The sequence below is a fragment of the Vreelandella glaciei genome (assembly GCF_013415125.1).
GTDB classification, from domain to species: Bacteria; Pseudomonadota; Gammaproteobacteria; order Pseudomonadales; family Halomonadaceae; genus Vreelandella; species Vreelandella glaciei.
In genome coordinates this window covers 1-56599 of the sequence record NZ_JACCDE010000004.1, presented here as the reverse complement: position 1 = coordinate 56599, position 56599 = coordinate 1, and the positions used below count along the sequence as shown (strand labels likewise).

Here is a 56599-nt window from a genome sequence, read left to right as displayed (position 1 = left end):
CGTCATGCTGTTCAATTAAACCAACAACGTTTAACAGCGTTTCCATACCAAATGCTTGCTCATCCGTTGCTGTGAAGGCCTGTATGTAACTCTCTTTCCCTTCACCCCAGCCTACTTTGATCGGCGAATCGATAATGTTGACCTGAGTGCCTACCGGCACCCGCCAGAAGACCGACTCGATGTCTTCCGGGTGCATGCGGATACAGCCTCGGCTAGCCCGCATACCAATACCATCGGGCTGGTTGGTGCCATGGATCAGGTAACCGGGAATATCCAGCAAAATAGCGTATTCACCCAAGGGATTATCGGCACCAGGGGGAACCACTGCAGGGGCTGGGTCGCCCCGTTCAGCGGCTTCACGGCGAATAGACTCAGGTGGATACCAGGCAGGGTTTTCAAGCCGCATGGTGGTTTCGGTAATGCCCAGCGGGGTGTTATAAGCATCCCTGCCGATACCAATAGGGTATGTTTCGACCCGCGGCGTCTCGCCCTCGGCTACCTCGGGGTAGTAGTAAAGGCGCAGCTCCGCTACGTTGATCACAATGCCGCTGCGCGCCTCATCGGGAAGAATATACTGCCCAGGGATCGTCACCGCGGTACCTTCTCCCGGTACCCAGAGGCTGGTATCCGGGTTGGCCATACGAATTTCTTCGTAGCCCACGTTGTGCGCCCGGGCAATGTCCAGCAGCGTATCCTCTTCGGTTGCCGTAACGGTATACACTTGGCCCACCATATTGCCCTCTTCAGGCAGCAGAAAATGGCCTTTGGGCAGTTCGCTGCTATCGGCTACAGCGCTTGAGGCTAATAGCCAAGCGCCTAGCGCAACGCTGCTGACGCAGAACTGCTTTAAATACTGCAAAGGGCGAGATGTCATGGTCAGGGATTCTCCTTTTTATGCGACCTCGCTTTTTATCAAACCGTGGACAAAAAGCGAGTCATTTGGAGACGAATATGAACACTGGGCGGGAGCGGGTCAACTCGACAGACTGTCGCACTAGGGCACGGGCCTAGGCCAATGGGCGTGAAACTGAAACGATCGTGTTACCTAAAAGTTTCAATTGAAAGGTTGTATTTTTGAACACAGCAACTAACCTGATAGCTGTCTTAGCGCAGTGAAGCGCAAGATAGCGTCAATTATCCTGATGCATTACATCGCCAGGATAATTAACACACTCAGGAATAATAGTATCGGGGTAGCTATCGTTTATTTTAAACGAAGCCAAAATCGACACTATTGATTTATTCGGGTTGTTACGCGGAGTCGTTAAGCTCAATAAAATCGCAAGGAGCAAGCAAAATGAAAAATATTAAACCCGCTATTCTAGGTACTCTCATGGTTCCAGCCTTTATGTTTGCCGCTGGCAGTGTGAATGCTGAAGAGAATACCACCACCATGGAAGCGACTTACTTAACAGAAGCGCCAGAAAACACTTTCCATGCTGATGCCTTAACTGGCAATCAAGTCAAAAGCAGCGTTGAAGATGACGAAGATATCGGCACCATCACCGATCTAGTAATTGATGAAGACGGTCAAATCAACGCTGTCGTGGTGGGCGTTGGTGGCTTCCTCGGTATGGGCGAGAAAAACGTCGCTATCGAATGGGACTCACTTGAGCTGACAAAAGACGAAGATGGCGAAGACTATGTCATTTCCGTTAATGCGTCAGAAGATGCGCTTGAAGCAGCTGAAGAGTATAACCGCGACAACGATAACGACGAATAAGCGCTCATTAGTTACTAAAAGCCTTGGCAATGGCCAAGGCTTTTTAATGTTTGCCATTAAAAAATATTTAAAAGATTCTAATCAACTCAGGCAGCAAAATGGCTCGCGCACACTGCTTGTACGCAAGCCATCTATGTTAAGAAAACCACCTACTTATGAGCAAACTATAGCCTAAATAAAAATTAGGCTTTCAGTTTGGCCGTCATGCTGATATCCGCATTAAGGACTTTGGAAACAGGGCAATTAGCTTTCGCCGTTTCCGCTGCTTCCTGGAAAGCTGCGTCGTCGGCGCCACTGATGGCAGCGACTACATCCAGATGGATTTTAGAAATATCAAACCCTACATCGCTCTGGGAAAGGGTTACTTTAGCGCTGGTCTCAATAGAATCAGCAGTATAGCCTTTCTCACCTAAAATCATGGAGAGCGCCATGGAGAAGCAGCTGGCGTGTGCTGCACCAATCAGTTCCTCAGGATTAGTGCCTTTTTCATCTTCAAAGCGCTTGCTGAAGGAGTAACTGGCATCTAAAACGCCACTTTCGGTTGAAATGGTGCCTTTGCCATCCTTAAGACCACCTTCCCAACGTGCGCTAGCTGTACGATCCATAACAACTCCTTGTGTGTGCCAATATGCGTAAACATATTGTCAAGTGTAAATGTCTGTGTGGGCCCGGCGACGGTTGCCGCTTGACCACCTCACCAGCGTAGCTGATTTTTTGTTTCTCTGCCGCCCCCGTACTTCCATCGCTTCCATCGACTCTCGTTCAGCCGTAAGCTAGTTAGCTACCTAACTGCGTTACTGTTAAGGACACGCCATGTCATCAGCTGATGCGCTGCGCTTGATTCTGCTCTCTTCCCTGTGGGGCCTTTCGTTTATCTTTATGCGCGTGGCCGCCCCCGAATTCGGGGCGGTACCGTTAGTGTTGGTACGTATGGGAATTGGCGCACTGCTATTGATGCCGCTGTTGATCAGCCTGCATTACCTGCGATTGATCTGGCAGCATAAGGGCCCGCTGCTTTTTTTAGGTATTGTGAATCACGTACTGCCCTTTTCGTTATTGGCACTTGCCACTACGCGACTAGAGGCGGGCTTTACCTCATTAATTAACGCTACCACGCCGATTTTTACTGCACTGATCGGCGCACTGTTTTTCGCTACCGCCATACAGCGCCAGCAGTACTTAGGCCTCGCCCTGGCACTGCTGGGAGTCTATGTGCTCTCAGCGGATCGACTTGATTTCGCCCTGGGCGGTGACGGCTGGTTTATTTTGGCTGTCTTAGGCGCCACTTTTTGCTATGGCATTGCAGGCAACTACTCGAAAACGCGCCTTGGCCATCTGCCCACACGTGTACTCGCCGCAGGCAGCAGTGCCATGTCAGCGTTAGTGCTGCTGATTCCTGGCATTCTATTATGGCCAAGCGAGCCCATTAGCACTCTGGCCTGGGGAAACGCACTGGCACTGGCAGCGCTAAGCACCACCCTGGCCTTCCTGCTCTACTTCGGCTTACTCGCCAGCGCGGGCGCCACCGCCACCTCAACGGTGACGTTCCTGGTGCCGGTGAGCGCGCTAATATGGGGTTATCTACTGCTGGGAGAGACGCTAAACGTTCAGATTATCGCGGGTATGGTCATTACCCTGATCGGCACGGCAATCGCCACTAAACTGCTACGCGTCAAGCGTCGCGAGACGCCGCCGCCAGTCTATCCTTCACACGAATAATGCTGCCTGCGCCTTCGAGCAATGTGGCGTTCTGGCCAAAGTGGGCGCCTTTCAAGGCGGGCTGAGTATTAAGCTCAATCAAGGTTTTTAGCGGCTCAGCAGGAGCTGGTACTGTCGCCGTATACTGATCGATGGTAGTGATTTTGCAGCGCTTACAGGGCTTGCGCAACGCTAGTTGGAAAGCTCCCTTTTGTTCAGAAAGCGTCGCCCAACGGTCTTCAGCCCACGCTTCATCGCTCTCTACCACAATATTGGGCCGGAAACGGTTCATGGGCACTGGCGTGCCCCCTTTTGCCACCAACGCTTGATTAAGTGCGTCCAACGAGCCCGTGGACGTTATCAGAAACGGGTAACCATCGGAAAAGTAGGTATGCGCCGCTCCACCGTCAAGAAAATCCTCTTCGACTGACCGGGTAAATTCAGTCGCAAAACGCACCAAACTCAGCCCTTGGGCCTGTGCGCCCAAGGCAGCGACTAACCAGCGAGAAACATCTTCGCTCTCCGGCAGAGCTTTACAGTGATCATTCCACACGCTGACCAGGCGCAAATTACCGGCGGGTTCTGCCAGCGGTATGTTCATTGGGTCAACGCCAGGGTGAGATAGCACCAAGTACTCATCGGTGAGAGCGACCTCAATGGTGGCGAGCGCAGGGAGTTGTCGCTGGGTAATAAAGCGTTGCTGGGCGTCCACCAACATCCAGCGGCGATCCCAGGCGAGCCCGTGCTCTTGTAGCTCGCTGTGATTAACGCTGATGCCTTTTAGCGACTTTACGGGGTAGATGTTGAGTTGGGTAATCTGCACGGCAGCCTCGCGACAAGTAAAAAGGCTACTTTAGCCACTCACAATGGTGATCGCTACTCAAAAGCATGGCCTATAGCGTCATGCCTGTTTCGATACGGTAGCCTAAATCCACCACTTTCTGGGTCAGTGGCTCACCGCGAATACGCGCTAACAGCTGCCCCGCTGCTGCTTCGCCGATGGCCTGGCGCGGTGTCACCACGCTGGCCAAGCGTGGTGTCATCACATGGCCCACATCGTGGCCATGAAAGCCCGCCAAGGCCATGCGCCCAGGCACCTCAATACCGCGTCGCTGGCATTCAAAGTAAGCGCCTACGGCAACGTCGTCATTGGTACAAAACAGGCCATCCGCTGCTGGGTAGTCGACTAACACCTGCTTGAGTAGGGCTGCTCCCACACTATAAGAAGAGCGTTGGGTGCTTTGCAGCGTCACCGGCGGCAATCCGTGCTCTTCCATGGCACGGCGGTAGCCCAACTCACGCTGCCGGGTACGTTCATCCAAACGAACCGCCAGATAAATCACTTGGCGACGGCCGCGGCGGATCATCTCACTCACCATGTCATAGGCGGCTTGTACGTTGTCGTAGCCCACGGTCTGTTGTAGCGGAGGGCGATGGGTGTCCATGATTTCGACAATCGGGATCCCGGCGGTTTCCAGCATACGCAGGCTACGCGGCGTGTGATCACGGTCAGAAAGGATAACGCCATCGACGTTATAGGAAAGCAATGAAGCTAGGCTGCGCTCTTCAAGCTCAGGGCTATAGCCATAGTGAGAGAGCATTAAATGATAGCCCGCTGGTTCCGTTAACGCCTCAATGCCGACAATGATATCGGCGAACACTTGGTTGGTCAGCGACGGCACCAGCACGCCAATCGAATGACTGGTGGCCCTGGAAAGTAAATCGGGCGCACGGTTGGGAATATAGCCAATCTGTTCGGCAATCGAGAAAATGCGCTCACGAAGCCCTTCCGAAACCGTTTCAGGTTCACGCAGGCAGCGGCTTACCGTCATTTTGGTAGCCCCTACGTGGTCGGCAATGTCCTGTAGGGTGGGGCGTTTTTTCTTCAAAGGGGTAACTGCCTTATGCAGTGGGGGAGCATTGAGGCCGCCCCTTCAATCAGCGGCCTCAATACCTATTAACTCTTTTGCCTAGTGAGCGTTAGCCTAGTGTGCGTTAGCTTAGTGTGCGGCTGGGTAGCGGCAGCGTGGCAGCAAATTGATCGACGATTTGCATGGGCGACAGGGCAATGGAGGCGTTAAACGCCTCCTCTTCATCAGGCGGTTCTAAATCAGCCAATTGACTGGCCAACATGGTATCGCCTTTGAAGAAGTGCCCTGCTCGGGTTTCTAGCCGCTCAAGCAGCAGCTCTTGCGTGCCCTCTAAGTAGAGAATCTGCAGCGCTGAGTCGCCTTGGCGCAGCCGGTCACGGTAGCGCCTTTTCAACCCTGAGCAGGCAATCACCAACGACGCATCTCTGGCCCGATACTCGGCGAATAGCGCTGCCAACGTATCGAGCCACTCGCTCCGGTCATCGTCATTGAGCGGTGTGCCGCTGGCCATTTTGGCTACATTGGCGGGCGAATGGTAATCGTCGCCATCAATGAACGTCGCCCCTACGGTTTGGGCCAACTGGCGGCCAATGTGCGACTTCCCAGAGCCAGACACACCCATCACTAAAATACGATGCGAGAGGGTCTTCACAGAAGCTCTCCTATTCATTACCAAGAACCTCAGTTGCCGCGCACAGCGGTAAGATCAGGCAGCCAGGTAACGATACCCGGGAAGGCGATCAGGATCACCAGCACGACGAGGAGCGCTACGTAGTAAGGTAGCATCGCTTTGACCAAAGACTCCATGGAGACTTTGCCCACACCACAACCGACGTAAAGGCAGGTGCCAACCGGCGGGGTTAGCAGCCCGATGCCCAATACAAAGGCCATTAGTACGCCAAAGTAAGCCGCATCAACGCCCACCGAGGTGACAATAGGCGCTAGCATCGGCGCCATGATGACCATGGCCGGAGTCAAGTCCATGACAAAGCCCACCAACAACAGCAACGTTGCCACAATCAGCAGTAACAGGAACGGGTCTTGGGTAATCGCCTGCACTTGGCTGACCAGGGTTTGCGGCACCATATTAATGGTTAGGAACCAAGCAATCACCGTCGCAAACGCTAGCAGCATCATCACCATACCGGTCAAACGAGCAGTACGAATCAGCATACCGCCGAGCTCTTTGAGCTTGAACTCACGGTAAACCACCAGCGAAATAGCCAGCGCATAAAGCAATGCCGCTACGGCCGCTTCGGTTGCGGTAAATACACCTCCAATAATACCGCCAATTACGATGACCGGGAGTACCAGCGCAAGCCAGGCATCTTTGAAGGCTTTCCAGAGGCGATCCCAGCGGAACTGCTGCACACCGCCGCCATCCTTTTTAGCAAGAATATAGGTGGTCACCATCAGCGCAAAGCCAATCAACAGACCCGGAATGATACCGGCGATAAACAGGCGGCTAATCGAGGTTTCAGTGACGATGCCGTACAGAATCAGCGGGATGGAGGGCGGAATAATGATCCCGATCACCGAGGACACGGTGTTGATCGCGGTAGCATTAGCCGCGGTGTAGCCCTGCTCTTTCATGGAGGGAATCATCATCGCGCCGGTAGCAGCCGTATCGGCCACCGCTGACCCACTGATGCCACCAAAGAACATCGAACCGGTAATGGCAACCTGCCCTAGCCCGCCGCGCATAAAGCCGACCAAAGCGCCAGCCAGCTCCATCAAGCGACGAGCGATACCGCCATTGCTCATCACCTCACCGACTAAAATAAAGAACGGGATAGCGAGCAGCGGGAAGCTGTTTACACCACGAATCGACTGCTCGATCATGATCGACAGCGGAATATCAGATAGCACCGCCATGACCAGCGCCGCCACGCCCAAGCCAAAGGCAATAGGTAACCCAATAACGATAGAGGCCAATAAAATAGCCAGAAAAATCCATAGCATGATTAGCGCTCCCGCTCAGGATGGCGAATAACGTTTAGGCTGACCCACATCCGCCAACTCGATACCACCGCAATAAAGATGACGCACAACACCAGCGAAAGGCTAATGAAGCTCAATGGCACATCCATAATCGCTGAGCGCCCGCTTGAACGCGACAGCACTTGGTAGCCACCCCAAATCATGACCACCATGAGGGCGGTGATAATCAGGTGCTGCAGCAAATAGAGCATGTGCGCCAAGCGCAGCGGCAAGCGCCGCACCAAAGCATCAACGGCAATGTGCTCGTAACGGGAAAATGCTGCAGCGGCACCGATAAATACCAGCCATATAAACAGCATACGAGCCAACTCATCTGCCCAGGGCAGGGAGTAATTAAACAGCGCACGCCCCACCACGTTGCATGAAACGGACACGATCAACGCCACTAAAATGGCGCCGATCAGATACTCCATGCCTAAGGTCAGCCAGCGGAACACTACTGGGCCTTGGCGGGTATCGGTATCGATTTCCAGCAACTTGCGATTTGGGTCGTCCAGATACACCGAGGGATCTTCAATCGGCGTAGGAGTATTAGGGGGTGTAGAGGAGAGTGACATAGGAGCTCCAGGGGCACTGACACGTTGGGCAGGCTCGATGGCCTGCCCAACGGTGCGCTAAACGTAAGGTTTAGTTGCTGCTCTCTTCAACGATCTTCTGAATGTCCGCGATCAGGTCTTCACCAATGCGCGGCGCCCACTCTTCATAAACCGGCTGAGTGGCTTCTTGGAAAGCGGCTAACTGCTCATCGTCCAAGCGGGTAATTTCCATACCACGCTCTGCCAACTGATCACGTGACCAGTCATCGTACTCAGCTGACAGCTGAATTTCATAGTCGGCTGACTGACGCGCTGCTTCCAGTACCAGTTCCTGATATTCGGGTGCCATGCGCTCCCAAGTACGCTCAGAAAGCATCATGATAAAGGGAGTATAGACGTGGCGTGTTTCGGTGCCATAATCCTGTACTTCATTAAAATTCGAGGTCAGGATGGTGCTCCAAGGGTTTTCCTGGCCATCTACCACGCCCTGCTCCATCGCCGAGAAAAGCTCACCAAAAGCCATCGGCGTTGGGTTAGCGCCTAAGGCTTCCCAAATCGCTAGATGCACCGGGTTTTCCATGGTGCGAACGCTTAAACCGCGCACATCAAGACCTGCTACGTCGTCAGGACTTGCCACCGGGCGAGCACTGTTAGAGAGCTGGCGATAGCCATTCTCAGAGAACGCAAGTGCTTTCAGGCCGGTACCATCAAAGGCGTCCAGCATGCCTTGGGCCACATCGCTCTGCATAACGGCTACCGCGGCTTCACGGCTAGGCAGCAGGAACGGCAGGTCAAAAGCGGCAAGCTGTTCAACGTAGCCAGTAGTGGCGGAGCTAGACGGGTAAGTCATATCCAGCGTGCCGGTTTGCAGCATTTCCAACATCTGAACGTCGTCACCTAACTGGCTGTTAGGGAAAACGTTAACCTTAATGCGACCGTCGGTACGCTGCTCCAAAATCTCACCAAAATATTGGCTAGACAAGAACTGTGGCGAGCTTTCCGCAAGGCCGATGCCCATACGTAGTGTATGCGAGCCATGATCGCCGACTACCTCGCCCTCGATCTCAGGCGGATCAGAGAGTTCTGGGCTTTGAGCATGCGCCATACCAAACGTCAGTGTGGTCGCACCGACCAGGGTTAGCGTGCTGCGCCAAATAGTTGTCATCGCGTGATCTCCAAATATTCGTTGTTGTTAACGGTGAATGGGTAAGAATTGAGTTGTTACTGGCTAATTTAATGAGCACCAAATTGTTACCGGTAACATTAATGATGCGAAGGCTAGCTAGCTGCCAAGTGCGTGTCAAAACAAAACTGCCAACTTACGACCAACGTCTAGGGATAGCCACTTACTGCTTCGCGCGCTACATTACCCTACATATTTCGGATCGGAACCCATACTTGTGCAACCATCTTGTAGCGAACTAGAACTTGATCATCAGCTCTGCTTTGCGCTCTATTCAACTTCGTTAATGATGACCAAGGTGTATAAACCTCTGCTCAAAGAGTTGGGGCTTACTTACCCGCAATACCTTGCCATGCTTGTTTTATGGCAAAACGATGGCATTACCGTTGGCACGATGAGTAAGCGCCTACTCACTGATCCTGGTTCGCTTACGCCGCTCCTTAAGCGCCTGGAAGCCGACCACTTGTTGAATCGCAAACGCAGTCATCATGATGAGCGTGTAGTAGAGCTTTACCTTACCGATAAAGGTAAGGAGCTGCGTGAACAGGCTTACCACATCCCTAGCTGCGTGGTGCATGCGAGCGAACAATCAATCGAAGCATTGACCACGCTAAAAGAAGATCTGGTGCGACTGCGCGATAGCTTACAAAAAAGTCAGTAGCCCTTTGCCTTTGGCGTCATTCGATTTTCGTCTTTGGCAAAGTGCAACCAAATTAATTCGCCATTTATCTTGCGCACAAAATAAAGCTGCACTAAATTAAAAGCGTAGGTTCATAATTAATAACGCTGACAGGAGAATCAATATGACGACCACTATCGAAAACGTTGTTTATCGTGCCCACGCAACCGCTACTGGCGGCCGTGAAGGCCATGCCAAATCTTCTGATGGCGCACTCGATGTCAAACTCAGCACGCCGAAAGAGTTAGGCGGTGCTGGCGGTGATGGCACTAACCCCGAACAGCTTTTCGCAGCAGGCTACTCTGCCTGCTTTCTAGGCGCACTGAAGCACGTGGCGAGCCAGGAAAAAGTAAAACTGCCCCAAGAAACCAAAATTGATGGGCATGTAGGTATTGGCGCCATCCCAACCGGCTTTGGCATTGAAGTTGAGCTAAAAATCAGCCTTCCAGGCCTAGAGCAGGAAGTCGCTCAGCAGTTGGTCGATAAAGCCCATATCGTATGCCCCTACTCAAACGCCACCCGTGGCAACATCAATGTCACTCTGACGTTGGTCTAAGCGTCGTTATTCATTTAAGTCATCATGTTAGTGCCCACACCACCGCTCTCTCCACATGCAGAGCGGTGGTGTCATAAAGCGGCACCGCGGTATCTTGCTGGCTTACCAGCATGGCAATTTCAGTACAGCCTAAAATCACCGCCTGGGCGCCATGAGCATGCAGAGAATCAATGATTGCTAAGTAGCGTTGCCGCGATGCAGCTTCTACACGGCCCTGGCAAAGTTCATCAAAGATCACCCGATGGATAGTGTCGCGCTCAGACTGATCGGGCACCACGACCTCAATACCGAACTGCTTTAAGCGGCCGATATAAAAGTCCTGCTCCATGGTAAAGCGCGTACCCAATAGGCCGACGCGCGTGATACCGTCGGCGGTGAGCTGCTCAGCCGTAGCATCGGCAATATGCAGCAGCGGAATGGTAATCGCCTGCTCAATAGCGGGCGCCACCTTATGCATGGTGTTGGTGGCAATCAACAGGCAGTCTGCGCCCGCTCGCTCGACGCTTTGGGCAGCGTTGGCCAGCAGTTCGCCAGCGGTCTGCCAATCGCCCTGCTGCTGTAATGCTTCAATCTCGGCAAAATCGACGCTAACCATCACGATCTTAGCCGAATGAAAACCACCTAGCGCCGCTTTTACGCCCTCGTTTAGGGCTCGGTAGTAGCCTTGGGTCGACTCCCAGCTCATACCACCTAGCACACCAATGATACGCATCCGCCACCTCAATTTAGGAAAATGGACTACTTTATTAACAGGCTAATCACCAGCCAAATCTAGTAGCCGCTTTGACACCGATAAAATATTTATAGCGAGGAAACGAATGAGCGACAACACCTATACTCCCCCGAGCGTTTGGAAATGGGAACCTGGCAACGGCGGTAAGTTTGCCAATATCAATCGCCCAATTGCTGGCCCTACTCATGACAAGGCCCTGCCGGTGGGCAAACATCCTCTTCAGCTTTACTCCCTCGCCACACCCAACGGTGTCAAAGTCACCGTGATGCTGGAAGAGTTGCTGGAGAAAGGCATAACGGGCGCCGAATACGACGCTTACCTGATTCAAATTGGCGAAGGCGATCAGTTCAGCAGCGGCTTTGTCGAGGTGAACCCCAACTCTAAAATTCCCGCACTGATGGATCACTCGACCACTCCACCCCAGCGGGTATTTGAGTCGGGGGCGATTCTGCTCTATCTGGCTGAGAAGTTTGACGCTTTCCTACCCCATGACCCCGCGAAACGGACCGAATGCCTCTCTTGGCTATTTTGGCAAATGGGCAGCGCGCCAATGTTAGGCGGCGGTTTTGGTCATTTCTATGCCTACGCACCTGAAAAGTACCAGTACCCGATTGACCGCTACACCATGGAAGTGAAGCGTCAGCTTGATGTACTTGATCGCCATTTGGCGGATAACCGCTTTATGGCAGGCGATGAGTACACCATTGCCGATATGGCGATTCATCCATGGTATGGCGCGCTAGTGAAAAACCGCGTTTACGAAGCGGCGGAGTTTTTGGAGGCACACACCTACAAAAACGTTCTACGCTGGACCGAAGAGCTCGATGAGCGCCCCGCCGTTAAACGCGGGCGCATGGTAAATCGCACCTGGGGCGAACCTCACGAGCAGCTGCACGAACGTCATGATGCCAGCGACTTTGAGCTTCGTACTCAAGATAAACTGGCTGATAACGAGTAATTAACCGCTAAGAAAGAGCCTACGCTTGATCTCTCAGCGTAGGCTCTTGGTCGCTTTCAACTCAAAGGCTAAGATTATTCAACCCGTGAGTTATTCAAGGCGTAATTCCATACCCGGTAGAAGTAGAAAATATATCCCAGCCCAAAGGTGACCAGCGAAATCAACATCCAGAGGATAATGTGGCCGATGTTGCTGAACAGGTTGATATCGCAAACCATTTTTCGCTCTACCCCAGCAGCATCCACTACCGAAGTACGGTTAATAACAAACCGCGAAAACGAATAAGGGAAGAAAAATAGCGCTATACCAAAAGTAACGATACTGAGTACCACCCAAATAATCAGATGGCCAATAATATCAAGAATGGAAAGATCTGCTTTGATATTCACTTTGCGTCCTTAAAATTAACAGTGGCGAAGAATACCACTGCCAGGCACAAACGTGAACGTAAAAATTAATTTAACTTAGAAAAATGAGTTTTGCATGGGCTTCACCGGGGGCCACGAACACCCTCTAAACTCGAATGACTGCTCTCTGCATGACGCTTAACAACGCTTAGTGAGCCATCTGTTTCTATAACAACGGCCTCTACGTCGGCTACATCACTAAGCCCACTACTACGGATAGCGGAAAGCACTTCGTCTTGGGTTACCCGCGCTTTTCGCAGTGAAGTTAATAGAAACTCACCCTGATAGAGCAGCATCAGTGGCTCACCGGTCACTAATCGACGTACCCATCGAAACCGCACACTGGTCCACGTAATTATAAATTGAAGTGAAATCAGCAGCGCTAACGCGACAGCTCCATCCGCCAATACCACATTTTTAGACAGCAGTACGGTCGCCAGCGTGGAACCCAGTGCCACCGTGACAATTAAATCGAAGGCGTTCATTTTCGACAGCGTGCGGTTGCCTGAAAGGCGTAAGAAGAGAATCAGCGTGGCGTACGCCAATAATCCGATAATCAGAATACGTAACACGCTGCCCCAGCCATTAAAAAATACCATTTCCATATGCGCTTTATCCTTGGTCACTTAGCGATAGGCAAAGAGTTTGCTTGCCGCCCTGCTTAGGCTAACAGCTCCGAGCCTATTGTGTACGCTAGAAAGATATTTAGAGTTGGCTCTCCCACCACTTGGCATAGGAACTGTTATGGGGCGCAAAGCCGCCTTCATCAGGGGCATTATCATCCCACCACACCGGGCCACGCTCACCTAATGCTTCTTTAGCAGCCTGAACCGCGTCACGGGCTTGACGAAGCGCGTCGTCATCACCGTGCTGCTGGGCCGTTCTGACGGCTCGACGTGCTTTCATCAACTCTTTGATATGAGTGCGCTTTTGCTCTTCATCTAAGCGCGGATCAGTGCAGCGCCACAGGCGATTTTTGGCCACAAAGTAGCGCCCATCAGGGGTATGGGGATATTGTTTGGCCATGAATTGTTTCCTCCCACCTACACACTTTCCTTCTGAAAGGCGCCCAAAGCTTAACTAATTTTAGAAGCGCTTAGATAGCGTGATGGACCCAAACTTATCCTGCTCTTCCTGACCGTCGAATTCACGCGAGCGCTGCACTGCGGCGTAAGTAACCTGCCAATCTTCCCAAGCCAGCGCCAGTCCTGCAGAAACGTCACCTACCCACTCTTTACGATCAACCGAGTGGCGGCTATTTCTGAACGTATTGCCATCCAGCGTCAGATTTTGTGCCATGTAATAGCCGTCTACGCTCGCAAACAGATACCACTGCCAGCCATTATTTCCAGTCATGTGGTAGCGACTACTAGGGTTTGGGGTCAGCGTAGGTATGCCGGGCGCCTCATCGCCCCAGCGAACGCTATACCCAGCACTTGCGTAGGTGTAGAGGTTGCCCAAAGCGGCGCTGACACTAGGGCCATGGGCAAACTGCTTGCCGATTAATGGGGAGCTGTGCCACCACTGGCGCCGCATGGCTACGTTGACGATCGCTTCATCGCCAAGCTGATTCTTCCAGCCATTGGGGCGATCACTATCGGTCACCCTGTGTACCTCACGCTGAATACTATCGGCAAGTGACGAGGGCCCAACCAAACCAATATCCAGATGCAGGTCAGTCGCTTGTCGCCAGCTCCCCATGGGCACATCTTCATAGAGCGATATACCGCCGTAAACAATCCCTGCGTAGGGGCGATCATCTTCTATCAACCCACGCTGCTCAATATTGTTGGGCGTATAAATTTGATGCACGAGCCGGAAAGCGGCCATATCAGCGTTGCCTATCAGGCTATCGGGCAAAGCAGTCGCCAGGCGCTGTGTCCAGCTTTGCGCTTCGGGTTCAAACGCCCAATTGAGCTCAAAACCGCTGGTAAAGTGGCCATCATCACTACTGGCCATGCCATCATTTTCGTGCTTAATCGAGAGGACGCTATCGTTGGCCTGCGCCAGCGTCGACAGCAAGCTTACGACAGCCACTAGCGGGAAGAGCTGCCATCGTAAAGGGGTCATTGCTTTCATTACTCGTTCCTTGAGGTTTTTCTAGGGAGCGTTTTTGGAGGCTGCTTTTTGATGAACATCAACAAACATTGTTGATTGTATGTAATTGTGCAAAAAGATAGCAAGCATACTTTTGCAAATTTCTACACAAAAAGGCTAAGACACTAAAAATTAAGGATGGCTCATAGGCCACCCTTATGCTGTTGATTGCTTAGATTTATAGCGTAGTCGACTAGACGAAAGTTGGTAGGCTAATGATCAAGAATAATCACTATCTGTCACGCAGCAGCCACTGCGGGGTAATTTCATGCTGACCGTTTTCATCGGTAATAAACAGCGAGCCTTCGCTGATCATTACCGCCCAATTGATAGCCCGTGGCAGATCTTTAGCGATGGTTGCGAGCGCCTCTTGGGGCAGCCCCGCCACGTGCACATTTTTCAGCGATGCCACATTGGCGAGTACTTTGCTCTCCCATAGGTCTACCCGACCGTAGGCTAGCAGCGTCACGCGCTCGGCCCGGCGCGAGCACCAGGTGATACGCTCAGCATCCGGCAAGCCTACTTCAATCCAGTGCAGCAAACGCCCATCTAAGCTTTTCTCCCATAGCGCTGGCTCGTCCACATCGGAAAGCCCGCGCCCGAAGGCCAGCGTTTCGCTGTACCACAGCACATAAGCCAGTAAGCGGGCGGTCATGCGCTCTTCGGTCTCTGAGGGATGACGAGCCACGGTAAAGCGCAGCGTTTCATATACCCCGCGATCCAGGTCGGTCAGATTAATATCAACTTTGTAGGGCGTTGCGCTAAGAGCCATGGACGTTTCCAAACGAAAATTTGCGCTAGTGTACCCGATGCCGAGTGTCGCTGGTGAATTGTCCCAAGGTTAAGACGTGCGGTAATCAACTTCCAGCGTGCCATTCTTTAGCGTTTCAGCTTCGTGCATAGGTTCGCGCCACGTTTCTGCTAGCGCGGCTTGATACCAGGCCTGCATGGCAGGCAGTGCTAACAGGCGCTCGACATAGGACTGGGATTTCTCACTTATCGGCAGGTTGAATGTCTGTACGCGAAACGCCACAGGGGCATAAAACGCATCTACCGCTGAGAATTGTTCACCCGCTAAAAACGGCCCGCCAAAGCGCTCAAGCCCCTGCTGCCATAGCGCATCTAAGCGGTTCACATCGGCCTTGAGATTGGACGATAAACTATTCAATGCCACCCGCACACCGCAGTTCATTGAACAATCATCACGCAGGGCGCCAAAGCCGCTATGCATTTCAGCAGTAGCTGAGCGCGCCCAGGCGCGGGCGGTTTTATCACTCGGCCATACGTCGGCATGTTGCTCGGCCAAATATTCAACAATCGCCAGCGAATCCCACACCGCCAGATCACTCTCCCTATCCACTAAACAAGGCACTAAGCCCGATGGCGAAAAGCGGGTGTAAACGTCATGGCTAGCGCCAAAGCCGCCTTCAAACGGCATCAGGTGTTCGTTAAACGGAATCTCCAGCGCTTTCATCAACACCCAAGGGCGCAGCGACCAAGAAGAGTAATTCTTGTTGGCAATATAGAGATCAAACATGCAGCGCTCCTTATGTGGGGAATTGGATTAGCCGGTGTAAGTAAGCACCCTTAACGTGTTGCCTGAGCCAGCGTATTACCGCCTAGTCCCATTAATACGCTGCCCCCAATGCGCTGAATGAGCCGGGAGGAGCCATGGGATTTTTGTAACCACTCACGCAACGGGCTGGCCAGCAGCACCACCACGACATCCGCCGATGAGAACAGCGCATTGGTGGCGATACCCAGCCAGAGCAGCTGCCATGCTACGGGCATAGCGCTCTCGGGTTGCACAAATTGAGGCAGAAACGCGACAAAGAAAAGCGCGGTTTTAGGGTTGAGCATCTCCACCAGAAAGCTGTCGCGCAGCACGCGTTTCGTGGTTGCCAGCGGCACCTCTTCGCCGTGGGCGCGAATGCCCTGCTGCCATAGCCGCAGCCCCATCCAGAGCAGGTAGAGCCCACCGATGATTTTCATGGCGATGTAGGCAGGTGGAATCGCTGCAAACAGCAGCGCTAATCCTAGCGCGGCGGCCACCACATGCACATAACACCCCATATGCACACCGATGACCGCTAGCCACCCAGCCCGTCGGCCGCGCCCCAACGTCTGCGCTGCGGTATATAGCATTGCAGGCCCAGGTAAATAGGCGAAACCAAGCGCAGCGAGGATAAAAGCGGCCCATTGCATAGTGGCAGTTCTCTTGAAGGTAATCGTTAGTTTTCGAGAATAAAACGGGGGTGACGCAAGCGCCACCCCCTAAATAAGTAAAACTGTAATTAATCAAACCTTAGAAGTTCGGTTTGCGCTTCTCGACAAATGCCGCCATGCCCTCTTTTTGCTCGTCACCGGCAAAGCAGAAGGCGAACAGGCTGGTTTCCAGCGCTAGTGCGCTATCAAGGTCTTGATCCATACCGTCGTGAACTGCCTGCTTGGCGCCGCGCACTGACTGTGGGCCGTTGCCTTTGAGTTGCTTAGTGAGCTCTTCAACGTAGCTCTCGAGCTCCGCTTGCGGCATTACCCGGTTCACTAGGCCGATACGCAGCGCTTCTTGGGCATCGATTTTGCGCCCGGTAGTAACCAGATCAATCGCCATCGCAGGGCCAACGCGGCGCGGTAGGCGCTGGGTGCCGCCAAAGCCAGGAATGACGCCCAGCAGCACTTCCGGTTGACCAAACACCGCGTTGTCGCTGGCTACAGCCCAGTCGCAGGCCAGTGCCAGTTCGCAGCCGCCGCCAAGGCAAAACCCGTTCACCAGCGCGACCACCGGCACGGGAAGTGTCTCTAGGCGTTTAATGGTACGCAGCGCTTGGCTGGCGAAGGCCCGCGCTTCTTCGGGTGTTTTTTCACGCATTTCAGTGATATCCGCACCCGCCACGAAGGACTTCTCGCCCGCACCGGTAATCAGTACGGCGCGTAGGTTCGGGTGGGCTTCAAGCTCAACCAGATGCGCTTCCAGCGCGGCAAGCACTTCGCTGTTAAGGGCATTCAGCGCTTTAGGACGATTGATGGTCAGTCGCACCATCCCATCGTTATCAACCTTCTCGATCACTGCTTCGCTCATGGCGGACTCCTTATTCGATTTATTATTGAATATGAAAGTGGATACCACTCAACCCTAGCGAACGCTTGGTTGAGTGGCAATGACTTCTTTATGCCCCGCTCTTCTCATCGACGCAAGCTAGTCGTAGTGATAAAAGCCGCGGCCGCTCTTACGGCCAAGATAGCCCGCTGCGACCATGCGCTTAAGCAGTGGGCAAGGACGGTATTTCGGGTCACCAAAGCCCTCTTGAAGCACTTCCATGATCGCCAAGCAAACATCCAGCCCAATTAAATCCGCCAGCGCTAGCGGCCCCATGGGGTGAGCCGCGCCTAGTTTCATAGCGTTATCAATCGCTTCCGGCGTTGCGGTGCCCTCCTGCACGATGAACGCTGCCTCATTGATCATGGGCACCAACAGTCGGTTCACAGCAAAGCCCGGCGCATCACCTACCGGCACGGCGGTTTTGCCCAGCGCCTTTGCGAGCGTTTCAATCTCGGTCACGGTAGCGTCCGAGGTTTGCTCGGCGCGAATCACTTCCACCAGTTTGAGCACCGGCACCGGATTGAAGAAATGCATGCCCACCACGCGCTCAGGGTGCTCGCATACCGCCGCCAGGCGGGTGAGCGACAGCGACGAGGTGTTGGAGGCTAAAATAGCCGTGCTGCTCATTTGGCTAAGATCGCGAAACAGCTTCTCTTTGAGTTCGGGCTGTTCGGGGGCCGCCTCGATAATGATCGTGCAGTCGCTGAGAGCATTGAGTGTGGTAGTGGTCGATAGACGGGCGAGAGCGGCACTTTTATCTGCCTCGCTGATTTTCTCTTTAGTGACCAATTTACCCAAGCCTTTATCGATATTCGCCTTGGCGCGGCCAAGCTGCTCTTCGGCCACATCGAAAAGGCGCACGTTAAAGCCACTGGCAGCCACTACCTGGGCAATCCCCTGCCCCATGGTACCGGCGCCCACTACGCCAATTTGTTGATCACTCATGCACGCTCTCCTCATATTGGTTATCACTACTGGCGGTCATCACCGCTAGTGCTTATTTCTATTAGGGCTGGTTAATGATTTTTAGCTTCTTCACGCAAGACGAATTTTTGTATCTTGCCCGTCGATGTTTTAGGTAGCTCGCTGAAAATAACCGTTTTGGGCACTTTATAGCCCGCCAAATGTTCGCGGCAGTGGGCGATAATATCGGCCTCGGTGACTTCGCCGTAACCGACTTTGAGCTTCACAAAGGCACAGGGCGTTTCACCCCACTTCTCGTCAGGCTTGGCGACCACCGCTGCCTCTTCAACGGCGGGATGGCCATAAATAGCGTCCTCCACCTCGATGGTGGAGATATTTTCACCGCCAGAAATAATGATGTCCTTGGAGCGGTCTTTAATCTCGATATAGCCATCCGGATGCCAAACCGCCAGGTCGCCGGTGTGGTACCAGCCGCCCTCCAGCGCCTGCTGGGTGGCTTCCGGGTTCTTTAAATAGCCCTTCATAACGTTATTGCCGCGCATCAGTATTTCACCCATGGTTTGGCCGTCCTTGGGTACTGGTTCCATGGTGAGCGGATCTGCCACGCACAGCGCTTCGAGCATGTGGTAACGCACCCCCTGGCGGGCTTTGATTTTGGCCCGTGCTTCCAGCGGTAATTCATCCCACGCTTCGCGCCAGGCACAGACGGTTACCGGCCCGTAGACTTCCGTCAGGCCATAAACGTGGGTTACCTCAATGCCCAGCTTCTCCACCCCGGCGATCACCGAGGCAGGCGGCGCGGCACCGGCGGTGGTGACTTTGACCGGATGATCGAACTGATGCTTATCTTCCGCAGGCAGGTTCACGAGGCCATTAAGAATAATCGGCGCCCCGCTGAAGTGAGTGACCTTCTCTTCGGCAATGAGCTGCATGATCTTTTTCGGGTCGACGCGACGCAGGCACACGTTAACTCCGGCGTTGGCGGCAATGGTCCAGGGGAAACACCAGCCGTTGCAGTGAAACATCGGTAGCGTCCACAGGTAGATCGGGTGGTGGGGCATTGCCCACTCCATGATATTGCTCACCGCGTTGAGATAAGCGCCGCGGTGGTGGTAAACCACGCCCTTGGGCTTACCGGTGGTGCCAGAGGTGTAGTTAAGCGAGATCGCGTCCCACTCATCCGCTGGCAGTTGATAGGCAAAATTGGCGTCGCCCTCGTTAAGCAGCGCTTCGTACTCAATCTCGCCAATGCCTTGCGTGTCGCCGAGAAACTCTACATCGGCAACATCAATGATCAGCGGCTTGTGGGTTAGCTTGGCAACGGCTTGTTGGATGACCTCCGCAAACTCGGGATCGACCAAAATGGCTTTCGCCTCGCCGTGCTCCAGCATATAGCTGATCGCCTCGGCATCCAGGCGAATATTCAGCGTGTTCAACACGCAGCCCGCCAGCGGCACGCCGAAGTGCGCCTCGAACATTGCCGGGATATTAGGCAGCATCGCCGCCACCGTTTGACCTGGCTGAATGCCCCGCTGCTGCAGGGCGGAAGCGAGCTGGCGGCAGCGCGCCCAGGATTGGCCCCAAGTACGCCGCGTACTACCATGAACCACCGCCGGGTAGTCGGGATAGATCGACGCGGAGCGTTCAATAAAGGTCAGCGGTGAAAGCGGTACGTGGTTAGCTGAGGTTTTGGGCAAGCCTTGCTCGAAAATGGTGGTCATAGTCGGCTCCTGGTTTTTTGATGTTGTTGAAAGCGTTCGTTTTAAGGGCGCGTTTTAAATAGTTGTTTTGATAGCCTAGAAACAGCACCGCCGCCTCTAGGGCGGCGGTGCTAGCTGATACATTAGCGTTAATGAACCTCAAACTCGCTTAAACACTGCATACCCGCCTCAATCACGGCGCGTTGGGCGCGGCCTACCGGCAGCCATTGCGTGATGGCAAATTCGGCGCTGCGCATCTTGGCAGTATAGAAGGGATCATTGCTTCCGTTGTTAAGGGCTGCCTGGGCGCTAAGCGCCGCCTGCCCCATCTGCCAAGCACACAGCACGTGGCCCGCCAAGTTAAGGAACGGCGTAGCATAAGCCTGCACCGCATCTGCCCCGTTTCCAGGGTCGCGGCCTTGTTCCAGCACCATCGCTTGGGCGGCTTTTAGGTCTTCTAAGCCCGCGGCCAAGCCACGGCCCAACGCTTTTAGTGCGGGGTCGACGTTTAGCTGCTCCACAGTGGCGGCAACGTCGTGAAGCAACGCGGTGAGCGCTTCGCCGTTGTCACGCTGAAGCTTCCGCCCCGCCAAATCGAGCGCCTGAATACCGTTAGTGCCTTCGTAAATGGGGGCAATGCGGGCATCGCGCAGCAGCTGTGCCGCGCCGGTCTCCTCCACGTAGCCCATCCCACCGTGTACCTGAATGCCCATGGAGGCAATCTCCACCGCTTGATCGGTAGAGAAGCTTTTGATCACCGGTATCAGTATATCCGCGCGGGCCTGGGCAGCCTGGCGGGCATCGTTACTTTCAGCGTGGCGGGCGGTATCCAACTCGGCCGCGCAGTACAACGCCAGGGCGCGCAGCGCATCGGTGCGCGAACGCATGGAGAGCAGCATACGGCGTACGTCCAAGTGATCGCTGATGCTGCACTCAGCGCCACCACGCGTTTTCGGAGAACGCCCCTGGCGACGCTCCAATGCGTAGGCAAAGGCGTGCTGGCAGGCTCGCTCGGCCACGCCTATCCCCTGAATGCCGACTTTGTGGCGCGCCTCGTTCATCATGGTGAACATGTGATTAAGACCACGGCCCTCTTCACCGACCAAGTAGCCAATGGCTCCACCGTTTTCCCCAAAACTTAGGGTGCATGTCGGCGAGCCGTGAATGCCCAGCTTATGCTCAATGGACGCGCAGGTAACATCGTTGTGCTCGTCCAGTGAGCCATCTTCGTTAACCAGGAACTTGGGCACCAAAAACAGGGAGATGCCTTTGTTGCCTGCCGGTGCATCGGGCTTGCGGGCCAGTACCAGGTGGATAATATTCTCGGCGGCGTCGTGCTCGCCCCAGGTGATATAGATCTTCTGGCCGCTGATGCGGTAGTGGTCGCTTTCAGGCACTGCGCGGGTGCGCACTTGGGAGAGATCCGATCCCGCTTGGGATTCGGTGAGGTTCATGGTGCCCGTCCAGGTGCCTTCCACCAGTTTGGGCAAGTAGGTCGCTTTGAGGGTATCGCTGCCATGGTGCGCCAGCGCTTCGATAGCGCCAGCGGTCAGCATGGGGCAGAGCCCCAGCGCCATATTAGCGCCGTGGAGCATTTCCTGAACCGCGCTAGCCACCACTTCGGGCAGGTTCTGACCGCCTAGCGCTTCTGATACACCAATACCGTTCCAGCCACCCTCGACATACGCCTGGTAAGCCGCTGCGAAGCCTTCCGGTGTCGTCACGCTGCCATCGGCGTGGCGCTTGGCCCCCTGCAGATCACCACTCTTGTTTAGCGGTCCCCAGACGTCACCGGCCAGCTTTGCGGCCTCTTCGAGTACCGCCTCGAGCAAATCGGGCGTGGCTTCTTCAAAGCCCGGTAGGCTAAGCGAGCGGTGCGCTAATAGCTCTTCGAGCACAAAGCGCAAATCGCGTACCGGTGCGGCGTAAACATTCATGGCGAACCTCGGGCTGAAAAATTAAACAATTGTTTGAAAGTGTGCCATAGATAGTAGTAACACTCTCCTGCCTACACCATTAGCCCAAGGTATCACCCGTTACCGATAACGTCTCCACGCCGTTTTATTTTCGCTCAATTGCTTGCTCCACATCATCATAATAAGTGATATGGCTCTCATCTTCCGCGGGCGGTCCCACCACAGGTTCGGCGGCGTCAACGTCCCATACGGCATCGGAGAGATCCTCCAAGTGCTCGTGCTCCAGTGCCCCCTGCATCAACTCTTCGGTGACCACCAGCTCGGCACCGGCGGCGGTCATTGGCGTTGTCGGTGTAAAGGGCGCCACGGGCACCGGCGCTGGGCGCACGCTGCGGCGCCAGGAGAAGAACATCACAAAGAACAGACTTAGGGAGCCGAAGGCCCAGAACAGGCCCGCATCGCCCATTACGGTCATCACCGGGGAGATCATCAGCGGGCTGATCGTGGCGCCAATCGAGTTAATCAACAGCAGGCCCTGGCTCATGCGCACCAGCGCCCCTGCGGGCGCACGGTCGGCGGCGTGGCTTACGGCCACTGGATAAAGGGCAAAGACGCCACCGCCGAGCAGGAACAGCAGCACTGCCAATAGCGGTGTCGAAAGGGGTAGCCAGAGCATCGCCGCGGAGATAAGCACACAGAAACCGCTGATGGCGATCAGTACCATCTGGCGGTCATGGCGATCCGACCAGCGGCCAATCGGGTATTGCAGCAACATGGCCCCCATGATGAGGACCGCCATCATCTGCCCCACCTGACTCACGCTCATACCATTACGCTGCAGATAGAGTGGCAACAGCGTGTAGGCCGCTGCGACGACCATACCCGAGCCTAAACTACCCATCACGCCAGTGGGTGTCAGGGTAATCAAACGATGCGGGGGCAGCGGTTCGGCATGCTCCATAATCGGTGATACGCGGGGAATCATCGCCATGGGCAGCACAGAGAGCGAAGCCAGTAGGCCAATCACCATAAAGGGCGCAGTGACGCCCATGGCGTTGGTCACACCGAGTAGTAGTTGGCCCACTACACCGGCGGCATACAGCGAAATCATATACAGCGCCAACAGGCGGCCACGGACTCTTTGATCACCGGCGGTCAATAGCCAGCTCTCTATAACCAGATAAACCCCGACCGTGGCCCAGCCGCCGACCAAGCGCAGCGCAAACCACGCCCAGGGGTCGAAAAACAAGCCTTGCAGCAGTACCGTGACGGCCACCAAAGAGGCAAAACTACCGTAGGCGCGAATATGGCCAATGCGCAGCAGCAGGCGGTCATTCACCATTGCGCCTAAGGCTAAGCCGATAAAGTAAGCCGACGAGACAATCCCGATCACCGTGGCTGACTCACCGGCGGCATCGAGGCGCACGGTAATTAAGGTGGCAAGAAAACCGTTGCCTATCCCGAGAATGAAGAGCCCTAGAAGGGGCGCCAGCGCCATGGCTAGCAGTTGCCGCGACATGAAAACCTCGTCTTGACTTAACGTGTTGAAAACAGGGGCGGAAAACAGTTGAGAGAAACGCCTCAAAGCGACTTCTCAAGATCCGTTATCTCACCTGGCACAGCGAGTCAGGCGGGGATAGCGGCGCGCAATTATTGCCCTCAAGGGGGCAAAGTCAATGCTTTTCTAAGGTTACAATTATTCACCTTAGCGTTTTGTGTAGAATAACCGTGTCTGGCCCAGGAAATTCCACTACTAAATTATTCTTTTGAGCCCACCAACGGAAGGTCTCTTCGCTAAAAAAGCTGATATGGGTGGGGTCGCTAATATAGTGCCAGCGAGCAAAAGCGTCAGGGGTGGAAACGCGCTTGGTCATCAGCCCAAGATAACCACCGGGCGCGAGCTGTCCGGCCAGTTGAGCCAGCACTTGGCCAGGCTGCGACAAATGCTCCACCACTTCTGTGGCAGTGATAAAATCGAACGTCTGAGTAAGCACCGCGGTATCAGGGGCATAAAAGAGGTCGTAAATCGCCACCTGAAAACCTTGCTCGGCAAACATAACTGACAGCGTCGGCCCCGGCCCGGAACCAAAATCAAGCCCACGCGCACTAGGAGCGAGCTTCGCCGACAGCGGGGTAAATAAACGCCCTAGAAAGCGTCTATATCCCGTATCATGCGGCGAGTTTTGATGTTTATCATATTCGGCCTTTTCTGCAGCGGCGCTCAAGTGCTGCTCAGGGGGGACAAATACCAGTTTGCACGTGGCACACTGGTAGTAGTCACGACGCCGATCCCGGTGGTAGAGCGCAGTAGTGGATTCCGCGCAGAGCGGACAGCGGCGCATCATCGTATTCTCTGGCTTATCGTTACGAATTAAGGAAAGTGGCATGCTATCAGGTCTGGATCATCTTGTAGTTACCGTGACCGACATGGGTCGCGCCGTCGACTTTTACTCACGGGTGTTAGGGTTAGACGTACGTTACCGCGACGCCCAGCGGGTCGATTTAATGCTCGGTGATACGGCGCTACGCCTGCATCAAACCGATACCGACATCGCCCCCATCTCTGCGACGCCTACCCCTGGCAGCCTGGATTTATGTCTGCGTTGCCAGTTACCGCTTGATGAGTTCAAACAGCACTTGGAGGCACTGGCAATTGATATAGAGCTAGGCCCCGTTGCTCGCCAAGGCGCTAATGGGCCGATCGAATCAATCTACCTGCGCGACCCAGACGGCAACCTGCTGGAAATATGCCGCCCCGCTGCGCGTTAACACCCCGTGGCCATTAATGAGATGGCGAAGAGCGCACGCTGTCATAGAGCACATGAAGCGCCTATCGAGGCGTACCAGCGCCAATACAGGATTTATCGAAAGGAACCGTTATGCGTGATAACGCCCATGATGCGCCACTAGAAGGCGACGTTGTTAGCGAAGAGCGAAGCCAACAGCCGGACACCACGATGGCGGTGGTGATCTATGCGCTCTATCTGGCCAGTTTTATCCTCGGCTTTACGTCTATTATCGGCGTGGTCATCGCCTACGTTTATAAAGACAAAGGTCCGGTTTGGTTAGACGAGCACTACCGCTATCAGATTCGTACGTTCTGGATAGGATTAGTCTACGGCATTGTGTTTTCGATATTGACCTTGATACTAATCGGTTTCCCGCTACTCCTGGCCCTTGCTGTCTGGCTAATTATCCGCTGCGTTAAAGGCTTCAAAGGGCTGCAGGAGAAGCGCGCGCCCTCCAACGTAGATTCCTGGCTGTTTTAGTGATGACGCAACCAACGGGTAACACCAGCAGGCTTTTTTCCAAGGCCAGTGCCATCAGTTGGCTATGGCGTCAGTTATCACGCTGGCCAGTCACGCGCCTATGGCGCATTTCCTCGGTGCTGGGCCCAGTCGTTTACCGTCTCAATAAGCGTGAGCGTTGGGTAACCGAGCGCAATCTTACGGCCGTTTATCCAGCTCTCTCTAACGCTGAACGTCACGCTCTTGCAAAGCAGAGCTTGAAACATTCGACCGCTACCATGCTGGAATTGGGTCACGCCTGGATGGCGGAACCACAAAAAGTAGAAACCAATATTTTAGCGGTATACGGTCGCGACAAACTCGACAACGCCCGCACCGAGAGCCGCGGCGTGATTGTGCTCGCGCCACACTTTGGCAATTGGGAAGTGCTTAACTTCTGGCTATCGAGCCACTTCCCGTTTACCGCCATGTACGAACCACCCAAAATCATTGATCTCGATCCTGTGATTCGACATGGCCGCGAGCGCATGGGGGCGAGTCTGGTGCCCACCAACCCGCGCGGGGTGGCAGCACTGCTCAAAGCGCTTAAACGCAGTGAAGCGATTGGCATGCTGCCCGACCAGGAGCCTGACTGGGGCAGCGGCGTTTTCGCGCCCTTTTTTGGCCGCGACGCTTATACCGCCACACTACTGCCGAAACTGGTAGCCCGTACCCAGGCAAGGGTAGTCACCGGCGTGGCGCTGCGGGTACCTGGCAAAGGGTTCGAGATTCATTTCCTGGAAGCCGATGAGCGCGTGTATAGCGACGATGATGTGCAGTCTGCGACGGGGGTCAACGCCAGTGTGGAGGCCGCAATCAGCTTGGACCCTGCCCAGTATCAGTGGGAGTACAAGCGCTACCGTAAAGTGGTTCAGGAGCAGCAGAAATTAGCTAACTACCGCGACTATCGGCTTTATTAACAAGGCTTACTTATGATGCAAAACGACCTACCCGGCGATGAGACCCGCCCGCCGCAAATTATTTACGCGCTCTACCTGGCGGGCATTGTGACCGCCAATATCACCCTGCTGATCGGTGTAGTGATTGCCTACGTCTACCGCAAAGATGCAGCGCCATGGCTACAGCCGCACTACCGTTACCTAATCCGCACGTTCTGGATCGGCACGCTGTACGCCTGCATTGCCTTCTTGCTCAGCATTGTCATCGTTGGCACCCTGCTTTGGCCACTGCTAGCGGTATGGTTGGGCGTGCGCTGTGTGCTCGGCTGGGTCGATGTACGCAAAGGCCGCCCACCGGCGCGCCCTGCCAGCTGGCTCTGGTAAGTGCTGGTGAGCTAGGCGTCATTCACTGCTATGTCGGGCGTAAACATCATCTAAGCGCTCGATGTCGTCTTCACCCAGGTAGCTACCCGACTGCACTTCAATCAGCTCAAGAGGAATCTTGCCGGTATTTTCCAGACGATGGAGCGCGCCAATGGGGATATAGGTCGACTGATTTTCACTCACCAGGAAGCTGCGCTCCTCAAGCGTTACGCGCGCGGTTCCCCTCACCACAATCCAGTGCTCAGCGCGGTGGTGATGGCGCTGTAGTGATAGCCGCCCACTGGGCTTCACGGTAATGTGTTTGACCTGATAGCGCTCGCCGCTGTCCATCGCCTGAAAGCTGCCCCAAGGGCGCTGCACCTGAGGTGCCGAGCAGGGCTCGCTGCGCCCTGCCTTTGAAAGCGAAGCCACCAGTTGCTTGACCTGCTGCGCCTGGTCGCGGTGGGCCACCAACACGCTGTCCGATGTCTCCACTACGATTAGATTTTGCACCCCCAGCGTCGCCACAAGGCGGTGCTCGGCAAACACCAGTGAACCCTGAGTATCGGTTAGCCAGGCATCACCTTTGCTGGCATTGCCCGCTGCGTCAGGCTCGACGGTTGCCCATAGCGCATCAAAACTGCCGATATCACTCCACGCAGCGGCCAAAGGCACCACGGCGGCGCGATCACAATGCTCCATCACCGCGTAGTCAATGGAGTCAGTCGGGCAACGACCAAACGCTGCTTCGCCCAGGCGCAGAAAATCCAAGTCACGGTGCGCGCTGTTAACCGCTTCTTGGCAGGCTTTCAGCATTGTCGGCTGTAGCCGCTGTAATTGATCCAGATAGTTTGAGGCACGCAGCAAAAACATCCCGCTGTTCCACAGGTAATCGCCGCTTTCGACTAGCGTAGCAGCACGCTTGGCGTCCGGTTTTTCAATAAAAGCCGCAAGATGATGGCCGCCTTCCAGCGGCTCGCCGCAGGCAATATAGCCATAACCGGTTTCAGGCTGGGTCGGGACTACTCCGAAGGTAACAAGATAACCCGCTTCGGCTAACGGCTGGGCAAGTGACACGCTATGCTGGAACGCCATGACATCTCCAATAGCATGGTCTGCGGGAAGCACCAGCAGTAGCGGATCCTCTCCCGAAAGGCGGGCTAACAGCGCCGCACAGGCAATGGCCGGGGCAGTGTTACGACCTTCGGGTTCGAGCACAATGGTGGCATCTTGATCGATTTCCCGTAGCTGCTCGGCCATTAAAAAGCGGTGGCTATGGTGGCCCATCAGCATCGGTGCGGTATCGGTTAATCCGGCTAGGCGGCCGAGGGTTTGCTGCAGCAGGCTCTGTGAAGAGGTTAAGCGCAAAAACTGCTTAGGCATCTGCTCTCGCGAGAGCGGCCAGAGCCGCGTGCCGCTACCGCCGCTTAAAATCACTGGCTGAATCATTGCTGCGTCCTTGTCATAGTCCTTGTCATAGTCCTTGTCACGGCCCCTAAATCTGGGGGAATTTCTGTCTCAAACGTCGTCCCTGTTTGCTCATCAACGCTTAGTTCAGTCGCTAACTCGCCAAAATCCTCCTGCAGCCAGTGGCGCAGTTGGCTCATCCTGGGAGCATTCGGCGCTTGGGCGAGCGGTGGCAGCGTGCCATTAACAAAACCGCGTGCCAAAAATGGTGCCAATAAAGCTGGATCTCCGCTGATAATATGCACCGGCACCGCCGCACTGGCACTGTCGCCGGTGATCAACGGCGCTGGCTGATGATCGCCAAGCACTATCAATAGCGTGTTGTCGTCCACTACGCGCTCAGCCCAGCGTCCCGTTACCTTAACAGCGTAGTCCACCGACCACGCATAGTGATCACGAATGCGCTCGATGTCTTGCCACAGCACTTCTGGCGGGTCCCCGGCCGCTTGCCAAGGCGCAAAAATGCGCCCATCGCCGATGGATGACCAATCATCCAACACGGGCAGAATGGGCGTCCAGGGGGCGTGGCTGGAGATCAGCGCCAACTGGGCGAACAGGGGGGAATCACCGATCAAATGGCGCTGAGTGTAATCGAGGGTAAATTGATCGGGCATGGTCACCCAGTTAAGCGCTGGCCCGGCGTAATCGATATCTTTGGCTGCGGCAATTTCATCGAAACCGTAGGCTTCGCCTTCCGGCCATGCCAGGGTGATCGCGGGCATTACTGCCAAGGTCCGCTGCCCGGTGGCGCTGAAGTCGTCGATCAACGTGGAGTGGCTGCTGTCTAGCATCAATTGATACCACAGCTGATTATCGATCCATCGCCCGCTTAGCGCCGTTGCGTGGGCCAGCCAGGACTGTCCGCCCCGAATCGGCGACTGCAACATTCCGGATACCACGTGGAGATCGCGCGCTGCTAACCGCTGCTGCATATCGGCCAGCGTGGGCTGGAGGATGCTTGCATAACGCGGATCATCCAGTGCCGAGACACCGTAGGACTCGACAAAGGTTAGCAACACATTGCGCCCTTCAAGCCCCGGTAGCGGCTGACGCTCTAATGGCGCAGCCTCCAACTGAGCGGTAAAGGCAAGGCGTGCGGCGTGGGTATCGGTAATTTGCTGCCACTGAAAACGCGTGCTGTTTACCATTGGCAAACGGGCACTATCCACCCATCGAACGCCGTTAATTTCGAGCACCGCGCAGGTAGTGGCAACGATCAACAGCGTAAAAGCCACTATGCCGGGCAGCCGTTTGAGTGGGTAACTTACCGGGGGAAGCAGCAGTCGCGTTAAACCCAGGGTAATGCCGAGCAGTAAGGCAACGCCTGCCAGCATGGCGAAGACGGCCAATAACTGGCCAACATTACCGACTAGCAGGTGATAAATAGAGCGCAGCAAGGGTACATCGAGATAGAGGTTGAGTGGCCGGGCAAATGCCATATGGGTTGCCGCTGTCCCCAGGTTAGCCGCGGTTGCCAGCATGACCCAACTGACTAATCCAATCCCCACTAAGCGGCGCACTTGGCCGGCCGGAAGCAGCAGCATAAGAGGCGCAATGATGAACGCTTCCCAAGCGATCAAATGCGCACTCAAATCTCCAAACCGCCACCATAGCGGCGCGACGAGCAGGAAATTCAGCATTAGCAACGTTAATAATAATCGACTCATCGCATTCTCATTGGTACCTGCTTTAGCTTACAGTGTCTTAGGTAGTGTGTTAGCTCAGCCTCGAAGAGAAGCTATTCACGTTTTAAAGAGAAGAGAGCAAGGAATAAGGCTGCTGAAAAACGCAATAATCATGTACTGTCGCGATCAATCGTATAGCTATTGTTTAAAAATTTCACGTTTTGCCTGGCCTAATGCCATGCGTTTAGCATGGTCTTCACTCGAAAGGATCTCGCCCATGCATTTCAACTATTTCAACAGAGGGCATGCCAATAAAGGGCATGCTGGTAGGTGGATGGTTTTACTTGGCTATTCGATGCTCGCCTCTACCGCCTTTGCTGAAGACGATAAACATTTCAATGCGGTCATTGAACGCGCCCAACAGCTTGCAGAAACGCCTTATCAAGCCCCTGAAGAATCACTGCCTGAGGTATTACGTGAACTCAACTACGATACCTACCGGCAAATTCGCTTTGATCCCGACCACGCCTATTGGAAAGATGAAAGCCCGTTTAGCCTCCAGCTATTTCACAGCGGCTTTCTGTTTCAAACACCGATTGCGCTCAACGTGATTGAAAACGACACCGCCACCCCGCTGCCCTTTTCGTCAGAAAACTACTCCTATGATGGCAATGCCGAAAAGCTGCAAGAGTACGATCTTTCCGGTAGTGATCACGCTGGGTTTCGTCTCCACTACCCACTCAACAATGCAGAGTACGCTGACGAGTTTGCGGTTTTTCTCGGTGCCAGCTACTTCCGTATTGTGGGACGAGACCAAGCGTACGGACTATCCACCCGCGGGCTGGCGATCGGTACCGCCTCGCCCGACGGTGAGGAATTTCCGGCGTTTCGTGAATTCTGGATGTATAAACCCGACGCCAATGCCGAACAGTTTGAGCTGTTAGCACTGCTGGACAGCCCCTCCGTCAGCGGCGCTTATCGCTTTATCATCCAGCCCGGTGAAGATACAGAGGTTGAAGTAGAAGCCGAGCTATTTGCGCGGGAAGATATTGCCAAGCTGGGTGTCGCACCGCTTACCAGCATGTTCACCTACGGTGAAGCAAGCCGCCAACGCCCGGACGACTTTCGCCCCCAGGTGCACGACTCAGATGGCCTATTAATGCACACCGGTAGCGGCGAGTGGCTCTGGCGGCCGTTAACCAACCCTGAACAGCTACGCACCTCAACGTTTACGGATAGCTCCCCGCAAGGCTTTGGTTTGATGCAACGAGAGCGAGATTTTAACCGTTACCTGGATACCGAAGCTCAATACCACCGGCGTCCAAGCCAGTGGGTGGTTCCGTTGGATGAGTGGGGCCCAGGGCACGTAGAGCTTGTCGAAATTCCTACCCCCGATGAAACTCACGACAATATCGTTGCCTACTGGGTAGCGGACGATGCTTTAAAGGCTGGTGAGTCACGCCGCCTCCATTACCTCACCCATACCCTGAACAATGACCCAGAAGCTCATACGCTGGGGCGTGCAATTCGTACCCGGCATGGCAGTGCAGCTGGGCCAGGGCAAACCGATTCCTCGGCCAGCGAGCAACGTCAATTTATTGTCGATTTCCAAGGGGGCGCGTTAGATGAGATCGCCGCAGATCAACCCGTCGAATTAGATATTAGCGCTCAGTTAGGCGAGGTGCTGCTGCCCCAGGTCACCGCGCTGCCCAATAATGGCTGGCGTGCGAGTTTCCGGGTGCCCGCTAACAATCAACCCAGCGATGTTCGGCTAAGGCTCACCTTAAACCATGAACCGGTGAGTGAAACATGGAATTACGTATGGTATCCCGATGCCGAATAACGCTGTTAAAGCAAACCTCTTCCCCCCAGCGTCAAGGAAACCCAATTAATGCGGCGCATGGCGTTACAACGACTGCGTAGCGTGGGCGGGCTTGCCCGCTCACTGTTTATCTATTGGCGACCGGGTCGTCAGCGAGGGCTCCAGCGACTTTATCAGCCGTTTATTCAGCCCGGTGCTGCCGCGTTCGATATTGGCGCTCATTTAGGTGACCGCAGCGCGGCTTTTCATGCGCTAGGCGCAAAAGTAATTGCCCTGGAGCCCCAGCCCGATCTCGCCAAGTGGTTCAAGCGATTGGTTCGGCCCACCAGCATCACGCTGCTCCCCATGGCAGCAGGCCCAACGGAGGGCTTTGCCGACATCGCTATTAGCCCCGGCAACCCGACGCTTTCCACCCTGGCCACTGAATGGCGCGAGCAGATTGGCGAGCGCAATGCAGGCTTTAGCCAAGTGCGCTGGGAACAGCGCTTGCGGGTACCGGTCACCACGCTGGATACGTTAATTGAAGAGTATGGTGAGCCCAGCTTTATCAAAATTGACGTAGAGGGCTTTGAAGCTGAGGTGTTGGCAGGACTAAGCAGCCCGGTGGCCGCGCTTTCGGTAGAGTTTGTATCCGGTGCGTTAGAGGTTAATCATAGCTGCATCAACCATTTGAGTCGTCTTGGCGAGTATCGCTACAACATCGTCGCTGGTGAGCAGCGCCATTTCTGCTGGGCCGAGTGGCAAACGCCGCAAGCGATGACCGAGTGGCTCAATGCGGGTGCCGAAGCGTTACCTTCGGGCGATCTTTACGCCTGCCGCTCGGATCATCGGTTACTTCAGAACAATGTTCACAACAATATTCACAACAATGTTTAAACCCTAAAGGCTTATCATTTCATGATTCACCATTGGCAAACCCTCACCGCACCGCAGTTAGCCGAGTTCGCCCAACGCGACCCGGTAGCGGTGCTGGTACTCGGCGCCATTGAACAACACGGCACTCACCTTCCTTTGGCGACCGACCTTACGATTGGTGAAGGCCTGCAAGCCGCCATGCTGGAGGAGCTTGATCCGAGCCTTAATGTCATCTGCCTGCCCGCCATTGCCGTCGGCGCAAGCGACGAGCATGCCAGTTTCCCAGGCACGCTGAGCCTGCCAGCGCCGCTGGCCATTGCCACGTTAGAGGCTTATGGCGATAGCTTGGCTCGCGCCGGCATACGTCGACTGGTGCTGCTTAACAGCCATGGCGGCAATAAAGCGGTGATGGATTTAGCCGGGCTAACCCTGCGGCGACGCCACGGGATGCGTGTGGTCAAAGCCACTTACACGCGACTACCCGCACTGGAAGGCGCCATTGAGGCCGATGAGCTGCGTTACGGGTTACACGGTGGGCTACTCGAAACTGCCATGATGCGCTATTTGGCACCAATGCTTGTCCAGCTAGATAACTATCAAGCCACACCGCCTGCGGCGCCCGCTGGCGATGCCTTAGTGAGTGCAGAGGGTGCAGCAGCGTTTGCCTGGTTAGCGGAGGATTTAAGCTCCCATGGCGTGGCCGGTGATGCCAGCCACGCCAGCGCCGAATTAGGTGAGCGGCTGGTAATGCATTATGCCCGCCAGTTAGCGGCAGTCGTGACAGAAACTGCCCAGCTACCGCCGCTAACCAACTAAAACTACTTCACGATTGGAGCAGCTTGAGCTCGCGACCGTTTGCGGCGGTTAGCGCTGCCCGCTTAGTACGTCTTCTAACAGATGCCCGCCGCGGGTGGCCTTGGCATTTAGATAGCGCTGGTTGTGATCGGTAACGCTGCCGTACAGCGCCTGGCGCGAGACGACCTCGATACCGCCCTGGCGCAGCGCTTCCATTTTCAGCGGGTTGTTGGTCAGCAGCTGCACTTGCTCAATATCGAGGGCGTTAAGCATATCCACCGCTACCGCGTACTGGCGCTCATCGTCCCCGAAACCGAGCACTTGGTCGGCATCCACCGTATCCAGGCCACCATCTTGTAAGGTGTAAGCGCGCAGCTTATTGGCTAAACCGATGCCCCGCCCCTCTTGCGCCAAATAAAGCAGCACTCCGCCGCCCATGGCCTGAATATCGGCGACTGCGTTGCGTAATTGCTCCCCACAGTCACAGCGCAAACTGCCAAACAGGTCTCCAGTTAAACACGCCGAGTGCATGCGCAATGGCACCGCACCTTCCCAACTCTCCGGTTTACCAATAACGACGGCAACATGCTCGCGTAAGCCGTCCGGCTCACGGAAAAGCACAAAGCGGCTTTCAGCGGCATCCTCCAAGGGAATATGTGCTTCGCTAACGCGCTTCAGCATGCCCGGCGCACCGGCCAAGCAGTGCTCAGCGTCTTTAGCGGTAACTTGCAGTAGCTGCCCTTCTGCTAGCTGTTGCTCAATATTCGCAGCGGCCTCTTTGCTGACAAAAGCACATAGCGCTGCTGGAATTAACAGCGCACGACGCATCAGCGTAACGGCCCCTAGCTCGGCTAACCCCGCTGGCTTTAAGCCGCTTAGCAGCCCACCCGCAGGTTGTGAAAGCGCCTCCGCCGTGGCTAAGCCATGCAGCTCATTGGTGCTTATCCTGGTCGCGAGCGGCAAGCTGGCTGCTTCAGCGGCTAACGTTACGCCCATGGCTGCCAAGCGGTGGCGGGTAAGCACCAGCGAAGGCCTTTCACCCGCTAACCGAGCAAGCGCTTCGACTGATTCACTGCCTTCCAGTGCCTGCACTAGCAAACGCTGCTCACCGGCATTTACCACCACTGGCAATCCGCGACGGATATCGAAAATAGCTCGTTCAATCTGGTACATGTAGGCCTCCTGGCTTCCTGGCGTGGGGGTTATTACGCGCTCGCGCTGAACGAGTTACTCGGGCTTCTGGCTCTGAACTACTTGCCCTAGACCAAGTAGAGCCCGCATGATGAAGCGGATTTATTAGCGCGGAGGCGTCATGCCCGACTCCCATGTCAATACGGGTGTTAATAGCAGTGTTATGAATACTAGCGACACTATTTCGCTGGCCGATGCCTGGCAATGGCTCTCGGCTCTGCGTCATCGGCGCCCTTGCGAGGTGGCGATCACCGTAACGCCAAGCGGTGAGTGGCAAACGGATCAGCCGGTCAGTGTTGAGGCGCGTGAGCTGCTCGACTGCCTGATCCCGTTGGCCAGTCGCCCAGCCTGGGTCGTGGCTCAGTTGGGCCAAAGCCTTGATGGTCGCATCGCAACGGAAAGCGGCCACTCCCACTACATCAACGGCCATGAAAGTTTGGTTCACCTGCACCGCCTGCGCGCCCTGGTCGACGCGGTGGTCGTGGGCGCGGGCACCGCCAGCGCCGATAATCCTCAACTGACCGTGCGACACGTAAGCGGTACTAACCCGACGCGGGTGGTGCTGGACCCACGCGGCCGTATCTCTAATGACTTGGCGCTGCTGTGTAACAGTGCCGCGCCGACACTGCTGATTGTGGGGCCTGGGGTAGCGAACACGACGCTGCCTGCCCACGCTCAACGTTGCGTGCTGCCACTGGGTGCCAACGGCCACTTCACTCCGCTTGATGTCATCACCCTGCTGGCCGATAAAGGCCTGCCCCGTGTGCTGATTGAAGGCGGCGGCATCACGGTATCTCAGTTTATCGAAGCAGGCGCCGTTGACCGGCTGCACCTGCTGGTCGCCCCGCTGCTGATCGGCTCCGGCAGGCCAGGGCTTCAAATGACGCCCATCCAGACGCTTGAGAGTGCGCTGCGCCCGCCCACGCGCACCTTCCGCTGTGGAGACGACACGCTGTTCGACCTGCATCTGCGGGATACCACCGTCTGAGGGCTGCGCTTTCTCGCGACGGCTCAGCGCTACCCAAATACCCGGTAGGCTCGCCAGCAGCACCAGCACACCGTAGGCCAACGACACCGCCACGCCTTGGGCCGGCGGCAGTCCTACCAGCGCCCAGACACCAGCCGCAGCGCCCTCACGTAAACCCCATCCGGCCACGGAAAAGGGCACCAACATCGCCAACAGCAGCACCGGTGCCAGCGCCAGCACCTCCAATACCGCTAGCTCAACGCCAATTGCCCGCGCCGCACACACCATCACTAGGCCGTAGCTCAGCACAATGACCAGCGACGAGAATAGTTGCTGAGGCCATACATTACGCCGCCATAAGCCACGTTTAACATCGCGCGCCAGGGCTTGGCACCAATGCGGCAGCCGTGCCAACCGATGGCTTATATGTTGGCGCAACAGCAGGCCGCTGGCGATAACCACCGCGAGAACAGCCACGACGCCTAAGCCCACCGCAGTAAGTACTGACACTCCCAACGCGGCATGCCAGAGCGGTGATAACAGTAATGCCGCAAGCGTTAGCAAGGCCACAGCCACCTGGCCCGAGGCGCGCTCAATAATTACCGCTCGCCAAGCGCGACCGCGTGACTGCGTCTGAGCAGCATGACGATGTGCCCGCCCGGCATCGCCCAGTACTCCACCGGGCAACAGCTGATTAACCAGCAGCGCCAAATAGTACTCTCGCAGGGCATAAGCAAACCGCAGCGGTACATCAATCAGCCCAGCGGTAAACTGCCAACGCCAAGCGCAGAGCATGATCTGCAGCGTACTGATGACTAACGCCAGCACTACCCACCCAGCCGAGAAGCGCTGCACTTCCGCCACGATGGCCCGGGGGTCGACCCACAACAACACGGCCCCCAGCAAGGCAATACTGAGCACCACCCGCCGTAGCCATGGGCTTTGCAGGCATGGGCGAATGTACGCGCCTAGCCGGGAGCACAACGTCTGAGTAAACCCCATCGGCTTAGGCCTCTTCCTGAGGCTTGGCAAACGGGGGGATGGCAAAGAGATCACGGTGCCCCACCCAAATCCCCAGCTCGCCGTTGGCCACCGCCTGCTGGCGCTGCTCCAACCAGCTGGCAATGCGTGCCGCGGCGTCAGGGGCTTGTTCGGTGGCGGCCTCGGCCCAACCTTCCAACAGCGCCATCATTAGCGGCTGCTGGTCATGGTTGCCAGCAGCAAGCTGCCATGGGGTATCGTCCTGCTCAATGCGATAATCGGCCTTCTCAAGGGTAGCTACTAACACCTCTTGAGCCTGACCGCCCAGCGCATCGCCCAAGCCTTTATCGCGCTGTTGGTGGGCAATAAACATAGCCAACAGCCAGTGGTCTTCGTCATCCAGCACCGGCTCGCCCTGGGCATCGATAAAGTGCCACTCTCCGGTCACGCTCAGCGCGATTAGAAGCGCTTGTTGCCGCTCGGCACAGCGCCCCACTAATGCCTCGATCCATTGCTGAGAAACCAGATCAAGCAGCGCCGACGCCGTCACTAGGTGCGCATCGCCCAGCGGTACATCGGTAATCGGCTCCAGCGATACACAGTGCGTTTCAACGGCCACAGGCTGCCCTTGGCTATCGCTTAACCCGGCGGCACACTGGCGCGCCTGCGCTAACAAGAGGGCATCGTGATCAATCAACTCCCAGCGCTGGTGAGCGCAAAAGCGCGGAGCCAGAAAGCGCATATTGCTCCCCCGGCCACAGCCAAGATCCGCTATTACCGGCGCTGAGCTAAGTGGGCTCAGCCACTCAGCGGCGAACGTAGCTAACCGCTGACTGCGAGAAGCAAAATCAGCAGCCTCGCGCAGCGTTAGCCAATCGGATTCAAACTGACTTCCAGCGCGCAAGGTTAGCGAATCATTGGCGGCATGGTTTTGCGCTGTTAACGCCGCGGCGAAGGCCTCACTCGCCGCCTGCCAATCGCTTAACTGGCCACGGGCCTGCGCAGCGCCATGACGCAGTTGCTGGCGCAGTTCTGCATCGTTACAAAATTGGCTCAACGCGTCTTGAAGCGCCGCAACATCGCCCGGCTCAACGCTTATCCCGGCACCTTCTGGCAAGGTGTCGCCTAGCGCGCCACCGGTAGTGGTAATCACCGGCAGACCATGGGCCAGGGCTTCGGTGACCACCATGCCATAGCCCTCGTACCAGGAAGGCAGCACTAATGCGTGCGCGTGTTGGTAAGCCGCTTCCAACGTCTCGCTATCGCACTCGCCACGGAGACACACGCTACTTTGCAAACCGTTCTGATCAATCAGTTGTTGCACGCGCTGCGTAAACGCCGCGTCTCGCGCGCCGCCATAGCAGTCGCACTGCCAGTGATTACCGGCCACACCTGCCAGCGCTTGAACCAGAACATCTTGCCCCTTGCGCGGCGTTAGCGTTGCCACACACAGCAGGCGCAGCGTTTCTCCAGCTTCTGCTTCGGGACTAACCGGTGCCTGGGCCACACCCGGCTCCACTACGGTGACACTTGCATTGATGGGTATGGCGTAGTGCGCCGCCAGCTCCGGCAAACGCCGAGCGGTAAAATGGCTGGTGACAATAATGCGCGCCACCGAAGCCAGCGCAGTTAACTCGCTGCGATGAAAGCGCTGCTGATCAGCCTCATCAAGGCCCAGTTCATCGCCTAAGGGATGGTGCAGCAGCGCGGTAATATCCAGCCGCGTTGTATGCTGGGCAACCATGTCAGGCAACGCCCCCATGGCCAGGCCATCGATCACCACCGCCGCATGGTCGGGAAGTGTCTCAAGCGCTTGAGCTAGGGCCGCTGCCGCTTCGGCGTCCGCATCGGGAAACACGCCTGCAAGGCCCACGACGTCAATCTCCCAACCCTGATCACGTAGGGCCGAGACAATACGCGCATCGTAGATATAGCCACCGGTACGCTGAGCAGGGTCACCGGCAACGATCAAGGTAAAACGCCGACTCATAGCGCGCCTTCGTAGCTAGCCCAGGCCACATGAGACTCGTGCAGTTTGATCTCCATATGGGTAATGCCCTGGGCGGTGGTGCCCATTTTGCCTTCGCCGATCGCTTTGGCTAGCTGGTCGAAAATCACCTTAGCCATAAATTCGGTGGTGGTGTTTTTACCTTTAAATTCGCTTACGTCATCCAGGTTTTGAAAGTTGTAGCCTGCCAATACTTCTTTGACAGTTTCGCTGGCAAGGCCAATATCGATCACTAAGCCATCCTCATCCAGCTCAGGGCGCTGGAAAACCACATCCACCACATAGGTGGCGCCATGGGTACGCTGGGCGGGGCCAAAGATCTCGCCGTTAAAGCTGTGGGCAATCATAAAATGGTCACGAACGCATAAACGAAACATAAAAACTCCTGATTAAAATTTTAAAAACACAAGTTATGCGGAATATCGCAGCCGATGGCAGAGCTCAACACTACCGCGCCCAAACAGCGTATGAGCAAGCGTAGGCAATTGTTTAAAGTCGCTTTCACCGCTGATCAGTGCATCCAAGCGCTCATCCACCAGTAAGCTCAGCGCGAGTCTAAGGCGGCGCTGGTAGTCCCAACGAGGGCGAAGTTTTGGTGGCAGTTGGCCTACCTGGCTGGCTTTAAGCGTCAGCCGTTGGGAGTGAAAAGCGCCGCCCAAAGGAATCGAGACGTCGCCCTCGCCAAACCAGCTCATTTCGATAATGCGCCCTTCGCTACCCACTAACTCCAAGGCCTGGCGCAAGCCAGCCGAGTGGCCGCTGGCATGGATCACGCAATCTTGATCATGGGGGGCTTGATCAGGTGTGGCGAAGACAACGCCGAGCTGCTCGGCGAGCTGACGGCGCGCTGGGTTGATATCGACCAAATGCACGTCGACGCCAGGCACCTGGGCACACAGATACGCCACTAGCGCACCGACGACACCGGCACCAATAACGCAAATCCGCTCGCCCAGCATGGGCTCGGCATCCCACACGCCGTTGATGGCCGTTTCCATATTGGCGGCCAATACAGCGCGTTGAGCGGGCACATTGGTGGGCACTTCAAGCACCGCTGAAGCAGGCACGGTGTAGTAGTCTTGGTGGGGGAACAGGCAAAAGACGGTTTTATCTAACAGCGCGTCCGGCCCTTGTTCAACGCGACCAACGCTGCAGTAACCGTACTTGACCGGGGCGGGAAACTCACCCGACTGAAAAGGGGCGCGCATGCGCGAAAATTCGCTTTCAGGCACGCGACCGTTAAACACCAGCGATTCGGTGCCACGGCTAATACCGCTGTACAAGGTGCGCACCTGCACTTCATCCTGAGCGGGCGTCGCCAGAGGCTCACCCCGCAGCTCGCCTTGGGCTGGGCTGGTCACCCAGAAGGCAGTGGCGCAGCGGTTTTTGCCAGCGTCCGGGCTTTCGCCAGCGTGGAGGTTTTTGCCAACGTATAGCTTTTTGCCAACATCGTCAGGCGTCGACATGAGCGATCCTTTTCGTTACAAGCTCAACTAAACCGAGCTCTATTTCATTCCATTGAAAGTAGCGTGGGGCCATGGCGCTGCACATTAAGGCGAGGCTGGTCGTTATGTGACTTGACCCCTTACCATACTGGACGGCCACCTCTTGAATGGCCTCATGCAGAACAGTCATTAATGGCTCACCATCTTTAGCGTAGCGGTTGAAGAGAAATTATTCGATTAACAATGTGCAACACTTGAAGCTAACTAGGCTATTTTTCTTGATCATATAGACAACCCTACCTTCTTCTACAAGAATGGTACATATAAAAATACTTGCATCATTTATTTCAACTGCGGACAGCGATGCCGCTTCGTGAGCCACCATGCCGTTTTTTTCAAATGCCTCATCCATGACACTACCCAAACGGCTTTATAGCGCTGCAGAGCTACTGCTGGGCGGTTTGGTGCTAATGACTGTAGGTAAAGGATTACCTCAATTAATGGCTACCTCAGCCAATTGGTGGGTTGCCTTGGCCTTCTACACGTTTATATCTATCTTAGTGATGGTGTTCTGGCCCCACGGTTCACTGGGTTGGGCAAACCGGGTAACGCTGGCCCGCGCGGTATTAGTCGCGCTGCTGGCAGGTGCGCTCGCCGCCAATGCGTTTGTAGAGGTCATCTGGCAATGGTTGGCAATTGCGGTGATCGCTCTACTGTTGGATGGCGTTGATGGCTGGATTGCCAGGCGCACCAAAAGCCACTCCCTGTTCGGCGCGCGCTTTGACATGGAGCTGGATGCCCTACTGATATTGCTGCTGTGTGCGGGCTTATTGCGGTTAGAGTCTCTGGGCCTGTGGGTGCTGATGATTGGGGGGATGCGCTACCTGTTTGTGGCCGCCAGTTGGCCGTTCCCCTGGCTTGCAGAACCGCTGTTCGAAAGCTTTCGCCGTAAAGCCGTATGTGTCTGGCAGGTGGTTGCGCTGCTGTTGGCGTTAACGCCACTTACCTCCCACCTTACTGCCAGCCTACTGGCCATTAGTGCGTTGATTTCATTGCTATATTCGTTTGGCATTGACGTTTGGTGGCTATCTCGAAAAACACGCCGCTCCTAACCTACTGCGTCTTATAGCGAACCGCTTCGCAGCTTAGCGATAAACGCTTGGATAAGCTGTTTCTTCCTTACTATAGTTACTTTCAAAATATTCATAATTTTCAAATTTTAAATATTTAGTACATGACCAAGGAGAGCGAAGAAGCCTATTTCAATGCCACTCAGAACGCCCGCGTAGTGAGAGCCGCCGAACAGTATTATCGGCTTATGTACCGTGGTTCCACCCAGTCATGGAACCTACGAGATCGCCACATGTTCGATACGCTACAGCAGGTGATAGAAGCCAAAGGATCAGACGCTAAGGTGGTAATCTGGGCGCATAATTCCCACATCGGTAATGCGTCTGCCACTGAAATGGGCTGGCAGGGTCAATTCAATATCGGCGAGCTGTGCCGCACTGCCTATGGCGAACAAGCTGTTTTAATCGGTTTCGGCACACACGCGGGGAATGTGGCAGCGGCTGATAACTGGGATTCGCCAATGAAAATCAAGCAGATTGTGCCGTCACGGGCAGACTCCTTTGAACGAATTTTTCATGAAACGCAGCTGCCATGCGCCTTCATTGAGCTGCGCAACCCTCAACACTCTGAGGTTCGAGAACAGCTAACCCAAACACGCCTGGAGCGTGCTATTGGCGTTATCTATCGTCCGGAAAGCGAGTACTACAGCCATTACTTCAAGGCCTCGCTAGCGGAGCAGTTTGATGCCTATGTGTGGTTCGATGAGACCACCGCCGTGACGCCACTGCCGAGCGCCAGACCCCAGGGAGTACCTGACACTTATCCTTTTGGGGTTTAGGCCGCTTGGCGCTTAGGAGCCACACATGCACACGCAACAAGCACTTTTTGATAATCGACGAGCAGCAGGACAAAAGCTTGCCCACGCATTATCCGGGGCGCGATATGACCTAGTGCTGGCACTACCTCGTGGGGGTGTGTCCGTTGCCTACGAGGTAGCGATAGCACTTAAACTTCCGCTGGATGTGGTCATCGTGCGTAAGATTGGCGCACCTGGGCAACCCGAGGTTGGGCTAGGCGCTGTCATCGATGGCGACCCACCTCAGGTGGTATGGACCGCGGATGTGCTGCAGGTTTTTCAGCCTTCTGAACGTTATCTTGAAGCTGAAGTAGAGCGCCAACTAAGCGAGATAACCCGCCGCCGTCAGGCTTATATTGGTAACCGGGCGCCCATTAACGTGAGCGAACGTCATGTATTATTGGTGGATGATGGTATCGCCACCGGCGGAACCGCCAAAGCAGCCACCAGGGCACTACGCCAGGCAGGCGCCGCTACCGTTACTCTGGCTGTGCCTGTCGCCCCGCAGTCCACACTGGATGAGTTAGCTACCGAGGTTGACGATTTGGTCTGTTTAGCTACTCCCGAGCCTTTTATCGCCGTTGGCCTTCACTATCACGATTTTACCCAAACCAGCGATGACGAAGTGATCACCCTTTTGCAGAAGGCTCCCTCTTTTTAATGCCCTCTTTTTAACGCTCTCTGTGATATAGATTAAAATACAAAAAAGCCAGCTTTCACGACGTATGAAAGCTGGCTTTGTTTAATCTAGGCTTTTACGCGGCCTTAGGCAGCCATCGCAGCACACTCATTGGCGCAATGATGGCACGCTTTAGCGCACTCCTGACAATGCTCGGCATCGTGTTTGGCACACTCATCACCGCACGCTTTGCAAATATCAGCGCATACTCGGCAGATGTCCTTGGCATATTCACTACCCTGGGCCATGAAGGAAGCTGCCAAGCCGCAAATTTGCGCGCATTGGCGGTCCAGACGAATACACTCAGCCATCATTTTCACATCATCTTCTTGCAAGCAGGCCGTGGCGCAAGAATCACAATAAACGGCACAGACATTACACGCTTCAATACACGACTTATATTTTTCAAATTCCATCTTTCCACCCTCCTTGTCAAAAAACGAGAGCACGGCTGGACTTTCGCAAGATAAGGCCTTACAAGCCGTACATTGAACTCCAATGGGTCGCATTTCTATGGAGTTCGTATAAAAGAGTAGAACAGGCTGCTTTCAATACAAGCGAAGCAAGCGGCCTCATTAACGGCCTAGCACTCCAATCCTAGCCGCTGATGCCACTCGGCAAGACTCTCATCCGGATACTCATCAAAGCATTTGTCTTGGAACTGCCCATTTACCTCCACCCAGTCTGCCCGACTCCCCAGCATCATGTGAGTCCGCTTGGGCGGTGTCGGTAAGTCCGAATCGATCGCCGAAGCGAAAGGGTGTACAAGCTCGGGCCAATCGGGATCGTAAACCCATAACGACGAGGCGCAGTGCTTACAGAAGTGTCGCTCTCCCGTGCTCTGCTCACCCTTAATAAAGGCGCGATAGACAGTAATATGCTCTTCGCCACTAACGTTGAGCGTTTTGCTGTCGCCGCTGAGATTGATGGCATAGCCGCCACCGCCCGCCGTTTTACGGCAGATAGAGCAGTAACAGCGATTGAAAGGATAAGGGTGGTGTGACTTCACACTGAATGTTACGGCCTGGCAATGGCATGATCCTTTAAGCAGCATAGTCGCCTCCATTGCTTGCTTGAATACTCTTTCACTATAGCCAAACCAGCGTAAGCCCCGCATTTTTCTGCGGGGCTTACGCATTCATTTTCAATCTACCACGACATTTCAACCTACCGCTAACGATAGCCAACGTTAGGCAGGCAGTTCTTTTCGGTTAGCGTCCCCTTCACTGTGCAGTGTCGAAGCGTGATGACTGGTCAAAGGGCCAGCCAGCTTTCTCAGCGCCACGTAGAACACCGGGGTGAGGAACAAGCCAAACAGTGTCACCCCAATCATGCCGGCAAACACCGCCGTACCCAGCGCTGCCCGTACCTCGGCACCTGCGCCGGTAGCGATTACCGAAGGCAACACCGCTGCCGTGAAGGCGATCGAGGTCATTATGATCGGCCGCAGACGCAGTCGGCAGGCTTCCAGGGCTGCTTCCACCACACCCTTGCCCTGCAGTTCCAGCTCGCGGGCGAATTCCACGATCAGGATGGCGTTCTTACAGGCCAGGCCAATCAGCACCACCAGGCCCACTTGGACAAAGATGTTGTTGTCACCGCCACCAAACCAGACGCCGATCAGCGCCGCGAGCATCGACATGGGCACGATCATAATCACCGCCAGCGGTAGCGTCCAGCTCTCGTAGAGGGCTGCCAATACCAGAAATACCAGCAGGATCGACAGCGGGAAGACCACCAGCGCCGCATTACCCTGGGTGGACTGCTGATAGCTCAGGTCGGTCCACTCCAATGCCATGCCCGGCGGCAGTACCTCTTCCGCCAACGCGTTGATGGCGTCCATCGCCTGGGCGGAAGAGAGCACGCGGGGGTCAAATTCGCCAGCCAGGTCCGCCGCGGGATAGCCGTTGTAGCGCAGCACCGGGTCCGGGCCGAAGGTTTGCCGGATATCCACCATCGTACCGATGGGCACCATCTCCCCCTGGTCATTACGGGTGCGCAGGCGGGCGATATCTTCCACGCTGGTCCGGTAAAGAGCGTCGGCCTGGGCGATAACCTGCCAGGTGCGACCAAAGCGATTGAAGTCATTCACATAAGTCGAGCCAAGATAGGTCTGCAAGGTGTCGAATAACTCGGTTAGCGGCACACCTTGGGCTTTTGCTTTCAGCCGATCCACCTCGGCATCCAACTGCGGCACGTTAGACTGATAGCTGCTAATCGGAAAGCCCATACCCGGCGTTTGCGCAATCGCGCCCTGGAGTTGGTTAAGTGCCTCCTGCAATGCCCCATAGCCAAGGTTACCGCGATCCTCAATGAACAGTTGAAAGCCTGAACCATTGCCCAACCCGAGAATCGGGGGTGGCATAAAGGAAAACGCAAACCCCTCTTTCAAGCCGCTAATACCTTGATTGATCCGGGCGTTTATCTCTGCAGCGCTCAGGCTTCGCTCACCAAAAGCGCTGAGGGTGAGAAAGGTCAATCCTGTATTGGACGTGTTGGTGAACTGCAATGCATTCAAGCCTGGAAAGGCAATGGCATGCTCCACACCTTCAGTCTCCATGGCGATATCCACTACATCCTGGAGCATCTGATCGGTTCTCTCCAGAGATGCGCCTTCAGGCAGAATAACGCCTGCAATCAAGTAGAGTTTGTCCTGCACAGGAATAAAACCGGGTGGCACCGTCTTGAACATCACGCCCGTGCCCAGCAGCAATAATGCGTAGACCACAAAGACCGCACCACGATGCTTCAGCGAGCGGGCCACGCCCCCCTGGTATTTGTTGGAGCTGGCGTTAAAGAAACGGTTGAAGGGACGGAAAATCCAGCCGAACAGCTTATCGATCACTCGGGTGAGTCGATCTTTGGGTGCGTCATGGGGCTTGAGCAGCATCGCCGCCAGCGCGGGCGAAAGGGTCAGGGAGTTAATGGTGGAGATGACCGTGGAAATCGCAATCGTCACCGCGAACTGCCGATAGAACTGACCGGTCACCCCAGATAGGAAGGCCATGGGGATAAACACCGCACATAACACCAAGCCAACGGCAATAATAGGGCCGGATACTTCTCGCATCGCTTGATGAGCGGCGGCCTGAGGCTTTAGGCCCTCCTCTATGTTTCGTTCCACGTTTTCCACCACCACAATGGCGTCGTCCACCACGATCCCAATAGCCAGCACCAGACCAAACAGGGTCAACGTGTTGATGGAGTAGCCCAGCAGGTAGAGCGCCCCAAAGGTACCGATCACCGATACCGGCACCGCTAGTAACGGGATGATGGAGGCACGCCATGTCTGCAGGAAAAGCGTAACCACGAGCACCACCAGCAGCACGGCTTCCAGCAGCGTTTTCACCACTGACTTGATGGAATCGTTAACAAAGATCGTGGTGTCATAGACCGCTTCATATTCAACGCCTTCCGGAAACTGTTCGGAAAGCTCATCCATGGTGGCAACCACCTGCTCGCGGATAGCCAGCGCATTGGCACCCGGTGCCTGGAAGATACCGATGGCGACCGCGTTCTGGCCGTCCAACTGCGCGCGGAGAGTATAGTTCCCAGCGCCCATTTCTAGCCGCGCCATATCCGACAACCTGAGTATCTCGCCGCTCTCGCCGCGCTTTAATACGATGTCGCCAAACTCCTCCACCGTTTCCAGCCGCCCACGGGCATTGATCAGAGTGAGAAAATCACTGTCCGCGATGGGTTCGGCTCCCAACTGACCGGCAGAGACCTGCACATTCTGTTCCCGCATAGCTCCCACTACATCGCTGGCTGTCAGGCCGCGGGCAGCGATACGATCAGGATCCAGCCATGCTCGCATGGCGTAATCCCCCCCACCGAAGATTTGCGCATCGCCAATGCCTTCGAGCCGGGCGAGACGGTCGCGGACATTCAGCCGCACATAGTTGCGCAAATAAAGGGTGTCATATTCACCGCTGGGCGAGGTTAGGTGAACGACCATCAGAAACGTCGGCGACTGCTTCTGGGTAGTAACGCCTTGACGACGCACGGCTTCCGGCAACCGGGCTTCAGCTTGACTGACGCGGTTCTGCACCCGAACGGCGGCCCGCTCGGCATCGGTTCCGGGGCGGAAGGTAACGGTCATCTGCAGCACGCCATCGGAGCCCGCGACGGACTTGAGGTACATCATGTCCTCAACGCCATTGATGGCTTCTTCCAACGGCGTCGCCACGGTCTCGGCGATCTCCTTGGGGTTGGCGCCGGGGTAAACCGTGCGAACAACCACAGAGGGCGGCACCACGTCCGGATACTCGCTAATGGGAAGGTTGGGAATGGAGATCAGCCCCACCGCTAGAATAATGATCGACAACACCGCCGCAAAAATCGGTCGATCCACGAAGAAACGGGAGAAATTCATGGCGGTTAATCTTCCCTGGCAGCAATGGCGGGTTGGGCGTCAACAGCCGGGGCGGCAGCTACGCTTTGCGGGCTCACTTCCATTCCGGGGAAGAACACTTTTTGCACACCGTTAACAATGACTCGGTCACCGGCGGAGAGCCCTTCACTGATGACCGTTTGTTCTTCCACTTGACGGCCAGTCGTTACCTGGCGCCGCTCTGCCAGGTTGTTTTCATCAACCACATACACGTAGCGGCGATCCTGGTCGGTCAAAATCGCTTTACGATCCACCAGCAGCGCCTGCTCCAAACGCGCTACGGGCATTTCGACCCGCGCAAATTCCCCAGGCCGGATACTGCCATCAGGGTTGGCCAGCACTGCACGAAACTGCAGGGTGCCGGTGTTGGGGTTCAAACGGTTGTCGATGAAGTCCAGAGTGCCAGTGAACTGCCGCGCGGCGTCTCCGCCCAGTTCGATATTCAAGCTGTTCGACGCCCCTTCGTTCAGTAGTGCATTACTGGCAAACGCGGCCTGCTCGTCCGCCTCGAAGTAGACGTGGATCGGATCGATGGTCACCAATGTGGTCAACAGGCTCTGATCGGCGTTGGCTAGATTGCCTCGGGTCACCATTGCCCGACCCACGCGGCCACTCACCGGCGCAGTGATGCGGGTGTACTCAAGGTCAAGCTCCGCGTTATCTAACGCTGCTTCAGCGGCATCCACCATAGCCCGGGCGCTATTTAGGGCCGCCTGGCGCTGGTCATGTACCTCCTGAGAAATGGCCTGGCGCCCCAGCAATACCCGAGCACGCTCGGCTTCACTACCGGCTTGTGCACTCTGGCTCTTGGCCTGAGCAAGATCCGCCTGGGCGGCGCTAACACGGGCCTGATATGGACGCGGATCAATCAGGAACAGTAAATCTCCCTGCTCTACCTGTTTGCCTTCCTCGAATGCCACCTCCTGGATATAACCGCTAACCCGTGGCCTTAATTTAACCGTTTCGGCGGCTTCCACGCGCCCCGTGAAAGATTCTCTCAACACCACCGGCTGAGCGACTATTTGCGTGATCTCTACCTCCGGGGGTGGCGGAGGCTGAGAGGACGCCGCCTCCTCACTTTTTGCCTCGCACCCGGTAAGCAAGGCCGTTACCAACAGGAACAGGATCATCGTCCGGTTGCTTGCCGAGAGGACTCTTTGCGTCAAACTTCCCATGATTACTTGCTCCAATGGCTATCGGAAACCGATAGCAGCATGCGTTAAATGATTGCGCACCGCGTTGGCGGTCAGCTTTTTCAAAGTTGGTTAAGCACCATCAGCATCGACAGTTATTTATGGCAATAAGGGCTGGGCGGGCGGGCAGAATCGAGCAGTGTGCTCAACGCCTATCAGACGCCACCAACAATAGGGCACGCGATGGCATGGGGGGTATCGGGTTTCTACGGGAAGCTTGCCTAATTCTGTCGCAGACAGTGATAGCCTAGACAAGGCTGACTCATCGAAAAGACGATCATCTTCCAATCCTAGGCATAATGACGATCTGATGACATATGGAATGGATTGCCGGTTTCTACGAGGTGCTTGCCTGATCCTGCAAAACTAAGTGAAAAAGCATCCGATTCAGAAAGCGAAAGCCTATACTGCGAACTACTAGGGAGGAGAGCCATTGACCATTATCGCGCCTGAGCAGGCCCCTCATTTCAGCGACAGCCTGCCACAGCAATTAAGCCAAATCGCCCGACGTTGGACACCTGTAGAGGAACTTCAGGACACGGCGATTGCCGGTGTTCAACTCGTGCGCTCCGATACTGCCACCAGCTTTAGTTCTGCAGTGTATGAACCGTGCCTATGCTTCGTCATTCAGGGCAGTAAGACAGTGCAACTGGGTGACAAGGAGATCGTCTACAGCGGCCCAAGTTACATGGCCAGCGCCGTTCACCTGCCGGTGCTGGGCCGAATTGACCATGCTACCCCCGAGCGGCCCTACCTGGCGGTAAAGGTCTCTGTCGATCCTCAGGAGGTGGCCGGGTTGATACTCGATCTGGGTGACAAGGCACCGCCAGTAGGCGCTGAGTCCATCTGCCCCGAGATAGACTGCGGCCTTTGCTCCGCGCCCATGGATGCACGCATGCAGGGCGCACTTTACCGACTATTAAGTCTGCTTGACGCTCCGGAAGATATTAAGGTGCTGTCTCCCCTGGCCCGGCGGGAGTTGCTCTATCGGGCGCTGATGGGAGAATTGGGGCCACGGATGCGCAGGTTTGCCGCGACAGACTCTCAGGTAAACCGAATCTCGCGAGTAATCTATGCCCTTAAAGAGCACTACGCTCAACCGCTAAAAATCCGCGAACTCGCGGCGGCTGCCAACATGAGTGAGTCTACGCTTTACCATAGTTTCCGGGAAGTTACCCGAATGTCGCCGCTACAGTTCCAGAAAAAGCTACGCTTACACGAGGCTAGACGGCTCATGCTGGCAGAGGGGCTGGAAGCGGCTACCGCCAGCTACCGAGTGGGTTACGAAAGCCCCTCCCACTTCAGCCGCGAATACAGCCGTATGTTTGGCGCGCCGCCCCGCACTGATGTCAGTCAACTGCGGGGCGCCAGAGCAACGCCGCAACCCGCCTAATCACCAGCGTTACTGGCACCTTGTTGTTTTCTCCCCCCAACCGTTCTATTAACTACGTTCAAATTTGTTGCCCTTTAACTCATTTTTATACTGATCAACATCAGCCGCGCCAATCAATACACCAGGCCTGCCCAGGGCATCCTACCTGGACGGGCTGAGCTTGAGAGAATAGGCTAGCCGACCGGGTCAACCTTTCCAGCACTGCACCTGCCCAAGAAATCCGTCGCCAGCCCGAGCACTCTTCAATAGCGTTGCACTTAGAACTTGAGGCCGCCGACCCATCGTCTCAGGTATTACAGTAACCCGACACAGGCATTCCTTCTGGACAACTAGTCTGGCGAGGGCACACTAAAATGCTGAAGAAAGCCGTTCCCGGCACTCAACCTCTCCACTAGCGTTGTATTTGGAGCCCTAGGCCATCATCTCTAGTTATACCTAAATACTTTGTCATAAATTTTATGTACAGGAGATACTAAATGACTCGGACCCATCATTTTCAACCAACGTTTCAATTACGCTTAGCGTTGCATCGTGATGTGATTATTGGCCCGGGCAAAGCAGATTTGCTAGAAATGGTTGAACAAACGGGTTCCATCTCGGCAGGAGGGCGGGCCCTTAAAATGAGCTACAAAAAAGCGTGGCAGCTTATCGACACCATGAATAACCACTTCCTATCACCTCTCGTTTCCACAAGCTCGGGGGGTAATGAACGCGGTGGTGCCCATCTGACCGAACTGGGCAAACAGGTGCTTGCTCACTACCGTGCCTTGGAAACCCAACTCTCGCAGCAGTCTGTCGATGCCCAAGCCCTGCTGTCGTTGCTAGCCCCGCTCAATAGTACTGAGCAATAAGGGCCGCTGATTTATGTTGAGCTGCCAGAGGACTTTGTGCAACCTCCGCTATATCCAATCGAAAATAGCGGAGAAAATCATGCTAACCCCACCTATCAATTGCCGTAGCTTGGCTGCCGTGCTGATGTTCGGACTGCCCGTCACGGCTACAGCTGCCACGGAAGTACAGGTAGCGGCGGCGGCATCGCTTACTGACGCGCTCAATGAAGCCCTCTCCGTTTACGAATCCCACAATCAGGTAGATGTCACCGCCATTTACGCCTCTTCTTCTACCCTCGCTAGGCAAATCGCTAACGGCAGTCCAGCGGACCTGTTCCTCTCCGCCAATGTTCAGTGGATGGACTGGCTGGAAGCGCAAGGCATCAACGTTCAACAGCGTAGCGACTTGCTGCAAAATCGTTTGGCGTTAGTCTCTGCCAGCTCAGATCTCCCCGAACAGTTCACGCCAGGCGAAGGCATACACATTACGACGCTATTGGGAGATCGCAACCGCCTCTCGGTGGGTGACCCAGATCACGTGCCCGCAGGTATCTATACTAAGCAGGCGCTGGAAGCGCTGGGTGAGTGGGAAGAATTGCAGCCGTTGCTTGCACGCGGCAACGATGTACGCGCGGCGCTGACGCTGGTCGAACGGCAGGAAACGCCGGTGGGAGTGGTGTACCAAACTGACGCCTTTGCCAGTGAACGTGTCAGAGTACTGGGGCTTTTCCCCGCCGACAGCCACGATCCAATTACCTATCCAATCGCGCTGATTGACGCCGAACAAAACGCAGCGGCTATCGCGTTACGGGAATGGCTAGCGAGTGAAGAGGCGCTCAACATCTTTGCTGAGCATGGCTTTGATACGAGCATTAGCACGCCGTGACGCTGTCCCTTGCCGAATGGGAAGCCATTCGTCTCAGCCTGCTGATTGGCTTGGCGGCTGTCGCCTGGATTTTACCACTAGGCATCGCGGTCGCCTGGTGGTTGGCCCGTCACGACTTTAGAGGCAAGTCACTCGTAGATGGTTTGATTCATCTTCCATTGGTTCTGCCACCCGTAGTGGTAGGTTATCTGTTGCTAGTGGCATTAGGCAGGCAAGGCGTTGTCGGTCAGTGGCTGTACGCCACACTGGACGTGTTACTGCCCTTTACCTGGCAAGGCGCCGCTATAGCCAGCGGCGTGATGGCTTTTCCGCTGCTGGTGAGAGCACTACGATTATCGCTTGAAGCGGTTGACCCCAAACTGGAAGCCGCCGCCAGCACCCTAGGCGCCAGCCGCTGGCGCATTTTCGCCACCATCACGCTGCCATTAGCGGTTCCAGGCTTGCTGACGGGAACCGTCTTGGCGTTTGCCCGTGCTCTTTCCGAGTTTGGCGCGACGATCACCTTCGCCTCAAACATTCCCGGTGAAACCCGTACTTTGCCGCTAGCCCTTTACACACTGATCCAAACACCAGGGCAAGAATCAGCCGCCGCGCGCCTTTGTCTGATTGCTATTGTGATCGCCCTGCTTTCATTGGTTGCTTCAGAGTGGCTAGCAAGGCGCACCCGACAACGCTTGCAGGAACGCGATGGCTATTAAGCCCGAGTTGCCTACCAACCCTTCGTCACTATCGTTGTCTGTCGACCAGCGACTGGGTAACTTTCACCTCCAGACCGAACTAGTGCTTCCAGCATGCGGCGTGACCGGCATTTTTGGTACGTCAGGGAGCGGCAAGACTAGTCTGTTGCGCTTAATTGCTGGCCTTGAATATCCCGACAGCGGTGTTATCCAACTGGGCGAACAGGTACTGCTGGATACCCGGCGCCGCATTTGCGTTCCAGCTCATAAACGCAGAATTGGGGTTGTGTTTCAGGAAGCCCGACTCTTTCCTCACTACCGGGTACGGGGCAACCTCACCTATGGCATGCCAGCGCACGCGGCAGCCCGTTTCGATGAGATAGTCGAACTTCTGGGCATTACCGCCTTGCTCAAACGCATGCCCGGAACACTATCCGGCGGGGAAGCAAGGCGCGTTGCGATTGGCCGAGCGTTGCTAAGCGGCCCTCAACTGCTACTAATGGATGAACCACTGACCGGATTGGACGGGGCACGCAAAGAGGAGCTACTTCGCTTTATCGCTCGCCTGACAAAACAAGTAGAAATCCCCGTGATTTACATCAGCCATGATCCGGAAGAGATTTCGGCCATTGCCGACCATCTTGTGCTGATGAAAGAAGGAAGCATTCAAGCAAGTGATCACCTAGGCACACTGCTGCAACGTTTCGACCTTACCTATGCACTGGGAGGCTTTGACGCGGCGTCCATCCTCGAAGGAACAGTGGTCAACCACGACAGCAAATACAACCTGACTCGGATAGCACTTGATGCCACACATCAGTTGACAGTGCCCGGCACCTCTGCGCCTATCGACAGCCATTTACGAGTACGCATTCCCGTTCGAGACATTGCACTGTCGTTAGCGGCCACCAAGGGCACCAGCTATCGGAACCAACTCACCGCCATCATTGACGATATGACTACATTGCCAGAAACGCCCCACACCGTTGAGCTGAGATTGCAGGTAGGCAACTTTCACCTGCGAGCACGCTTAACTCGCAAGTCGCGAGATGAAATGGGGCTATATATCGGCAAAGAGGTCACCGCGCTAATTCGCAGCGTATCGTTTAATTCGATTTGACACCGAGCATTAACTAAACAATTAAGTCTCTTTAACAGTCAATCTAAAGCTATTAATGCTTGCAAATAAATCTATATCTTAATAGTTAGCTACGGCTATGTTAGTTTACCATTAACAACTTTATTTTCAGGATACCGCCTTTCTTATTTAAAAAAACATGCTAGCATTCACCGCTATTGAATACCCGACCTCTGCACTCAGGTATGTCTATTAACGCCATGCCAGTAAGTGGATATGCGCGGTACTTTTCAGCGAGAGTTCATATTTCATGACACCTATCACCCTGCTGCTCCTGGCCATTTCCATGTCAGCGGATGCCTTCGCCGCCTCCATCAGCAAAGGCACTGAGCTTAAAAAGCCAAAATTTCGCCATGCGATCGGTATTGGCTTGGTATTTGGCATCATTGAAGCGATTACCCCGGTGCTCGGCTGGGCTGCCGGAAAAGTGTCGCAACAGTATGTGCAAGCCTGGGATCACTGGGTGGCGTTTATCCTACTTTCGATTATTGGCCTACATATGATTTACGCCGGGCTCAAAAAAGAAGACAAGATAGCGCACCGCACGCAAACACTCTGGCTGTTAATTCTAACAGCTACCGCTACCAGCATTGATGCTATGGCCGTCGGCGCCAGCCTGGCGTTTATTGATGCCAATATTATCGCCACCAGCTTAGCCATCGGACTTGCAACAACGTTAATGGCCTCAATGGGCACGCTACTTGGCCATAAGCTCGGTAATTTTGTTGGCCACTGGGCCGAGCTAATCGGTGGTGTGGTTCTAATCGGGATTGGATTGGCGGTACTAGCAAAGCATACGGCGATTTTTTAGGCTTTTTTAATTGACTTCGACAGCTGATTAGCAGCTTCAGTTTTCAGACGTTAAACCAAGCTTCAATAATAATCGAGCCATACGCTCAATATCTAACGTAGCCTCAGCTAGGAATGATGTGCACCTTTCACGCGGCAACATATTTTGCCCTTTAACTCATTTTTATGCGGCGCCACATCAGCCACGCCGCTCAATATTCCAGGTCTCCCCACGGCATGCTACCTGGACGGGGCGAGCTTGAGAGAGTAGGCTAGCCGACCGGATCGACTTTCCCAGCGCTGTGTTGCACCTCGCTGTGGACGCTGATCTGGCCCTCTTACCACGGCGTCTCCAACGCCGGATATTGCGCTACCCGACTGCCAACCGCGGTCTCATCTCGCTACAGACATAACTAGAAAGATGTTCTGTTTTTTACTTACTTCCTGTGGCGGCCACTCCGTGAATGGAGCTCTGGTTGCTATAAAGGATGCTAGGGCTGCAAAGCCTATGGGTATTCAATGAACGAAGAAAGTTTCTATCAGTTCTCTACACTGACCGTGCTCGCCTTACTTGCGGCTTTTTACGGCGGCACTTACCTGCTGACCTTGCTGATTAAAAAGAAAAAGGAAAATACCGACGCCTTCATGGTGTCCAACCATCAGATCGGTTTTGGACTTGGCGCCGCCAGCATGACCGCCACCTGGATCTGGGCCGCCTCGTTCTACGGCGCCGCTACCTCGGGTTATACCTACGGCATTTCCGGCCCCTTACATTACGGATTATGGGGCGCCCTGATGATCCTGTTTATCTATCCCTTTGGACGTCGTTTCCGCAAGTTGGCACCCAACGCGCACACGCTGGGTGAGCTGATCCATGCTCGGCATGGCTCTTCCAGCCAGCTGATTCTCGCGTCTTCCAACATCCTGGGCAGCATCATTAGCCTAATGGTCAACTTTACGGCTTCCGGCGCACTGGTCTCGGTGCTTTCGCCATTGTCCTTCCAGGCTGGGGTGGTTATCGCTGGGGTCGGGGTGTTGTCCTACACGCTGTGGTCGGGCTTTCGCGCCTCGGTACTCACTGACTTTGCCCAGCTGATGGCGATGATGGCCGTCGCCATCCTGATCATTCCGGCGGTAATGTTCGCTCTCGGCGGCCCGCAAACGCTATCGGACGGCATGAGTCTACTGACGCCAGAACAGGCAAATCTGTTCTCGATGGATGCGATCCTTAATCAAGGCGCGCCCTTCTTTGTAGCGGTGCTGGCCTACGCGATTGGCAACCAGACTATCTCCCAGCGCCTATTCGCCGTGCGCGAAGATCACATCAAACCCACCTTCATCACCGCGACAATTGGCTACGGTGCGATCGTTATCGGGCTGGGCATGATTGGCTTGATGGCCCTGATGACCGGCATGGAGCCTATCGATGGCGATATGAACAACCTGATACCGCAAATGGTGTCTATGTACCTTTCGCCGGTGTTTATTGGGCTGTTCTTTATCCTAGTGATCGGCTCGCTCTCCTCCACCGCCGACTCGGATCTTTCCGCCATGTCAGCGATTGTGATGGCTGATGTGTATGGCAAGAACATTGCTAAAAACAATCCCGACCCAACCAAGATGCTGTTTATTGGCAGGCTGACCATGATCGTCGCGACGCTGATTGGGGTGATTCTCGCCAGCTTCTCAATGGATATCCTGATCATGCTGGTCTTCGTTGGCGCGCTCTGGGGCGCGATTGTGTTTCCGGTGATCGCCAGCTGTTTCTGGAACCGGGTTACCAATACGGCCTTCACCTCGGCGGTTATCGCTGGCTTGCTGATGTTCTGCATCGCCCGATTCGAGCTGGTGCCCATGGTCGGCGTGATCGCGGGGCTGTTTGAGTTACTGGCTGCTATGGGCGGTGGTGTGGTGCTTGGCCTGATGGCCTTCGGATTCTGCGGACGCAGGGTCGGGTTGATCGTCGGTGCACTCAGCGCCATCGGCCTGGCCTTCTTCAGCGTCGGCTTCTTGCGGGACTACACGGTGCTGCTGGCCTCCTTGATGGCCTACGGCGTCAGCACGATTGTCTGCATCGGCATCAGCCTACTGAGTTCAAGCAAGTTCGACTTTACACAGATCGATCAAAAAGTCATTAACTACGATCCGGCCAAGCCGGCTACTCAGGCCTAAGCCCTGGATAACAAGCTGAAGTAAAACATTCGCTGGTGCGCCATCGCGCATCAGCCAGGCAATAGGAAAGAATATGCAAACATTTATATTGGCGTTATATGTACTGATCTGGCCGTTAATCTCGCTCGCCGTACTGGCAATTATCGGCGTGGCCACTGTAAAAGACATTCGCGTTGCACTGCTTGAGAAACGTGAGTTGGTTTGAAGTAGCCACGACCATCACTCGATTTAACCTAACAACACTAAGGGGCGGTACGCCGTCCCAGTGATTGAATGACCGACCTCAACCTCTTGTTGGTAGCTTCAGTCCTATATTGTAAAATATTTAACTTAATCGACTAACTCAATTTCAAGGCTATCTAAAAGCCTAACAGCCTCAAAGCGACTAAATTTAGCCTTTTTAATTATGTTTCGGTAGATATCTATGTTGTAGTCAGACGCTTCTGAAAAATCTGCTCCCGTTAAATTTGTGTTAACAAAAAAACATCCGGACAGGTCACTGTAAGTGAAATTTGAATTACTAAAATCACCTTCTCGAAAGTCAACATTATGCGCTTTACACTCTTCCAGCACTAAATCCTGCAGAGAAAGCCCGTAAAACGAGCTGTCATTTAATACCTGGATTCATAGAATAAGCGCAGCACTTTGGATCACAAGGTAGAGGCAGGAGGGCCAGCGCCGGTACCCTCTCTGCCTTACCTACCAAAGTGAAGCAGAGCATGGGATACCGACAAC

The 56599-nt window shown here is 55.1% G+C and carries 57 protein-coding genes and 1 pseudogene (1 of these 58 cut by a window edge); 24 read left to right on the top strand and 34 right to left on the bottom strand.

The genetic code is table 11. The features are described from left to right. Window positions 1-874, bottom strand: partial view of a L,D-transpeptidase family protein gene (locus HZS80_RS03955; protein ID WP_035559552.1) — the 5' portion only. It extends 83 nt beyond the left edge of the window; the window shows 874 of its 957 coding nt (coding positions 1-874); it begins with the start codon at window positions 872-874; its stop codon lies off the left edge, out of view. Between the two features lie 423 nt (window positions 875-1297). Here HZS80_RS03955 and HZS80_RS03950 point away from each other — a divergent pair, with 423 nt between their 5' ends. Continuing rightward, on the top strand, window positions 1298-1723 hold the full coding sequence (locus tag HZS80_RS03950; RefSeq protein WP_035559548.1) for a PRC-barrel domain-containing protein: 426 nt from the start codon (window positions 1298-1300) through the stop codon (window positions 1721-1723). A 182-nt stretch (window positions 1724-1905) separates the two neighbouring features. On the opposite strand, the gene HZS80_RS03945 is transcribed toward HZS80_RS03950, so the two are convergent. Beyond that, a complete protein-coding gene (locus HZS80_RS03945; protein WP_035559544.1) occupies window positions 1906-2328 on the bottom strand; it encodes an OsmC family protein in 423 nt (140 codons plus the stop codon). A 208-nt stretch (window positions 2329-2536) separates the two neighbouring features. On the opposite strand from HZS80_RS03945, the gene HZS80_RS03940 reads away from it, so the two are divergent. Next, the gene (locus HZS80_RS03940; protein WP_035559540.1) at window positions 2537-3442 is read left to right on the top strand and encodes a DMT family transporter; all 906 of its coding nucleotides are present in this window, start codon (window positions 2537-2539) and stop codon (window positions 3440-3442) included. Here the strand turns inward: HZS80_RS03940 and HZS80_RS03935 are convergent. The 6 genes from HZS80_RS03935 to HZS80_RS03910 form a co-directional block, all read right to left on the bottom strand. After that, entirely contained in the window at window positions 3396-4244 is an 849-nt protein-coding gene (locus tag HZS80_RS03935; RefSeq protein ID WP_035559537.1) for an MOSC domain-containing protein, read from the bottom strand. The two genes, HZS80_RS03940 and HZS80_RS03935, sit on opposite strands and share 47 nt — an antisense overlap. Window positions 4245-4314: 70 nt before the next feature. Further along, window positions 4315-5310 carry a gluconate operon transcriptional repressor GntR gene (gntR, locus tag HZS80_RS03930; RefSeq protein ID WP_035559532.1) on the bottom strand — a complete coding sequence of 332 codons (996 nt, stop codon included), beginning with the start codon at window positions 5308-5310 and terminating at the stop codon, window positions 4315-4317. 106 nt (window positions 5311-5416) lie between these two features. Next, window positions 5417-5944 (bottom strand): gluconokinase, encoded by a 528-nt coding sequence (locus HZS80_RS03925; protein ID WP_035559529.1) that lies wholly within the window; start codon window positions 5942-5944, stop codon window positions 5417-5419. A gap of 29 nt (window positions 5945-5973) precedes the next feature. Next, the gene (locus tag HZS80_RS03920) at window positions 5974-7254 is read right to left on the bottom strand and encodes a TRAP transporter large permease (RefSeq protein WP_035559525.1); all 1281 of its coding nucleotides are present in this window, start codon (window positions 7252-7254) and stop codon (window positions 5974-5976) included. Between the two features lie 2 nt (window positions 7255-7256). Continuing rightward, entirely contained in the window at window positions 7257-7850 is a 594-nt protein-coding gene (locus HZS80_RS03915) for a TRAP transporter small permease (protein WP_035559522.1), read from the bottom strand. 70 nt (window positions 7851-7920) lie between these two features. After that, window positions 7921-8994 (bottom strand): TRAP transporter substrate-binding protein, encoded by a 1074-nt coding sequence (locus HZS80_RS03910; protein WP_035559519.1) that lies wholly within the window; start codon window positions 8992-8994, stop codon window positions 7921-7923. Between the two features lie 307 nt (window positions 8995-9301). Between HZS80_RS03910 and HZS80_RS03905 the strand changes: the two genes are divergently transcribed. Then, a complete protein-coding gene (locus tag HZS80_RS03905) occupies window positions 9302-9673 on the top strand; it encodes a MarR family winged helix-turn-helix transcriptional regulator (protein ID WP_340162610.1) in 372 nt (123 codons plus the stop codon). Window positions 9674-9815: 142 nt separating this feature from the next. Further along, complete coding sequence (locus HZS80_RS03900; protein ID WP_035559514.1) at window positions 9816-10247, top strand: organic hydroperoxide resistance protein; 432 nt, start codon at window positions 9816-9818, stop codon at window positions 10245-10247. Between the two features lie 22 nt (window positions 10248-10269). On the opposite strand, the gene HZS80_RS03895 is transcribed toward HZS80_RS03900, so the two are convergent. Next, window positions 10270-10959 carry an aspartate/glutamate racemase family protein gene (locus HZS80_RS03895; RefSeq protein ID WP_035559510.1) on the bottom strand — a complete coding sequence of 230 codons (690 nt, stop codon included), beginning with the start codon at window positions 10957-10959 and terminating at the stop codon, window positions 10270-10272. A 106-nt stretch (window positions 10960-11065) separates the two neighbouring features. Between HZS80_RS03895 and yghU the strand changes: the two genes are divergently transcribed. Beyond that, the gene (yghU, locus tag HZS80_RS03890; RefSeq protein WP_035559507.1) at window positions 11066-11938 is read left to right on the top strand and encodes a glutathione-dependent disulfide-bond oxidoreductase; all 873 of its coding nucleotides are present in this window, start codon (window positions 11066-11068) and stop codon (window positions 11936-11938) included. 74 nt (window positions 11939-12012) lie between these two features. Here the strand turns inward: yghU and HZS80_RS03885 are convergent, their stop codons facing one another. From HZS80_RS03885 to HZS80_RS03825, 13 genes are all read right to left on the bottom strand, one after another. Then, window positions 12013-12327, bottom strand: a complete 315-nt coding sequence (locus tag HZS80_RS03885) for a DUF6693 family protein (RefSeq protein ID WP_035559504.1) — start codon at window positions 12325-12327, stop codon at window positions 12013-12015. 101 nt (window positions 12328-12428) lie between these two features. Continuing rightward, complete coding sequence (locus HZS80_RS03880; protein WP_035559501.1) at window positions 12429-12950, bottom strand: DUF421 domain-containing protein; 522 nt, start codon at window positions 12948-12950, stop codon at window positions 12429-12431. Window positions 12951-13050: 100 nt separating this feature from the next. Further along, a complete protein-coding gene (locus HZS80_RS03875) occupies window positions 13051-13371 on the bottom strand; it encodes a hypothetical protein (protein WP_035559498.1) in 321 nt (106 codons plus the stop codon). Between the two features lie 60 nt (window positions 13372-13431). After that, the gene (locus tag HZS80_RS03870) at window positions 13432-14424 is read right to left on the bottom strand and encodes a lipid A deacylase LpxR family protein (protein WP_045812155.1); all 993 of its coding nucleotides are present in this window, start codon (window positions 14422-14424) and stop codon (window positions 13432-13434) included. Between the two features lie 250 nt (window positions 14425-14674). Beyond that, entirely contained in the window at window positions 14675-15214 is a 540-nt protein-coding gene (locus HZS80_RS03865; protein ID WP_035559495.1) for a YaeQ family protein, read from the bottom strand. 69 nt (window positions 15215-15283) lie between these two features. Beyond that, window positions 15284-15979: a glutathione S-transferase family protein gene (locus tag HZS80_RS03860; RefSeq protein ID WP_035559491.1), complete on the bottom strand. Its 696-nt coding sequence runs from the start codon at window positions 15977-15979 to the stop codon at window positions 15284-15286. A 50-nt stretch (window positions 15980-16029) separates the two neighbouring features. After that, window positions 16030-16647, bottom strand: a complete 618-nt coding sequence (locus HZS80_RS03855) for a LysE family translocator (protein ID WP_035559487.1) — start codon at window positions 16645-16647, stop codon at window positions 16030-16032. A gap of 100 nt (window positions 16648-16747) precedes the next feature. Continuing rightward, window positions 16748-17521, bottom strand: coding sequence for an enoyl-CoA hydratase-related protein (locus HZS80_RS03850; RefSeq protein WP_035559484.1), 774 nt, complete (start codon window positions 17519-17521; stop codon window positions 16748-16750). Between the two features lie 117 nt (window positions 17522-17638). Next, window positions 17639-18487 (bottom strand): 3-hydroxybutyryl-CoA dehydrogenase, encoded by an 849-nt coding sequence (locus HZS80_RS03845; RefSeq protein WP_179915239.1) that lies wholly within the window; start codon window positions 18485-18487, stop codon window positions 17639-17641. A 71-nt stretch (window positions 18488-18558) separates the two neighbouring features. Beyond that, window positions 18559-20187: an acyl-CoA synthetase gene (locus HZS80_RS03840; protein WP_179915238.1), complete on the bottom strand. Its 1629-nt coding sequence runs from the start codon at window positions 20185-20187 to the stop codon at window positions 18559-18561. Window positions 20188-20315: 128 nt separating this feature from the next. After that, window positions 20316-22103 (bottom strand): acyl-CoA dehydrogenase, encoded by a 1788-nt coding sequence (locus HZS80_RS03835; protein WP_179915237.1) that lies wholly within the window; start codon window positions 22101-22103, stop codon window positions 20316-20318. A 124-nt stretch (window positions 22104-22227) separates the two neighbouring features. After that, a complete protein-coding gene (locus HZS80_RS03830; protein ID WP_179915236.1) occupies window positions 22228-23601 on the bottom strand; it encodes an MFS transporter in 1374 nt (457 codons plus the stop codon). Between the two features lie 181 nt (window positions 23602-23782). Then, window positions 23783-24469, bottom strand: a complete 687-nt coding sequence (locus HZS80_RS03825; RefSeq protein ID WP_246361700.1) for a class I SAM-dependent methyltransferase — start codon at window positions 24467-24469, stop codon at window positions 23783-23785. Here HZS80_RS03825 and HZS80_RS03820 point away from each other — a divergent pair. The 4 genes from HZS80_RS03820 (at window position 24468) to HZS80_RS03805 (ending at window position 26652) form a co-directional block, all read left to right on the top strand. After that, window positions 24468-24851 carry a VOC family protein gene (locus tag HZS80_RS03820; RefSeq protein ID WP_035559469.1) on the top strand — a complete coding sequence of 128 codons (384 nt, stop codon included), beginning with the start codon at window positions 24468-24470 and terminating at the stop codon, window positions 24849-24851. The genes HZS80_RS03825 and HZS80_RS03820 overlap by 2 nt on opposite strands. 110 nt (window positions 24852-24961) lie before the next feature. After that, complete coding sequence (locus HZS80_RS03815; protein ID WP_179915235.1) at window positions 24962-25351, top strand: DUF4870 family protein; 390 nt, start codon at window positions 24962-24964, stop codon at window positions 25349-25351. A gap of 2 nt (window positions 25352-25353) precedes the next feature. Continuing rightward, a complete protein-coding gene (locus tag HZS80_RS03810) occupies window positions 25354-26289 on the top strand; it encodes a lysophospholipid acyltransferase family protein (protein WP_179915234.1) in 936 nt (311 codons plus the stop codon). Window positions 26290-26301: 12 nt separating this feature from the next. Next, window positions 26302-26652, top strand: a complete 351-nt coding sequence (locus HZS80_RS03805) for a DUF4870 family protein (protein WP_035559462.1) — start codon at window positions 26302-26304, stop codon at window positions 26650-26652. Between the two features lie 18 nt (window positions 26653-26670). On the opposite strand, the gene HZS80_RS03800 is transcribed toward HZS80_RS03805, so the two are convergent. Then, window positions 26671-28080, bottom strand: coding sequence for a mannose-1-phosphate guanylyltransferase/mannose-6-phosphate isomerase (locus tag HZS80_RS03800; protein ID WP_179915233.1), 1410 nt, complete (start codon window positions 28078-28080; stop codon window positions 26671-26673). Further along, window positions 28077-29765: an alkaline phosphatase family protein gene (locus tag HZS80_RS03795; RefSeq protein WP_246361698.1), complete on the bottom strand. Its 1689-nt coding sequence runs from the start codon at window positions 29763-29765 to the stop codon at window positions 28077-28079. Before HZS80_RS03795 ends, HZS80_RS03800 begins: the two co-directional genes overlap by 4 nt. 292 nt (window positions 29766-30057) lie before the next feature. Here HZS80_RS03795 and HZS80_RS03790 point away from each other — a divergent pair, with 292 nt between their 5' ends. From HZS80_RS03790 to HZS80_RS03780, 3 genes are read left to right on the top strand one after another with little or no spacing between them, the layout of a single operon-like run. Then, window positions 30058-31566 carry an OpgD/OpgG family glucan biosynthesis protein gene (locus tag HZS80_RS03790; protein WP_179915291.1) on the top strand — a complete coding sequence of 503 codons (1509 nt, stop codon included), beginning with the start codon at window positions 30058-30060 and terminating at the stop codon, window positions 31564-31566. A 48-nt stretch (window positions 31567-31614) separates the two neighbouring features. Beyond that, window positions 31615-32421 carry an FkbM family methyltransferase gene (locus HZS80_RS03785; protein ID WP_179915232.1) on the top strand — a complete coding sequence of 269 codons (807 nt, stop codon included), beginning with the start codon at window positions 31615-31617 and terminating at the stop codon, window positions 32419-32421. A 21-nt stretch (window positions 32422-32442) separates the two neighbouring features. Then, window positions 32443-33216, top strand: a complete 774-nt coding sequence (locus HZS80_RS03780) for a creatininase family protein (RefSeq protein WP_035559453.1) — start codon at window positions 32443-32445, stop codon at window positions 33214-33216. 48 nt (window positions 33217-33264) lie between these two features. On the opposite strand, the gene ribA is transcribed toward HZS80_RS03780, so the two are convergent. After that, window positions 33265-34368, bottom strand: a complete 1104-nt coding sequence (gene ribA, locus HZS80_RS03775; RefSeq protein WP_179915231.1) for a GTP cyclohydrolase II RibA — start codon at window positions 34366-34368, stop codon at window positions 33265-33267. 139 nt (window positions 34369-34507) lie between these two features. On the opposite strand from ribA, the gene HZS80_RS23365 reads away from it, so the two are divergent. Next, window positions 34508-35374 carry a RibD family protein gene (locus HZS80_RS23365; protein WP_340162609.1) on the top strand — a complete coding sequence of 289 codons (867 nt, stop codon included), beginning with the start codon at window positions 34508-34510 and terminating at the stop codon, window positions 35372-35374. A 60-nt stretch (window positions 35375-35434) separates the two neighbouring features. Here the strand turns inward: HZS80_RS23365 and HZS80_RS23360 are convergent. The 4 genes and pseudogenes from HZS80_RS23360 to HZS80_RS03755 all read right to left on the bottom strand — a co-directional run. Beyond that, window positions 35435-36355, bottom strand: a pseudogene (locus tag HZS80_RS23360) (lysylphosphatidylglycerol synthase transmembrane domain-containing protein); the annotation flags it as partial. Window positions 36356-36359: 4 nt separating this feature from the next. After that, entirely contained in the window at window positions 36360-38324 is a 1965-nt protein-coding gene (locus tag HZS80_RS03765) for a glycosyltransferase (protein ID WP_179915229.1), read from the bottom strand. Continuing rightward, complete coding sequence (locus tag HZS80_RS03760) at window positions 38321-38719, bottom strand: 6-pyruvoyl trahydropterin synthase family protein (protein ID WP_008958245.1); 399 nt, start codon at window positions 38717-38719, stop codon at window positions 38321-38323. The genes HZS80_RS03765 and HZS80_RS03760 overlap by 4 nt, the downstream gene beginning before the upstream one ends. Before the next feature lie 33 nt (window positions 38720-38752). Continuing rightward, on the bottom strand, window positions 38753-39808 hold the full coding sequence (locus tag HZS80_RS03755) for a zinc-dependent alcohol dehydrogenase (protein WP_179915228.1): 1056 nt from the start codon (window positions 39806-39808) through the stop codon (window positions 38753-38755). Between the two features lie 362 nt (window positions 39809-40170). On the opposite strand from HZS80_RS03755, the gene HZS80_RS03750 reads away from it, so the two are divergent. From HZS80_RS03750 to HZS80_RS03740, 3 genes are all read left to right on the top strand, one after another. Beyond that, complete coding sequence (locus HZS80_RS03750) at window positions 40171-40899, top strand: CDP-alcohol phosphatidyltransferase family protein (RefSeq protein WP_179915227.1); 729 nt, start codon at window positions 40171-40173, stop codon at window positions 40897-40899. A gap of 122 nt (window positions 40900-41021) precedes the next feature. Next, complete coding sequence (locus tag HZS80_RS03745) at window positions 41022-41696, top strand: erythromycin esterase family protein (protein ID WP_179915226.1); 675 nt, start codon at window positions 41022-41024, stop codon at window positions 41694-41696. A 25-nt stretch (window positions 41697-41721) separates the two neighbouring features. Then, window positions 41722-42375 (top strand): phosphoribosyltransferase, encoded by a 654-nt coding sequence (locus HZS80_RS03740; protein WP_179915225.1) that lies wholly within the window; start codon window positions 41722-41724, stop codon window positions 42373-42375. Window positions 42376-42479: 104 nt separating this feature from the next. Here the strand turns inward: HZS80_RS03740 and HZS80_RS03735 are convergent, their stop codons facing one another. The 4 genes from HZS80_RS03735 to HZS80_RS03720 all read right to left on the bottom strand — a co-directional run bounded on the left by HZS80_RS03735 (window position 42480) and on the right by HZS80_RS03720 (window position 47961). Next, window positions 42480-42809 (bottom strand): four-helix bundle copper-binding protein, encoded by a 330-nt coding sequence (locus HZS80_RS03735; RefSeq protein WP_179915224.1) that lies wholly within the window; start codon window positions 42807-42809, stop codon window positions 42480-42482. 167 nt (window positions 42810-42976) lie between these two features. Continuing rightward, complete coding sequence (locus HZS80_RS03730; protein ID WP_035559431.1) at window positions 42977-43447, bottom strand: GFA family protein; 471 nt, start codon at window positions 43445-43447, stop codon at window positions 42977-42979. 135 nt (window positions 43448-43582) lie between these two features. Continuing rightward, complete coding sequence (locus HZS80_RS03725) at window positions 43583-46768, bottom strand: efflux RND transporter permease subunit (protein ID WP_179915223.1); 3186 nt, start codon at window positions 46766-46768, stop codon at window positions 43583-43585. A 5-nt stretch (window positions 46769-46773) separates the two neighbouring features. Further along, complete coding sequence (locus tag HZS80_RS03720; protein WP_179915222.1) at window positions 46774-47961, bottom strand: efflux RND transporter periplasmic adaptor subunit; 1188 nt, start codon at window positions 47959-47961, stop codon at window positions 46774-46776. Window positions 47962-48412: 451 nt separating this feature from the next. Here HZS80_RS03720 and HZS80_RS03715 point away from each other — a divergent pair, with 451 nt between their 5' ends. The 8 genes from HZS80_RS03715 (at window position 48413) to HZS80_RS23240 (ending at window position 56069) form a co-directional block, all read left to right on the top strand. After that, a complete protein-coding gene (locus HZS80_RS03715; protein WP_179915221.1) occupies window positions 48413-49372 on the top strand; it encodes an AraC family transcriptional regulator in 960 nt (319 codons plus the stop codon). A 476-nt stretch (window positions 49373-49848) separates the two neighbouring features. Then, complete coding sequence (locus tag HZS80_RS03710; RefSeq protein ID WP_179915220.1) at window positions 49849-50223, top strand: winged helix-turn-helix domain-containing protein; 375 nt, start codon at window positions 49849-49851, stop codon at window positions 50221-50223. 79 nt (window positions 50224-50302) lie between these two features. Beyond that, window positions 50303-51088 (top strand): molybdate ABC transporter substrate-binding protein, encoded by a 786-nt coding sequence (modA, locus tag HZS80_RS03705; RefSeq protein WP_179915219.1) that lies wholly within the window; start codon window positions 50303-50305, stop codon window positions 51086-51088. Then, window positions 51085-51786, top strand: coding sequence for a molybdate ABC transporter permease subunit (gene modB, locus HZS80_RS03700; RefSeq protein ID WP_179915218.1), 702 nt, complete (start codon window positions 51085-51087; stop codon window positions 51784-51786). Before modA ends, modB begins: the two co-directional genes overlap by 4 nt. Next, a complete protein-coding gene (gene modC, locus HZS80_RS03695) occupies window positions 51776-52885 on the top strand; it encodes a molybdenum ABC transporter ATP-binding protein (RefSeq protein ID WP_179915217.1) in 1110 nt (369 codons plus the stop codon). The genes modB and modC overlap by 11 nt, the downstream gene beginning before the upstream one ends. Before the next feature lie 268 nt (window positions 52886-53153). After that, complete coding sequence (locus tag HZS80_RS03690; RefSeq protein WP_179915216.1) at window positions 53154-53714, top strand: manganese efflux pump MntP; 561 nt, start codon at window positions 53154-53156, stop codon at window positions 53712-53714. Window positions 53715-54211: 497 nt separating this feature from the next. After that, window positions 54212-55864 carry a sodium:solute symporter family protein gene (locus tag HZS80_RS03685; RefSeq protein WP_179915215.1) on the top strand — a complete coding sequence of 551 codons (1653 nt, stop codon included), beginning with the start codon at window positions 54212-54214 and terminating at the stop codon, window positions 55862-55864. 73 nt (window positions 55865-55937) lie between these two features. Continuing rightward, the gene (locus HZS80_RS23240; RefSeq protein WP_218927569.1) at window positions 55938-56069 is read left to right on the top strand and encodes a putative transporter small subunit; all 132 of its coding nucleotides are present in this window, start codon (window positions 55938-55940) and stop codon (window positions 56067-56069) included. A gap of 125 nt (window positions 56070-56194) precedes the next feature. Here the strand turns inward: HZS80_RS23240 and HZS80_RS03680 are convergent, their stop codons facing one another. Then, window positions 56195-56488: a pentapeptide repeat-containing protein gene (locus tag HZS80_RS03680; RefSeq protein ID WP_281662138.1), complete on the bottom strand. Its 294-nt coding sequence runs from the start codon at window positions 56486-56488 to the stop codon at window positions 56195-56197. Between the last annotated feature and the right edge of the window lie 111 nt (window positions 56489-56599).

Bases quoted from the DNA above. Each gene is read 5' to 3' on its own strand.
- HZS80_RS03755 (WP_179915228.1), bottom strand. From the start codon at position 39,808: ATGTCGACGCCTGACGATGTTGGCAAAAAGCTATACGTTGGCAAAAAC.
- HZS80_RS03800 (WP_179915233.1), bottom strand. From the start codon at position 28,080: ATGATTCAGCCAGTGATTTTAAGCGGCGGTAGCGGCACGCGGCTCTGG.
- HZS80_RS03710 (WP_179915220.1), top strand. From the start codon at position 49,849: ATGACTCGGACCCATCATTTTCAACCAACGTTTCAATTACGCTTAGCG.
- HZS80_RS03910 (WP_035559519.1), bottom strand. From the start codon at position 8,994: ATGACAACTATTTGGCGCAGCACGCTAACCCTGGTCGGTGCGACCACA.
- HZS80_RS03835 (WP_179915237.1), bottom strand. From the start codon at position 22,103: ATGAATGTTTACGCCGCACCGGTACGCGATTTGCGCTTTGTGCTCGAA.
- HZS80_RS03740 (WP_179915225.1), top strand. From the start codon at position 41,722: ATGCACACGCAACAAGCACTTTTTGATAATCGACGAGCAGCAGGACAA.
- modA (WP_179915219.1), top strand. From the start codon at position 50,303: ATGCTAACCCCACCTATCAATTGCCGTAGCTTGGCTGCCGTGCTGATG.
- HZS80_RS03725 (WP_179915223.1), bottom strand. From the start codon at position 46,768: ATGAATTTCTCCCGTTTCTTCGTGGATCGACCGATTTTTGCGGCGGTG.
- HZS80_RS03855 (WP_035559487.1), bottom strand. From the start codon at position 16,647: ATGCAATGGGCCGCTTTTATCCTCGCTGCGCTTGGTTTCGCCTATTTA.
- HZS80_RS03745 (WP_179915226.1), top strand. From the start codon at position 41,022: ATGACCAAGGAGAGCGAAGAAGCCTATTTCAATGCCACTCAGAACGCC.
- HZS80_RS03780 (WP_035559453.1), top strand. From the start codon at position 32,443: ATGATTCACCATTGGCAAACCCTCACCGCACCGCAGTTAGCCGAGTTC.
- HZS80_RS03920 (WP_035559525.1), bottom strand. From the start codon at position 7,254: ATGCTATGGATTTTTCTGGCTATTTTATTGGCCTCTATCGTTATTGGG.
- HZS80_RS03875 (WP_035559498.1), bottom strand. From the start codon at position 13,371: ATGGCCAAACAATATCCCCATACCCCTGATGGGCGCTACTTTGTGGCC.
- HZS80_RS03795 (WP_246361698.1), bottom strand. From the start codon at position 29,765: ATGAGTCGATTATTATTAACGTTGCTAATGCTGAATTTCCTGCTCGTC.
- HZS80_RS03690 (WP_179915216.1), top strand. From the start codon at position 53,154: ATGACACCTATCACCCTGCTGCTCCTGGCCATTTCCATGTCAGCGGAT.
- HZS80_RS03845 (WP_179915239.1), bottom strand. From the start codon at position 18,487: ATGAGTGATCAACAAATTGGCGTAGTGGGCGCCGGTACCATGGGGCAG.
- HZS80_RS23240 (WP_218927569.1), top strand. From the start codon at position 55,938: ATGCAAACATTTATATTGGCGTTATATGTACTGATCTGGCCGTTAATC.
- HZS80_RS03810 (WP_179915234.1), top strand. From the start codon at position 25,354: ATGACGCAACCAACGGGTAACACCAGCAGGCTTTTTTCCAAGGCCAGT.
- HZS80_RS03685 (WP_179915215.1), top strand. From the start codon at position 54,212: ATGAACGAAGAAAGTTTCTATCAGTTCTCTACACTGACCGTGCTCGCC.
- HZS80_RS03880 (WP_035559501.1), bottom strand. From the start codon at position 12,950: ATGGAAATGGTATTTTTTAATGGCTGGGGCAGCGTGTTACGTATTCTG.
- HZS80_RS03895 (WP_035559510.1), bottom strand. From the start codon at position 10,959: ATGCGTATCATTGGTGTGCTAGGTGGTATGAGCTGGGAGTCGACCCAA.
- HZS80_RS03820 (WP_035559469.1), top strand. From the start codon at position 24,468: ATGCTATCAGGTCTGGATCATCTTGTAGTTACCGTGACCGACATGGGT.
- HZS80_RS03765 (WP_179915229.1), bottom strand. From the start codon at position 38,324: ATGAGTCGGCGTTTTACCTTGATCGTTGCCGGTGACCCTGCTCAGCGT.
- HZS80_RS03790 (WP_179915291.1), top strand. From the start codon at position 30,058: ATGGTTTTACTTGGCTATTCGATGCTCGCCTCTACCGCCTTTGCTGAA.
- HZS80_RS03730 (WP_035559431.1), bottom strand. From the start codon at position 43,447: ATGCTGCTTAAAGGATCATGCCATTGCCAGGCCGTAACATTCAGTGTG.
- HZS80_RS03950 (WP_035559548.1), top strand. From the start codon at position 1,298: ATGAAAAATATTAAACCCGCTATTCTAGGTACTCTCATGGTTCCAGCC.
- HZS80_RS03830 (WP_179915236.1), bottom strand. From the start codon at position 23,601: ATGTCGCGGCAACTGCTAGCCATGGCGCTGGCGCCCCTTCTAGGGCTC.
- HZS80_RS03805 (WP_035559462.1), top strand. From the start codon at position 26,302: ATGATGCAAAACGACCTACCCGGCGATGAGACCCGCCCGCCGCAAATT.
- HZS80_RS03865 (WP_035559495.1), bottom strand. From the start codon at position 15,214: ATGGCTCTTAGCGCAACGCCCTACAAAGTTGATATTAATCTGACCGAC.
- HZS80_RS03860 (WP_035559491.1), bottom strand. From the start codon at position 15,979: ATGTTTGATCTCTATATTGCCAACAAGAATTACTCTTCTTGGTCGCTG.
- modC (WP_179915217.1), top strand. From the start codon at position 51,776: ATGGCTATTAAGCCCGAGTTGCCTACCAACCCTTCGTCACTATCGTTG.
- HZS80_RS03905 (WP_340162610.1), top strand. From the start codon at position 9,302: ATGACCAAGGTGTATAAACCTCTGCTCAAAGAGTTGGGGCTTACTTAC.
- HZS80_RS03720 (WP_179915222.1), bottom strand. From the start codon at position 47,961: ATGGGAAGTTTGACGCAAAGAGTCCTCTCGGCAAGCAACCGGACGATG.
- HZS80_RS03840 (WP_179915238.1), bottom strand. From the start codon at position 20,187: ATGACCACCATTTTCGAGCAAGGCTTGCCCAAAACCTCAGCTAACCAC.
- HZS80_RS03915 (WP_035559522.1), bottom strand. From the start codon at position 7,850: ATGTCACTCTCCTCTACACCCCCTAATACTCCTACGCCGATTGAAGAT.
- HZS80_RS03785 (WP_179915232.1), top strand. From the start codon at position 31,615: ATGCGGCGCATGGCGTTACAACGACTGCGTAGCGTGGGCGGGCTTGCC.
- HZS80_RS03760 (WP_008958245.1), bottom strand. From the start codon at position 38,719: ATGTTTCGTTTATGCGTTCGTGACCATTTTATGATTGCCCACAGCTTT.
- HZS80_RS03900 (WP_035559514.1), top strand. From the start codon at position 9,816: ATGACGACCACTATCGAAAACGTTGTTTATCGTGCCCACGCAACCGCT.
- HZS80_RS03815 (WP_179915235.1), top strand. From the start codon at position 24,962: ATGCGTGATAACGCCCATGATGCGCCACTAGAAGGCGACGTTGTTAGC.
- yghU (WP_035559507.1), top strand. From the start codon at position 11,066: ATGAGCGACAACACCTATACTCCCCCGAGCGTTTGGAAATGGGAACCT.
- HZS80_RS23365 (WP_340162609.1), top strand. From the start codon at position 34,508: ATGCCCGACTCCCATGTCAATACGGGTGTTAATAGCAGTGTTATGAAT.
- HZS80_RS03735 (WP_179915224.1), bottom strand. From the start codon at position 42,809: ATGGAATTTGAAAAATATAAGTCGTGTATTGAAGCGTGTAATGTCTGT.
- ribA (WP_179915231.1), bottom strand. From the start codon at position 34,368: ATGTACCAGATTGAACGAGCTATTTTCGATATCCGTCGCGGATTGCCA.
- HZS80_RS03850 (WP_035559484.1), bottom strand. From the start codon at position 17,521: ATGAGCGAAGCAGTGATCGAGAAGGTTGATAACGATGGGATGGTGCGA.
- HZS80_RS03750 (WP_179915227.1), top strand. From the start codon at position 40,171: ATGCCGTTTTTTTCAAATGCCTCATCCATGACACTACCCAAACGGCTT.
- HZS80_RS03825 (WP_246361700.1), bottom strand. From the start codon at position 24,469: ATGCCACTTTCCTTAATTCGTAACGATAAGCCAGAGAATACGATGATG.
- HZS80_RS03940 (WP_035559540.1), top strand. From the start codon at position 2,537: ATGTCATCAGCTGATGCGCTGCGCTTGATTCTGCTCTCTTCCCTGTGG.
- HZS80_RS03945 (WP_035559544.1), bottom strand. From the start codon at position 2,328: ATGGATCGTACAGCTAGCGCACGTTGGGAAGGTGGTCTTAAGGATGGC.
- HZS80_RS03870 (WP_045812155.1), bottom strand. From the start codon at position 14,424: ATGAAAGCAATGACCCCTTTACGATGGCAGCTCTTCCCGCTAGTGGCT.